Annotated in this window: 50 protein-coding genes and 3 pseudogenes (1 of these 53 running past the window's edge); 22 read left to right on the forward strand and 31 right to left on the reverse strand. The window is 37.9% G+C overall.

Annotated elements, in window-relative coordinates:
• Positions 1-4,904 (reverse strand): annotated as a pseudogene (locus tag ACFING_RS01245) (pertactin-like passenger domain-containing protein); the annotation flags it as partial.
• Between the two features lie 566 nt (positions 4,905-5,470).
• On the opposite strand from ACFING_RS01245, the gene ACFING_RS01250 reads away from it, so the two are divergent.
• On the forward strand, positions 5,471-6,760 hold the full coding sequence (locus ACFING_RS01250; protein WP_375620745.1) for an MFS transporter: 1,290 nt from the start codon (positions 5,471-5,473) through the stop codon (positions 6,758-6,760).
• Here the strand turns inward: ACFING_RS01250 and ACFING_RS01255 are convergent.
• The 3 genes from ACFING_RS01255 to ACFING_RS01265 are packed head-to-tail and all read right to left on the reverse strand — an operon-like array spanning position 6,757 to position 7,635.
• The gene (locus ACFING_RS01255) at positions 6,757-7,023 is read right to left on the reverse strand and encodes a hypothetical protein (protein WP_375620744.1); all 267 of its coding nucleotides are present in this window, start codon (positions 7,021-7,023) and stop codon (positions 6,757-6,759) included. The genes ACFING_RS01250 and ACFING_RS01255 overlap by 4 nt on opposite strands.
• Positions 7,010-7,189 (reverse strand): hypothetical protein, encoded by a 180-nt coding sequence (locus ACFING_RS01260; protein ID WP_375611245.1) that lies wholly within the window; start codon positions 7,187-7,189, stop codon positions 7,010-7,012. Before ACFING_RS01260 ends, ACFING_RS01255 begins: the two co-directional genes overlap by 14 nt.
• Positions 7,189-7,635 carry a DNA polymerase III subunit chi gene (locus ACFING_RS01265; protein ID WP_375620743.1) on the reverse strand — a complete coding sequence of 149 codons (447 nt, stop codon included), beginning with the start codon at positions 7,633-7,635 and terminating at the stop codon, positions 7,189-7,191. Before ACFING_RS01265 ends, ACFING_RS01260 begins: the two co-directional genes overlap by 1 nt.
• Before the next feature lie 407 nt (positions 7,636-8,042).
• Here ACFING_RS01265 and lptF point away from each other — a divergent pair, with 407 nt between their 5' ends.
• From lptF to rsmA, 6 genes are all read left to right on the forward strand, one after another.
• Positions 8,043-9,233 (forward strand): LPS export ABC transporter permease LptF, encoded by a 1,191-nt coding sequence (gene lptF / locus ACFING_RS01270; RefSeq protein WP_375620742.1) that lies wholly within the window; start codon positions 8,043-8,045, stop codon positions 9,231-9,233.
• Entirely contained in the window at positions 9,230-10,321 is a 1,092-nt protein-coding gene (gene lptG, locus ACFING_RS01275) for an LPS export ABC transporter permease LptG (protein WP_375612925.1), read from the forward strand. Before lptF ends, lptG begins: the two co-directional genes overlap by 4 nt.
• Complete coding sequence (locus ACFING_RS01280) at positions 10,322-12,682, forward strand: LPS-assembly protein LptD (RefSeq protein ID WP_375629336.1); 2,361 nt, start codon at positions 10,322-10,324, stop codon at positions 12,680-12,682.
• Positions 12,683-12,791: 109 nt separating this feature from the next.
• Positions 12,792-13,748 (forward strand): SurA N-terminal domain-containing protein, encoded by a 957-nt coding sequence (locus ACFING_RS01285; RefSeq protein ID WP_375620739.1) that lies wholly within the window; start codon positions 12,792-12,794, stop codon positions 13,746-13,748.
• Positions 13,748-14,761 carry a 4-hydroxythreonine-4-phosphate dehydrogenase PdxA gene (pdxA, locus tag ACFING_RS01290; RefSeq protein WP_375629338.1) on the forward strand — a complete coding sequence of 338 codons (1,014 nt, stop codon included), beginning with the start codon at positions 13,748-13,750 and terminating at the stop codon, positions 14,759-14,761. Before ACFING_RS01285 ends, pdxA begins: the two co-directional genes overlap by 1 nt.
• Positions 14,752-15,582, forward strand: coding sequence for a 16S rRNA (adenine(1518)-N(6)/adenine(1519)-N(6))-dimethyltransferase RsmA (gene rsmA / locus ACFING_RS01295; RefSeq protein ID WP_375620737.1), 831 nt, complete (start codon positions 14,752-14,754; stop codon positions 15,580-15,582). Before pdxA ends, rsmA begins: the two co-directional genes overlap by 10 nt.
• A gap of 29 nt (positions 15,583-15,611) precedes the next feature.
• On the opposite strand, the gene gmk is transcribed toward rsmA, so the two are convergent.
• The 7 genes and pseudogenes from gmk to ACFING_RS01330 all read right to left on the reverse strand — a co-directional run bounded on the left by gmk (position 15,612) and on the right by ACFING_RS01330 (position 22,020).
• Positions 15,612-16,289: a guanylate kinase gene (gene gmk / locus ACFING_RS01300; RefSeq protein WP_375620736.1), complete on the reverse strand. Its 678-nt coding sequence runs from the start codon at positions 16,287-16,289 to the stop codon at positions 15,612-15,614.
• Between the two features lie 298 nt (positions 16,290-16,587).
• Positions 16,588-17,696: pseudogene (mltG, locus tag ACFING_RS01305) on the reverse strand (endolytic transglycosylase MltG).
• A gap of 96 nt (positions 17,697-17,792) precedes the next feature.
• Entirely contained in the window at positions 17,793-19,055 is a 1,263-nt protein-coding gene (gene fabF, locus ACFING_RS01310; RefSeq protein ID WP_375629341.1) for a beta-ketoacyl-ACP synthase II, read from the reverse strand.
• A 101-nt stretch (positions 19,056-19,156) separates the two neighbouring features.
• The gene (locus ACFING_RS01315; protein ID WP_004860281.1) at positions 19,157-19,393 is read right to left on the reverse strand and encodes an acyl carrier protein; all 237 of its coding nucleotides are present in this window, start codon (positions 19,391-19,393) and stop codon (positions 19,157-19,159) included.
• A gap of 261 nt (positions 19,394-19,654) precedes the next feature.
• Positions 19,655-20,392, reverse strand: a complete 738-nt coding sequence (gene fabG, locus ACFING_RS01320) for a 3-oxoacyl-[acyl-carrier-protein] reductase (RefSeq protein ID WP_375629344.1) — start codon at positions 20,390-20,392, stop codon at positions 19,655-19,657.
• A gap of 18 nt (positions 20,393-20,410) precedes the next feature.
• Entirely contained in the window at positions 20,411-21,355 is a 945-nt protein-coding gene (fabD, locus tag ACFING_RS01325) for an ACP S-malonyltransferase (RefSeq protein ID WP_375629347.1), read from the reverse strand.
• Positions 21,356-21,432: 77 nt separating this feature from the next.
• The gene (locus ACFING_RS01330; protein WP_375620732.1) at positions 21,433-22,020 is read right to left on the reverse strand and encodes an undecaprenyl-diphosphatase; all 588 of its coding nucleotides are present in this window, start codon (positions 22,018-22,020) and stop codon (positions 21,433-21,435) included.
• A 335-nt stretch (positions 22,021-22,355) separates the two neighbouring features.
• On the opposite strand from ACFING_RS01330, the gene rpsF reads away from it, so the two are divergent.
• From rpsF to ACFING_RS01375, 9 genes are all read left to right on the forward strand, one after another.
• Complete coding sequence (gene rpsF, locus ACFING_RS01335; RefSeq protein ID WP_375612935.1) at positions 22,356-22,763, forward strand: 30S ribosomal protein S6; 408 nt, start codon at positions 22,356-22,358, stop codon at positions 22,761-22,763.
• Positions 22,763-23,011 carry a 30S ribosomal protein S18 gene (gene rpsR / locus ACFING_RS01340; protein WP_375620813.1) on the forward strand — a complete coding sequence of 83 codons (249 nt, stop codon included), beginning with the start codon at positions 22,763-22,765 and terminating at the stop codon, positions 23,009-23,011. The genes rpsF and rpsR overlap by 1 nt, the downstream gene beginning before the upstream one ends.
• Before the next feature lie 149 nt (positions 23,012-23,160).
• Complete coding sequence (locus tag ACFING_RS01345) at positions 23,161-24,141, forward strand: hypothetical protein (RefSeq protein WP_375620731.1); 981 nt, start codon at positions 23,161-23,163, stop codon at positions 24,139-24,141.
• Between the two features lie 25 nt (positions 24,142-24,166).
• Positions 24,167-24,763, forward strand: a complete 597-nt coding sequence (gene rplI, locus ACFING_RS01350) for a 50S ribosomal protein L9 (RefSeq protein WP_375629349.1) — start codon at positions 24,167-24,169, stop codon at positions 24,761-24,763.
• 592 nt (positions 24,764-25,355) lie between these two features.
• Positions 25,356-26,846: a replicative DNA helicase gene (locus ACFING_RS01355; protein WP_273791081.1), complete on the forward strand. Its 1,491-nt coding sequence runs from the start codon at positions 25,356-25,358 to the stop codon at positions 26,844-26,846.
• A gap of 6 nt (positions 26,847-26,852) precedes the next feature.
• Positions 26,853-28,229 carry a DNA repair protein RadA gene (radA, locus tag ACFING_RS01360; RefSeq protein WP_375629352.1) on the forward strand — a complete coding sequence of 459 codons (1,377 nt, stop codon included), beginning with the start codon at positions 26,853-26,855 and terminating at the stop codon, positions 28,227-28,229.
• Positions 28,230-28,371: 142 nt separating this feature from the next.
• Complete coding sequence (locus tag ACFING_RS01365; RefSeq protein WP_375629355.1) at positions 28,372-28,914, forward strand: CvpA family protein; 543 nt, start codon at positions 28,372-28,374, stop codon at positions 28,912-28,914.
• 115 nt (positions 28,915-29,029) lie between these two features.
• Positions 29,030-30,523: an amidophosphoribosyltransferase gene (gene purF, locus ACFING_RS01370; RefSeq protein ID WP_375610159.1), complete on the forward strand. Its 1,494-nt coding sequence runs from the start codon at positions 29,030-29,032 to the stop codon at positions 30,521-30,523.
• A 2-nt stretch (positions 30,524-30,525) separates the two neighbouring features.
• The gene (locus ACFING_RS01375; protein ID WP_375629615.1) at positions 30,526-31,275 is read left to right on the forward strand and encodes an SDR family NAD(P)-dependent oxidoreductase; all 750 of its coding nucleotides are present in this window, start codon (positions 30,526-30,528) and stop codon (positions 31,273-31,275) included.
• A 70-nt stretch (positions 31,276-31,345) separates the two neighbouring features.
• On the opposite strand, the gene pssA is transcribed toward ACFING_RS01375, so the two are convergent.
• The 5 genes from pssA to cysS all read right to left on the reverse strand — a co-directional run bounded on the left by pssA (position 31,346) and on the right by cysS (position 37,238).
• Positions 31,346-32,185 (reverse strand): CDP-diacylglycerol--serine O-phosphatidyltransferase, encoded by an 840-nt coding sequence (gene pssA, locus ACFING_RS01380; RefSeq protein WP_375611225.1) that lies wholly within the window; start codon positions 32,183-32,185, stop codon positions 31,346-31,348.
• Between the two features lie 8 nt (positions 32,186-32,193).
• Positions 32,194-32,892 carry a phosphatidylserine decarboxylase gene (locus ACFING_RS01385; RefSeq protein WP_375611224.1) on the reverse strand — a complete coding sequence of 233 codons (699 nt, stop codon included), beginning with the start codon at positions 32,890-32,892 and terminating at the stop codon, positions 32,194-32,196.
• A 117-nt stretch (positions 32,893-33,009) separates the two neighbouring features.
• Positions 33,010-34,893 carry an ABCB family ABC transporter ATP-binding protein/permease gene (locus tag ACFING_RS01390; protein ID WP_375620728.1) on the reverse strand — a complete coding sequence of 628 codons (1,884 nt, stop codon included), beginning with the start codon at positions 34,891-34,893 and terminating at the stop codon, positions 33,010-33,012.
• A gap of 115 nt (positions 34,894-35,008) precedes the next feature.
• A complete protein-coding gene (locus ACFING_RS01395) occupies positions 35,009-35,680 on the reverse strand; it encodes a DUF421 domain-containing protein (RefSeq protein ID WP_375620811.1) in 672 nt (223 codons plus the stop codon).
• 49 nt (positions 35,681-35,729) lie between these two features.
• Positions 35,730-37,238, reverse strand: a complete 1,509-nt coding sequence (gene cysS / locus ACFING_RS01400; RefSeq protein WP_375612941.1) for a cysteine--tRNA ligase — start codon at positions 37,236-37,238, stop codon at positions 35,730-35,732.
• A 501-nt stretch (positions 37,239-37,739) separates the two neighbouring features.
• Between cysS and ACFING_RS01405 the strand changes: the two genes are divergently transcribed.
• A complete protein-coding gene (locus ACFING_RS01405) occupies positions 37,740-38,108 on the forward strand; it encodes a TIGR02301 family protein (RefSeq protein ID WP_375629359.1) in 369 nt (122 codons plus the stop codon).
• Between the two features lie 419 nt (positions 38,109-38,527).
• Here ACFING_RS01405 and ACFING_RS01410 read toward each other — a convergent pair whose 3' ends face one another.
• Positions 38,528-39,856 carry a dihydroorotase gene (locus tag ACFING_RS01410; RefSeq protein ID WP_375629361.1) on the reverse strand — a complete coding sequence of 443 codons (1,329 nt, stop codon included), beginning with the start codon at positions 39,854-39,856 and terminating at the stop codon, positions 38,528-38,530.
• A gap of 64 nt (positions 39,857-39,920) precedes the next feature.
• On the opposite strand from ACFING_RS01410, the gene ACFING_RS01415 reads away from it, so the two are divergent.
• The 3 genes and pseudogenes from ACFING_RS01415 to ACFING_RS01425 form a co-directional block, all read left to right on the forward strand.
• The gene (locus tag ACFING_RS01415; protein ID WP_375620724.1) at positions 39,921-40,793 is read left to right on the forward strand and encodes a YgfZ/GcvT domain-containing protein; all 873 of its coding nucleotides are present in this window, start codon (positions 39,921-39,923) and stop codon (positions 40,791-40,793) included.
• Complete coding sequence (locus ACFING_RS01420) at positions 40,786-41,403, forward strand: YfbR-like 5'-deoxynucleotidase (RefSeq protein ID WP_375620723.1); 618 nt, start codon at positions 40,786-40,788, stop codon at positions 41,401-41,403. Before ACFING_RS01415 ends, ACFING_RS01420 begins: the two co-directional genes overlap by 8 nt.
• A gap of 351 nt (positions 41,404-41,754) precedes the next feature.
• A pseudogene (locus ACFING_RS01425) lies at positions 41,755-41,896 on the forward strand (integrase); the annotation flags it as partial.
• Between the two features lie 99 nt (positions 41,897-41,995).
• On the opposite strand, the gene panB reads toward ACFING_RS01425, so the two are convergent.
• The 11 genes from panB to rpoZ all read right to left on the reverse strand — a co-directional run bounded on the left by panB (position 41,996) and on the right by rpoZ (position 51,419).
• Positions 41,996-42,811 (reverse strand): 3-methyl-2-oxobutanoate hydroxymethyltransferase, encoded by an 816-nt coding sequence (gene panB, locus ACFING_RS01430; protein WP_375620722.1) that lies wholly within the window; start codon positions 42,809-42,811, stop codon positions 41,996-41,998.
• Positions 42,808-43,668, reverse strand: a complete 861-nt coding sequence (gene panC, locus ACFING_RS01435; RefSeq protein WP_375620721.1) for a pantoate--beta-alanine ligase — start codon at positions 43,666-43,668, stop codon at positions 42,808-42,810. Before panC ends, panB begins: the two co-directional genes overlap by 4 nt.
• Positions 43,669-43,691: 23 nt before the next feature.
• The gene (recO, locus tag ACFING_RS01440) at positions 43,692-44,438 is read right to left on the reverse strand and encodes a DNA repair protein RecO (RefSeq protein WP_375620720.1); all 747 of its coding nucleotides are present in this window, start codon (positions 44,436-44,438) and stop codon (positions 43,692-43,694) included.
• A gap of 25 nt (positions 44,439-44,463) precedes the next feature.
• Positions 44,464-45,369 (reverse strand): GTPase Era, encoded by a 906-nt coding sequence (gene era / locus ACFING_RS01445; protein WP_375629364.1) that lies wholly within the window; start codon positions 45,367-45,369, stop codon positions 44,464-44,466.
• Positions 45,362-46,069: a ribonuclease III gene (rnc, locus tag ACFING_RS01450; protein WP_375612949.1), complete on the reverse strand. Its 708-nt coding sequence runs from the start codon at positions 46,067-46,069 to the stop codon at positions 45,362-45,364. The genes era and rnc overlap by 8 nt, the downstream gene beginning before the upstream one ends.
• Positions 46,050-46,862 carry a signal peptidase I gene (lepB, locus tag ACFING_RS01455; protein ID WP_375629367.1) on the reverse strand — a complete coding sequence of 271 codons (813 nt, stop codon included), beginning with the start codon at positions 46,860-46,862 and terminating at the stop codon, positions 46,050-46,052. The genes rnc and lepB overlap by 20 nt, the downstream gene beginning before the upstream one ends.
• Before the next feature lie 79 nt (positions 46,863-46,941).
• Positions 46,942-47,343, reverse strand: a complete 402-nt coding sequence (gene acpS / locus ACFING_RS01460; RefSeq protein WP_375620717.1) for a holo-ACP synthase — start codon at positions 47,341-47,343, stop codon at positions 46,942-46,944.
• A gap of 26 nt (positions 47,344-47,369) precedes the next feature.
• Positions 47,370-47,978, reverse strand: coding sequence for a DUF2062 domain-containing protein (locus ACFING_RS01465; protein WP_375610146.1), 609 nt, complete (start codon positions 47,976-47,978; stop codon positions 47,370-47,372).
• A 93-nt stretch (positions 47,979-48,071) separates the two neighbouring features.
• Positions 48,072-48,650, reverse strand: coding sequence for an orotate phosphoribosyltransferase (gene pyrE, locus ACFING_RS01470; RefSeq protein WP_375620810.1), 579 nt, complete (start codon positions 48,648-48,650; stop codon positions 48,072-48,074).
• Between the two features lie 16 nt (positions 48,651-48,666).
• Positions 48,667-50,892 (reverse strand): RelA/SpoT family protein, encoded by a 2,226-nt coding sequence (locus tag ACFING_RS01475; RefSeq protein ID WP_375620716.1) that lies wholly within the window; start codon positions 50,890-50,892, stop codon positions 48,667-48,669.
• Positions 50,893-51,020: 128 nt separating this feature from the next.
• The gene (gene rpoZ / locus ACFING_RS01480) at positions 51,021-51,419 is read right to left on the reverse strand and encodes a DNA-directed RNA polymerase subunit omega (protein WP_273791104.1); all 399 of its coding nucleotides are present in this window, start codon (positions 51,417-51,419) and stop codon (positions 51,021-51,023) included.
• Positions 51,420-51,986: 567 nt separating this feature from the next.
• Here rpoZ and ACFING_RS01485 point away from each other — a divergent pair.
• Complete coding sequence (locus ACFING_RS01485) at positions 51,987-52,655, forward strand: uracil-DNA glycosylase (protein WP_375620809.1); 669 nt, start codon at positions 51,987-51,989, stop codon at positions 52,653-52,655.
• 48 nt (positions 52,656-52,703) lie between these two features.
• Here the strand turns inward: ACFING_RS01485 and smpB are convergent, their stop codons facing one another.
• Entirely contained in the window at positions 52,704-53,180 is a 477-nt protein-coding gene (gene smpB / locus ACFING_RS01490) for an SsrA-binding protein SmpB (protein ID WP_012231306.1), read from the reverse strand.
• An 18-nt stretch (positions 53,181-53,198) separates the two neighbouring features.
• The gene (dapA, locus tag ACFING_RS01495; protein ID WP_375629370.1) at positions 53,199-54,083 is read right to left on the reverse strand and encodes a 4-hydroxy-tetrahydrodipicolinate synthase; all 885 of its coding nucleotides are present in this window, start codon (positions 54,081-54,083) and stop codon (positions 53,199-53,201) included.
• A gap of 251 nt (positions 54,084-54,334) precedes the next feature.
• On the opposite strand from dapA, the gene ACFING_RS01500 reads away from it, so the two are divergent.
• The gene (locus tag ACFING_RS01500) at positions 54,335-56,425 is read left to right on the forward strand and encodes a lytic transglycosylase domain-containing protein (RefSeq protein WP_375620714.1); all 2,091 of its coding nucleotides are present in this window, start codon (positions 54,335-54,337) and stop codon (positions 56,423-56,425) included.
• Positions 56,426-57,438: 1,013 nt separating this feature from the next.
• On the opposite strand, the gene ACFING_RS01505 is transcribed toward ACFING_RS01500, so the two are convergent.
• Positions 57,439-57,671 carry the final stretch of an energy transducer TonB gene (locus ACFING_RS01505; RefSeq protein WP_375629617.1) on the reverse strand. 538 nt of this gene lie beyond the right edge of the window, so only the last 233 of its 771 coding nucleotides appear in the window; its start codon lies beyond the right edge, outside the window; the stop codon is at positions 57,439-57,441.

Raw genomic sequence — 57,671 nt, forward strand, 5'->3', positions numbered from 1 at the left:
CCCCCGTGCATGCGCAACACGGGCACGATCATAACTGCCAAAACCACCTATATAAAACTCTCCATTTTCCCACTCGCCTAAACCATTGATCCCCAAAACGATACCGGTCTGATCCAGTTTAAAATCTATATGCTCTGTCGCAATGCTCTCTTTAGATTTAATCGCATAAGTCCATAAAGCTGCATTCTTTTTACTTTTATCTAGAACTCCTCTTCCCGTACGTACGGTTTGCATTTCATTGTGAAAAACCATCACTGGAGCCACAGACATAGACAATACCGCATCTGTAGAGGGAGTGGTCAAAAAGTGAGAAACTGAAAGTTTCTCACTAAATTGTGGCAAAGGTTGTTCTTTATGAACTGGACGTAAAATCATTTGATCGGCTAAAGATTGAGAAGAGGTTGAAACAGCAGTTTGTTGTTTTTCATCAGAAAGAGGATGAGAACTTCCTGAACCTAAGACTTCAATAACGTGACTTCCAAGAGAGGAAACAGTTGGAGATACAAAAGCTGGAGATCTTTGATTCAAGTTTTGGCGGTTTTTTCTTCGACGTGGCAATTTAATAACACGCGCTTGTGGTGCTGCAATAGTTGAAAGAGAAGAAACTGATTGATTTTGATTTAAATGCCGCATAGATCTGCTTCTACTACGTGGTAAACTGTTGAGAAATGAAACATTATCAATAAATACTGCAGATAAATACCAAACTTTTTCACCCCCATCCTCATCAATTCTCTGTTTTAAACCATACGTATAGGTTCCGCCATCAATAGTTTTAACATTTGCACCAGAAAAGCTTCTCAGGGTAAAATGTGCGCCACCACTTTGATCAAAAATTAAATCAAGTCCTGCTGAAGAAGGATCAACAATTTCAATACCAGAATCTACGACACTTATTGTATGAAAACCACTCCCATTCTCAATAAAGAGGTAATCACCTTTTTCTTCTGCAAGGCTAACATTAAAGTTAAAATGTAGACTCCCTGCTAGATTATCAATGTAAAGCTGAGAGTAATATAAATCATCTTCAAAAGAGGTAAAAATGACTTTTCCTACACCGCTTAACTGCTGAATGCGTGTACTTTTGTCGTCAAACCCACGAGCAACGGAGTATAATTGAGCGTCTTCTCCATTTAATTCAATGTTTTCTACTATAGTTTGTTGATCATCGTCTCCAGCATCAAGATGGAGCCCACCAAAATCCTGAACTTTTATTTCTCCTCCTAATATTGCACTAGGAGAAATCCATGAATTAGCATTACCTTCAATCGTTAGATTCTTTACAATTCCACCTGCATAGACTTCTTCAACACCACCAGTGCGTAAAATGACTGTATTTGCTTCACCTCCTGCTAAAACACGCTGCACACCCTCTGAAAAGATTTCAGCATTTACAGCTAAACCGCCAGCTTTTTCTGAAAAGTTATCATCATTAGGAAACCACTTAGCAAGAGTTTGTACTCCTCCACTCATCACTTTTGTTTCCACAGCCATCCCATCATCATATACATTCTGCTGTCCCGGCGTATCACCTTGACCATAAAGTGTCGTGTTATAAGCACTGCTCCCCACAATTCCACCATTTACATAACCATTTCCGAAAACAAGCTGCTCCCCACCATAAATTTCAGCTCTCAATGCAGAGCCTCCCCCCTCCACTTTTTGTTTTCCACCCTCGTAAATAATCGTAGATTCTGAGATCCCCTGTTCCCCTACAATCTCAGTACCACCATTTTCAATGGTTGTATTTTTACTGAAACCACCAGCTTCAACATAAAGTCTTCCTGATCCCTGAATTGTATTATTAATAGACTTCTTAAGAACACCTTGCTCTCCATCATCAGAGACATAAACTACGTTATCATCACCGAGCAAAGAGCTTTGTAGAATTCCTCCTCCTTCCCCAATGCTGTAATGAATTACATCAGAGATACTAAAATCTTTTGACGATGTCATATTTTCTTCTTTTTCAGGAAGCTTATCTATAGGCGACTCCACATGAGGTGAAGGAATTACAGGAGCAGAAGTTATTTGTGATGTAGCCAAAGACCAAGTCTTTCCCCCATTATCATCTTTTGTCTTTAAGCCATACATGTAGGCTCCACCATCAATCGTACTCGTCTCTTCACCAGAAAAATCTGTCAGAGTAAAATGCGCATTTCCGCTTTGAACATGAATTAAATCAAGCTCCAAAACTAAATTCTGATCTTGTAGAGGAGAATTGGTAATTTCAACACCAGAATCGATAACACTTATGGTGTGATTACCTGATCCTTGTTTTATCAGAAGATAATCACCGCGCTGTTCTGCAAAATTAGTATGCAACCTAAAATGTAAACTCCCTGAAAGATCATTGATCTCAAGTTTGGAGTAATGTGGATTAAACACGGTAGAAGTAAAAATAACACGACCATTCCCACTCAGATTCTCAATCAAAGAACTTTCACCATCCATCTTGGAAGCAATCGCGTACAATTTTGTATCTCTGCCATTTAAAACAATTTTTTCTACTTCAGTACGAGACTGCTCTGCACCAGCATAAAGATAAATCCGTCCAGAATCATTAACCGTTGTCTTTCCTTCCAATGTTGCGCCATGATGTAACCACGATTGTGCTTGATCCTTAATGGTTAAATCTTTTACATAACCTCCTAAATCTATTGCCTGAAAAGCAGTCCCGTCTAAAAGAACGCCAATCGCGATTCCTCCCGCTAAAACATGTTGCTGTCCACCAGAAAAGACCTTCGTATCAAATGCAAAACTGCTATAATCGTTTAGATCCTCTTCTACATAAAGATTTTGTACCCCTCCTTCCATGATCTTTGTGTTAAAAACCTCTCCATCATCATACACATTCTGGTATCCTAGCACTCCATTCTCACCAGAAACGATAGTGTCATAAGCGCTGCTTCTTACCATCTCACCTTTGATATCAGACTTTCCTGAAACAAACTGCTCACCACCGTAAATTTTAGCCCCTTCAGCTTTTCCCCCCTCTTTAACCTTTTGTTGCCCACCTTTATGAACAATAGTATCCTGTGAAAGACCCTGTGTTTTAATAAGCTCAGTGCCACCTCTTTGAATTGTCGTATACAAGCTAAAACCACCGTGATAAACGGAGATCTTTCCGCTGTCTTTAACTGTATTACTAATCGAAGTTTCTCCAGTGCTTTCAACTTTCTCACTGTTACTATCAAAGCTAGGATCAGCAATCGTAACAATCATTCCCTTTTCAATTGTGCATTCTGTGAGATCATTCGATAATGAAGCTATAGCAGATGGTTGCAAGCTAAAATCAGAAAATAAAGAGGTATTTGTCTCATCAAGAGCATAATTCGCATCTAAATACCAAATTTTACCAGTACCCTTATTGTTTCTATGTTTCAAACTGTACCGATAGGTTCCGGCATCAATAGCTCTGATTTTTTCACCAAAAGTGCTTGTTAGAGTAAAATGAGCGTTTCCACTATGATCAGAAATTAATTTAAGCTTTTTGTAAGAAGAATTTGTAATTTCACGCCCAGAATCAGCCACACTTATTGTGTGAGAACCAGAGCCCCTTTTTTTAATCACAAGATAATCACTAAGATGCTTGGCAAAGTTGACATTAAAATCAAAATGTAAAGAACCTGAAAGATCATCAATATTAAGTTGAGAATAGAGCTTATTCGTCCCTAAAGACGTAAAAATAACTCTACCACTTCCCGTTAAATTCTGGACATTAACCTGAGATTTTTTACCATTATCTTCAGACGCAATAATGTATAGCTTGGTATCTTCTCCATTTAAATTAAGATTTTCTACTTCCGTAACAGCTTCACCATTTCCAGCATAAAGATAGAGGTTACCAAAATCATTAACATTTGTATTTTCACCTAATATCGCACCAGCAAAACCCCATGACCTTGCTTGATGATTAATAGTTAGATTATCCGCATATCCAGAATCATATATATTCTGAATAGCTCTATCGTATAAAGTAACTTCGCTCGCATTACCTCCTGCAAAGATATTCTGCGCACCATTTTTAAAAAGTTCTGTACTAAGTGCAAAAGCTCCTTCATTTATTGTAAAATCTTCATCTTCTGTATCGGCTGTATCAGCATCTTCTGAGAAGCCGTTATGAAAATTCTCTTTACCATCAAGATTCTGGACACCGCCTCTCATAATCTTTGTGTCAACAGCCATCCCCCACTATAGACACTTTGTAGTCCTAGCATTCCATTTTCAGCATAAATTTCGGTGTTATAAGCACTACTTGCCTTATCTTTACGCAACAAACCAGATCCAAGACTTCCCTTACCAAAAATAATCTGCTCGCCACCATAAATTTTAGCACCTTCTGCATTTGCACCACTCTCAACAATTTGTTTCCCCCCTTTTTTAACAGTAGCATATTCTGAAATGCTCAAGTTTTGGACAAACTCAATCCCACCATGCTCAATTGTCGTATCCCTGCTAACACTTGCTGCATCAATGTAAAGTTTTCCACCCTCCTGAACCGTATTATTGATAGAATATCCAGCGTCTTCATAATTAAAGCTATTTACTTTTTTACCAGAGCCCTCAGAATCACGGTCAGTAATATAAACGGCAATATCATCATAAATTATTGAATTTGTGAGTACTTCAAAGAATAGGTTTTCTAATCTCTTCCTTTCCTCTTCTGAAGGATTACTTCCTTCTGCTCTCTGTTTATTCTCTATCCTTTTTGATCCCCCCTTTTTTTCTTTTAATCCTCTCACTTCCAATAACAACTTTCTTGTCTCTTCTAGGTGTTCACTGATACTTACTGGTGTTAATAACTTTTCTCTTGGTGTAGCTACTCCATATGCACTCGCAATCTTGACAAAAAAACCACTGACCATTAACGCACAAAAACTTAATTTCAATTTGCGTTGCATTATTTACACTCCATAATTTTAAATTTACTCCCATTTAGAAAAAAGTGCATAGACCAAAACAACACAACGTAATTGCTCAACCTCATGTCTTTTAAGACAGCAAAGCATTCGATGGATTAAGCTTTGACAGATCAAATATACACCATGTGTTTTAAAATGCATGCACAACTAAAAGATTTAATTTTTTAGATACACTTTAAAAGTGTTATAATTGCATCCATGAAAAATATTTTTAATATTTTGAGACACTAAACACTGATCTACGAATAAGATTGATCCCTTAATAGATAAAAATGGCATTAAACTTTAAAGGACACAGCAATGTGAATGAGAGCTGCGTTTATAGCCATCTATTGCCATCTTCTACAGCATTTAAAGCAGTGTCTTTATCTTATTCAATTTGGATAATATATAGAGCACTTATTCATACTCATCAGCCCATAATCATTGTTCTAATATATAACGAAGTGTCATAATATTGACTCGACACTGATTTGAAATTTCTATAGTTATAGTCAGTTAACTCGTCATTTGATTTGTCATATACTGAAAGGGACATTCTATTCATGTCTATAAACTCAGAAATGAAAGCTACAAGCAACAGAAACTCCCCTCGTCGGATTTTATTTGCAAGCCTTATTGGCCCAACAATTGAATTCTTTGATTTTTATGTCTTTGGCACTGCCGCAGCTCTTATATTTCCTCATGTGTTTTTTCCAACACAAAATGATCAAATTGCCATTTTACAATCTTTCCTAATATTTGGAGCAGCCTTTTTTGCCCGCCCTTTTGGATCAGTTGTTTTTGGACATTTTGGAGATAAAATTGGAAGAAAAGCAACACTTATCGCTTCTCTTCTCACAATGGGTCTTTCAACAGTCATTATTGGTTTTCTTCCTACTTATGAAATAGCTGGGTGGTTTGCCCCTTTCCTCTTAACCTTGTGCCGTATTGGACAGGGAATTGGATTAGGAGGAGAATGGGGAGGAGCTGTTTTGCTCGCTACAGAAAATGCCCCTCCAGAAAAGCGCGGCTGGTATGCAATGTTCCCCCAATTAGGCGTTTCAATAGGTTTGTTTTTATCTATTGCTGTTTATTTGGGTCTGCTGCATTTCCTTGATCGTGAAGAACTTTTAGCCTGGGGATGGCGTATTCCTTTTATTGCTTCAGTTGTTTTTATGATTATAGGATTATGGGTCCGTCTTTCAATCAATGAAACTGTTCAATTCAAAAAAACTCTTGAAAGTAAAAAACATGTCAAAGTTCCTATCATAGATGTCTTTTTAAAATGTCCACGAATCCTATTTCTTGGAATATTTTCTGGTATGGCAACTTTTGTTTTGTTTTACTTGGTTACTACATATTTGCTAAGCTATTCAACAAACCATTTGCAATTGCCATTTCATCAAGCTCTTCAAATCGAAATTGTCGGTGCTATTTTTTGTGGGATTTTTACTGTCATCACGGGAAGACTCGCTGACCGTATTAGACGTAGAACTTTGATGATTTGGATTACAATCATCACCGGTATTTATTCTTTCGCAATTCCTTATTTCTTAAATTCTGGAGTTATAGGAGTCCTTGCAATGTCTGTTATCGGTTTATCTCTCATGGGAATGATATACAGTCCTCTTGGTGCTGTTTTGGCTTCACCATACCCAACAGCAATTCGATATACCGGTTCTTCTATTACTTTCAATTTATCTGCTATTATAGGAGCATCTCTCGCGCCTTATATTGCAGAATATCTGGTGCAACATTTCGATACATCTTATATCGGTTATTATTTGCTTCTTGCTTCTTTTATTTCACTGATTTGCTTCGTCGGATTTACAGATGATGAAATATCCAACTAAAATATAATAATGAAGAATAAAATAAGGACTGGCGGCAAAAATGCTGCCAGTTTCGTTTTTAAAGACAGGGGTTGAGGTATTTTCCACCACAATATTCCTGCAAACAAAGCACTCAAAAAGAAAAATAAAAAATCTGCAATATTGCTTATATAAGAAACAGCAAACATTTCTGATAAGATATGCGTTGTCCCCAACCATGAAACGCAAAAGAAGGCCAACATCACAGCCCATAAAACAAGCAAAATTCGATCAATAATTATCATTATGGCGTTTCGTTTTTTTAATTATAGTCCATATATTTAACATGCCTAAAAGAAAAATCACAATAAAAACCCAACGCCCTCCCCCTGAGCCTTCCGTAATAAAAAGTGCAGGATTTACTATTCCCAGTAATCCTATAAAAATCAGAACAATAGATACAAGACGCATTAAACCTGTTTTTCCCAGCGACGATCTTCAGTCTGTTGCCAATACGTTAAATTATGATTTTCCATTTTATATTTTTTCCACTGTGCACGAACGAGATTCAACTGCTCTTCACTTCTACCATCAAATATCACGACAAGCCGTTGATAAGCATCAATATCCGAACAAACAGCTCCCTCTATGAGAAAACGAATCTTTGAATCATTCGGATTTTCTTGTCCTGTCGTAAGAAATACAGGCTGAACGTTTGGATATTGATCACACTCCGTTCCATGTCCAATAAATGATTCATCAGTATAAACCCATAAATGTATATCTATAGAATCGCGTTGTTCTTTACTCACACACTGTATTGTTACTTTACCAAAACGAGCCAATGCACGCTCCACAAGCGTCGGCAAAATATCCTTCAGCGTTGACTGCGTCAAATGATAGAATAAAATATCCAATCTCTTAAGCCTTCATCATTCTTTATAAAAAAGCTAACATCTTTTTAAAAAAACTTCTATATCCCTAATACAAAGGAAACGGTTCAAGATATAAACCCTCTTTTTTGATTGAGATGCATTATCTTTTTGCACGTGTCTTTAAAAGACAAAAATTTTTATCTTCAACGTTAATAAAAAAGTTTTTTAAGTTATTTTCTAGATTCTTCTAGATTCTTTGTAGACTATAGTTGAAAATAAAATATAATGTACGGAAAATTTAAAGAGGACCTCATAGGCAATTTTATATTATTTATTTGGTAAAAATATCCAATTCATGAAAGGATATTTTTTCAAACTTTATTACATTTTAACCGAAAGCAGTAAGAATATTTGCTATCGAATTAAAAACTGAGGATTTTCCCCAATTTATGCGTATTATTGAGTTCTACATCCTGAAACGTGTCCTTGTTTTGTTTAGTTCTGTCATGATTGCAGCAGTGGGCGTTAGTTGGACTATACAAATTCTTGCACGGATAAACTTTCTCACAACAAGTAAACAAACACTCCTCACAGTCTTACAATTTTCACTCTCATTGGTTCCTTCTGTTATTTTTGTTGTCATTCCGTTTGCATTAGTCATCGCAATTACAACCATCCTCTCAGCAATGCATCAAGACTCAGAACTTGCTGTCATCAATGCCTCTGGTTTTCCTAAAAGTACTGTTTGGAAACCTATCCTTCTTCTTGCTATTGTTGCATCCTGTATCTCCTTTTCTATAGCTAATTTTGTTGTTCCTCAAGCGCGTCTTCATATGCGACAAATGCTAGCAAGCGCTCATTTTGATCTTATTAATCTATTCATTAGTGAAGGGAGCTTCCAAAAACTCGCCAATAACCTTTACATAGAAATTGGCGAACGAAATCCAAATGGAACACTTGAACGCCTTTTCATTGCCGACCAGCGTGATCCTAAGACTGATCTTTTTTATTATGCAACAGACGCATCCATTGTGAGCAATAAAAACGGCAGTTTTCTGGTTCTCAATAACGGTGAAATAGAAAGAGTCAATCATCAAAATAACAGTGTTTCAATCGTGCAATTTAGCTCATATACTTTTAGCCTAGGAGAGTTTATCCCCAGTGATAAAACACCTACTCTTTATCCAAAAGATCGGTCTCTTTCTTATTTACAAAACCCTGACCCAAAAGATCCCTACTATCAACGAAAACCACTCCAATATAAAGCTGAATTTCACCGCAGATTAACACAATGGCTCTACCCTATTGTTTTTTCACTTATTGCATTAGCAGCGGCAGGGGATGTACGCTCCCATCGACAAGCTCGTCATTCCGCAAATCTCTCGGCAATTGCCCTTTCTTTTCTGGTGTATTGGATAGGATATTTTTTCGCAGAAAAGGCAAAAAGCGATCTTGCATACGTTCCTCTCCTTTATATTATACCTATAGGAACAAGTGCATTTGTCTTTTTTATGCTTTTAACGAATCATAAAATTGGGCTTCCCACAAAAGTTAATGAGATACTTCAAATCGCTTTTCAAAAAATAATGAACAAATTTGAACATCGAAAATCTCAAGATTCCTCGGATGAAATATCATGATTGGGTGGACACTTGGACGATATTTTTTTATACGGTATCTTAAAATAACTTGTTATTTCTGGGGAAGCATTTTTGTTCTTGCTCTTTTAATCGATTTCACAGAGAATTCTGGTAGGCTATCTTCCCTTCCGCATTATACAGCAAAAGATGCATTTTTCCTCTCTGCTTTACGCATCCCTTTTATCATGCAACAACTTATCCCTTTCATTGCACTCTTTTCTGCAATGGCAACGCTTATCTCGCTCAACAAAAAACTTGAACTTGTAGTAACTCGTTCAATCGGTGTTTCTGCATGGCAATTTCTTATGCCAGCTTGTTTTGGAGCTTTTCTTTTGGGATTATTTTCAATTCTTCTCATTAATCCACTTGCTGCATGGGGATTTTCTCAAGCAGAAAAAAAGATGACTGAATGGCGCAATCACAATGTACTAACACCTCTTCACAATACAAGTATCCACTGGTTAACACAACGTACAAATTTAGGCAGAACAACCATTGGTGCCAAATCTATCACCGATCAAGGACTTTCTCTTCTCGATGCAACCTTTGTACAATACAATGACAATGCAACCGTTAAAAATTGGATTAACGCCCCAAAAGCAACCTTGACTAATGGATTTTGGCTATTAACAAATGGAACAATCTATAAAATAGGGCATCCTCCTGAAAAATTTACCGTGTTGCAAATAAAAACCAATCTAAAACCTGAATTTTTAACGGAACGTTTAGTGAATCCCGCAACTATTCCATTTTACCAATTGCCAAAAAAAATTATGATTGCACGTTCATTTGGCTATTCTGCTAATAATTTTGATATGTATTTCCAATCTTTGATTGCATTACCGGCATTGCTTGTGGCAATGACCCTCATTGCAGCAACTGTATCTTTAAATTTTACACGTTTTGGGCAATCTAGAATGTTGATTCTTGGTGGCGTAATAGCTGGGTTTATGCTTTATGTTATTTCCGTACTTGTTCAAGCTTTCGGTAATGCTGGATATATTCCACCAATTATTGCAGCTTGGACACCCGTTGTTATTGCGTTATTCTTAGGAATCTCTTTTTTACTTCATAAAGAGGATGGCTAAGTGAAAGCATTAACACTTAAAAAAACTATTTTAACAAAATTAAGTGCTCTCGCTTTTAAAAGTGTTGTGGGGGTTATTTTAGGAAGTGCTTTGTCTTATTGTGCGCACGCTCAAAGCCTTCAATCTCCTTCTCAAAGTCGCATTCAAAATCTGGAACCTCCTCTTTTGCTCTCTGCGGATGAACTCATCTACAATCGTGATGAAAACACTGTTTCTGCACACGGTAATGTCCAAATCAAATATGATGGCAATAAAGTTGTCGCTCAAAAAATTATTTACAATCAAAAAACAGGACGGCTTATAGCACAAGGGAACGTTGAAATTACTCAAAAGGATGGTAATAAAATTTATTCCAACCAAATTGATATGACCAAAGATCTTGGCGAGGGTTTTGTAAACGCCCTACGTATTGATACAGCCAACAATGTTCACTTTTCAGCCCAAAATGCTACACGCAAACACAATCACATAACAGTCTTTGAAAATGCAACCTATACAGCCTGTGAACCTTGCTCTTATAAACCAGATAGAGACGTCCTATGGAAAATTAAAGCAAGAAAGATCATATGGAATAATAGCGTCAAAAAAATTCGGTTTGAAAATAGCAGTTTTGAAGTTTTTGGTGTACCGATTATAAAATTTCCAAATTTTGAGATCTATGATCCAACTGTCAGGCGTGCTAGCGGTCTGCTTACTCCTCATTTTTTTTATACTGATTATCTCGGTATGGGGATAAAGAATTCTTATTTCTGGAATCTCGCCCCCCATTATGATTTTACCCTTTCTTCTACGGTTTATACCCAACAAGGGCTTTTAACCGAAGGGGAATGGCGTCAGCGTTTAAAAACGGGACGTTATAACATTCGCTTTGCTCATATATATCAAATGAAACCGCATAGATTTGATAATGATACGATTGATGCCCAACATAAAAACCGTTATATGCTGGCGACAAAGGGGGATTTTCGTATTAATTCACACTGGACTTATGGATGGGATATTCTTGCACAATCAGATCGGCATTTTAGTCGTGCCTATAAACTTGAAAACTATAACAATCCTACACAACTTTCTCAGATCTATCTGAATGGTCTTGCAGGAAAAAATTATTTTGATATGCGTTTTTATCATTTTAAAGTTCAAGATTCAATATTGAATGATCCTCATTATGAACGTCACTCTCGGCAAGCGTGGGTCTTACCACGCATCGATTATTTTTTCACACCAGATGAACCCATTTATAATGGAGAGCTTACCTTCCATAGTAATATGCAATCAGTTTATCGTCGCCATGCTGACTTCAGTTCACCCGACCAGAACGGAAACCCTCTCAACACAGTAAAACTTTCTGGTATGGCTGGAAATAGTTTGCGTTTAACAAACGAGCTTCAGTGGAAAAAGCGCTTCAACACGCACAACGGACTCATCTTAACCCCTCTTCTCTCTCTACGAGCTGATATCATTACAACCAATGCAAGCGAAAATCACACAGATTCTATAGAAAACAATGCCTTATCCGCAATTCATGGTTCAGCAATTCGTGGCATGGCAACAGCAGGATTGGAACTACGCTATCCCTTCCTCATTACAGCTGATCATTCTACACATATTATAGAACCAACTGCACAAATTTTTATACGCAATAATGAACAATATATTGGACAAATTCCTAATGAAGATGCTCAAAGCTTTGTCTTTGATGCAACCACTCTCTTTCAACGAGACAAATTTTCTGGTTATGATCGTGTAGAAGGTGGTACAAGAGCCAATATAGGTATAAGATATTCTGGAAGCCTTAATGATAATTGGTCTCTTTATGGTCTCATTGGACAATCCTTCCATCTAGCAGGAAAGAATTCTTTTGCAGACAAGGACTTTATCAATGTCGGTACTCATTCTAGCTTAGAGGCAAAACGTTCAGACTATGTTGCAATGTTTGGTACAACCCATAAAAGTGGTTTTTCCTTAGAAACGCGTGGACGCTTTGACAAAAAAACAGGAAAAATCCGCCGTAGTGAAATCGAAGCATCACAAAAATGGCAAAATTTTTGGGCGGCTCTACAATATGCCTATATCGCAAAGCAACCAGATTATGAATATTCTCAAGAGCGCCAAGAAATTTCTTTTCAAACAGGACTTAAATTAGCAGATTATTGGTCCATTAATAGCAACGCCGGTTATGATTTAGTATCTGGTACATTTATAAAGCGAGGAATTAGCTTGAGTTATATGGATGAATGTTTCGGGTTAACATTCGGTTATCAACAGGTAACGAATCCAGGCAGGAAAGCACCCTTGCAAAACTTTAATTTCTCTCTTTCATTGCGTACGATTGCAGATATCGGAAAAAAGATAGATTAATTTATAAAGGGAATGTATCAGTCATTTAACTTATCATTGTTTTTATGAAAGAAAGCGTGTATTTTAAGTTGTTGATGAGAATTAATAAACAATGCGAAAGCCTATTTACATGAATAAATTGAAAAAGCGTTTTCTTGCTTTATTTTATATTGCATCTTTGAGCGTAAGTAGCCTGCTAATAAATGGATTTTTGATTCCGACAGTCTTTGCGCAGACTTCTATTGTTGTTACAGTTAATGGCAACCCCATCACAAATTATGATATACAAAGACGCCTTGCTTTTCTCAGGCTACAACAAAAGCAAGGCAATTTGGTGGCACAGGCTAAAAAAGAGCTTATTGATGAAAAGCTAAAAAATATTGAAATAAAACGTCGTAATATTGAAGTAAGCAATGATGAAGTTGATAGAGCTTTTGAGAATTTTGCGACACAAAATAATATGACGATTGATCAGCTCAACCAGATTCTGATCCAAACTGAGATCACAGTGCAACACTTTAAAGATTACATCCGTGGACAAATAGGATGGGGGCGTCTTGTTAGCGCACGCTATCAAGCTGAAACAGGTATGATTAGCGAACAAGAAGCTGTACGCAGAATATTAAAAAATGGTGGTGTAAAACCTTCAACCAACGAATATACATTACAGCGAATTGTTTTTGTCATTCCTGCACATCGTCGTTCAGAGATCTTTGAAAGACGTCAAAGAGAAGCAAGTAATTTTCGCGCACATTTCCGTGGATGTGCCAATGCTCACAATCAAGCAAGAGGTATTTTAGACGTTACTATCCGCCACTTAGGAAAGTTTCTGGAGCCACAACTTCCTAATGCATGGGAACAAGCTATTCTTGAAACGCCTGCTGGAAAAATGACAAAATTACAAGAAACATCTGATGGAATCGAAGCAATTGCTGTCTGCAAAATAAAAAGAGTTTCTGATGATTATGTCGCTCGACTGATATTTTCTCTTCAAGATAGTAAAAAAAGAAGCCCGCAAAAACTTGAAGAATTAAGCGACAAATATTTAGGAGAACTGCGCCGAGTGGCACGCATTCAAAATTCATAATGGCTGCTCTTATTGTTAGCGGTGGTGATCCTGCCGGAATTGGTCCTGAAATAGTACTAAAAGCGTGGAATTTGCGTGTTACGCGCCAAATTCCACCTTTTGTACTTCTTGCTGATCCAGATGTTATTCGTTCGCGCGCTCGTTTTTTACAGATTGATGTTGAGGTGCAATCTGTTTTAATCAATAATCCTGCAAAAAATTTTCAAAACGCTCTTCCTATCATACCGTTAAAAAACAAACAAAGTGATCAATTAGGTATACCTTCATCGAATAATGCCGCTGGAATTATTGAAGCAATTAAACGCTGTGTTCAATTGATTCAAAATGGCCATGCATGTGCACTTATCACTTGTCCTATTGCAAAAAAGAGTCTTTATGATGCCGGTTTTCAATTTCCAGGTCATACAGAACTTTTAGCCGATTTAGCCCATAAAGCTTTTCATAAATGTTATCATCCAGTTATGATGTTAGCAGGACCCCGATTAAAAACAGTACCAATAACTGTTCATATTCCATTTAAAAATGTTCCTTCACAGCTTACCCGTGATTTAATTATTCAAACGGTACTTATTACTGAATATGACTTAAAAACAAGGTTTAAAATAATGTCACCCCAACTAGCTGTTGCTGGTCTTAATCCTCATGCTGGAGAAGGAGGTGCAATGGGAAAAGAAGATATTGAAATTATCACTCCTGCTATTGAATATCTTAAAAAGAAAGGACTCAATATTGCAGGCCCGCTGCCTGCCGACACAATGTTCCATGAATGCGCAAGAAAAGCATATGACGTTGCCATTTGTATGTATCATGATCAAGCCCTTATCCCTGTTAAGACATTAGACTTTGACAGCACTGTTAATGTCACGTTAGGTCTACCTTTTATTCGCACGTCTCCAGATCACGGAACTGCTTTTAACATTGCTGATAAAGGGATAGCCTCTCCCGAAAGCTTTATTGCTGCTCTTAAACTTGCAAATCAACTTGCAAAAAATAGTTTAAACCCATGCCAATAGATAATCTCCCTCCTCTGCGTGAGGTCATTAATATATATGGATTACAAGCGCATAAATCTTTGGGGCAGAATTTTCTTTTTGATCTTAATTTAACATCTAAAATTGCTCATCAAGCAGGCAATATAGAAGGAAAACCTGTTCTTGAAATTGGTCCTGGTCCTGGAGGTCTCACACGTGCCTTGCTAGCAAAGGGTGCCATTGTAACAGCAATAGAACGCGATGAGCGCTGCATACCGGCTCTCTTAGAAATAGAAAAACACTATCCTAAAAAATTAAAAGTTATTTGTAATGATGCACTGAAGCAAGACTTCTCAAAACTCTTTGAAACAAGCCCTGTAAAACCGCGCATTATTGCAAATCTTCCCTATAATATTGGGACACAACTCTTATTAAATTGGCTTTTAACTGAACCATGGCCTCCTTTTTATGAATCAATGACATTGATGTTTCAACGTGAAGTTGCCAAACGGATTACAGCTAAACCTCAATCTACTCATTATGGACGTCTTAGTGTCTTAACTGGCTGGCGTACCACTGCTAAAATTGCTTTTGATGTCCCCCCTCAAGCCTTCATACCAATACCTAAAGTAACGTCTTCTGTTGTTCATATTATTCCGCGAACACAACCTCTTGCCTGCTCTGCACAAAAACTAAGCCTCGTCACAAAAACCGCCTTTGGACAAAGACGAAAAATGCTTCGTCAAAATCTCAAAATACTTGGAGGTGAAGAGCTATTAGAAAAAGCTGGAATTGATGGAACGCGCCGTGCTGAAACGCTCTCGATTTCTGAATTTGTAACTTTAGCGCATCTAGTGCTCTAAAAAATGCACTTTGTGTTATAAAACCTTTTTTAATCACAACATTTATCGATTTTTTCAGCAATAAGCCCATCAACAAAAGAGCCAAGATAAGAACAACGCTCACGTTTTACGGTTTCAGCTAAATAAATTGATTTAATAAAAGATAAAGACTGATCTAAATCTTCGTTAATCACAACATAATCATAAGAAAGCCAATGCTTTAACTCCGTTCGTGCATTTTCCAATCGCAAATTGATGATATCTTGACTATCTTCTGCTCGACGATGTAAACGCGAAACAAGCTCTTTCATTGATGGTGGAAGAATAAAAACAGATACAGTGTCTCCTAGCATCTTTTTTTGCAGCTGCTCGGTACCTTGATAATCGATATCAAATAACATATCTTGGCCAGCATTCAATGCGTTTTCAACAGTTTCACGTAAAGTGCCATAATAATTTCCGTGAACTTCTGCCCACTCAATAAATTCATCCCTATCACGCTTATATTCAAACTCTTCCTTTGAAATAAAGTAATAATGCAGCCCATCTACTTCACTAGGACGCCTTTTCCTTGTGGTCATACTTACGGAAAGCTCTAATTGTCCCTCTTTTAGAAGTAATCGAGAAATTGTTGATTTACCAGCACCTGAAGGCGAAGAGAGAATAAATAAAAAACCGCGGCGTTGATTTATTTTTATAGCACTCAATTTACTTTCAAAGACTGTCATTACATCACTCTACTTTGTTCATAAATGTTTCTCCAAAATTTGAATTATACATTATCTCAACCTCTCCCCTAATCAATGTGTTTTCTTAGCAATTCTCAATGTTATTTTGCTCTTTTTTGAGATAAGGTATTAGCAGTATATTCACTTTTTTCTTAAATATTTTTATCCATACGCCAACCCACTTGTGACAGACAAGAAAATGATTTTTTATCATTCTCATAAAAAATTTAAATAGAAAAATTTTACTATATTTGGGATTCTCATTTACGATGCAAAAAGATGTGTTATCACTATAAATTCAATGTTTTGCCTTTAATTCTCGCCACTTGCGAACATTCATATTATGTTCCTCTAAAGTTCGAGAAAAAACATGCCCTCCTGAACCATCAGCAACAAAATAAAGTGCATCACTGATTGGTGGATGTGCCACCGCTTTTAAAGAATCTCGACCTGGATTTGCAATAGCCGTTGGGGGCAAACCATTAATTTTATAAGTATTATATGGAGTTTCCTTCTCAAGATCTGAACGATAAATTGCACGACCGGATGGTTTTCCTTTTCCTCCGAAGAGACCATAAATTACTGTTGGATCCGATTGAAGACGCATATGCTTTGTAAGGCGGTTATAAAATACCGCAGCAACCATTGGTCTTTCTGCTGCAATTCCCGTTTCTTTCTCAACAATTGAGGCTAATATAACAAATTCATCAATTGATTTAATGGGTAAATCAGGTGAACGCGTAGCCCATATAGCATGAATTAATTTTGTCTGTCCTTCACGCAACCTGTTTACAATCTCTTTACGCGTTGTTCCCCGAATAAAACGAACAGTATCCGTCATTAAATAACCTTCTGGAGGCAAAATTTTTGGAAGGTCTCCAATCAAAATTTCATTCGCAGCTAATCGATCGAAAACTTGCTGAACCGTTAAACCTTCAGGTACTGTAAATGTATACTCTATAGATTTTCCTTTCACAAGAATATCCATAATATCCTGCATCGAAGCATGAGCTGGAATTAAATATTCACCAGCCTTCAGATGCGTTGTTTTTTGGTGATAACCAACCCCATAAACAAAAATATCTGATGATCGAATGAAACCACGTTTTTCTAGCAATGAAGCAATTTCACGAATTCCGGTACCAGGATGGATAAGAACAATTTGTTCTTCCTCAATTTTTCCCTTTTCTTCAAAAATACTTTTTCCAATATAAAGAGGAATACTTATGGCAAAAAGAATAATCACAATCAGCATAAGAAAAAAATGACCGAGAATGACCAACGGATTACGGACGATAGATGATTTCTTTCGTTTTTTATGTATTAACATGTCATAACTATCTGCTAAATGATTCGAAGAGGAATCACTTACGTCCTTTAATGATTTCCATTTTTCACATCGGACATAACCCCTCAATAGCGATTAAGGATAATATTATAATTTCTCATTCACCTTATAATAAAGTAGAAAACTCAAAAGCAAAAATTAAATAAAAATACTTATTATCCCCTAAAACGTCGCATCACCAACGATGCATTTGTCCCACCAAATCCAAAAGAATTAGAAAGAATCGTATCAATCTTTCGTTCACGCGGTTTGTGTGGTACAAGATCGATTTTTGTTTCAATCGATGGATTGTCAAGATTAAGTGTCGCTGGGGCTATATTATCCCGTATAGCTAAAATAGAAAAAATAGCCTCAGCAGCACCGGCAGCACCAAGTAAATGCCCGATAGATGATTTCGTTGATGACATAGAAACTTGTGGTGCATAACTCCCTAAAACACGCTCAACAGCTGCTAGCTCTATGGAATCAGCCATCGTAGATGTACCATGAGCATTAATATAATCAAGTTCACTCACATTCACTTGTGCACGCTTAAGAGCAGCTATCATACTACGCTGAGCCCCTTCACCACTTTCTGAAGGCGCTGTAATGTGGTAAGCGTCACCAGATAAACCATAGCCAATAACCTCAGCATAAATACGCGCTCCTCGTTTTTTGGCATGTTCCAGCTCTTCTAAAACAACAACAGCTGCTCCTTCCCCCATCACAAAACCATCACGATCAATATCATAAGGACGTGACGCCCGTTCAGGATCATCATTGCGACAAGTAGAAAGAGCTCTACAAGCTGCAAAACCTGCAAGAGATATCCGATTTATCGGAGATTCAGTCCCCCCTGCCACCATGACATCTGCATCACCAAACATAATCAAACGTGCCGCATCACCAATTGCATGCGCCCCTGTTGAACAAGCCGTTACAACAGAATGATTAGGCCCCCGTAAACCATATTGAATAGACACATAACCAGAAGCAAGATTAATCAAACGACCTGGAATAAAAAAAGGAGAAACACGACGTGGGCCCTTATCACGAAGCGTATAACCAGCTTCAACAATACCCTCAACTCCCCCAATTCCCGAACCAATTAACACGCCTGTACAAATCTGATCTTCATCACTCTTAGGAAACCATTCGGCATCTGCAAGCGCTTGGTTAGCAGCAGCCATTGCATAAACAATAAATGCATCAACTTTACGTTGCTCTTTAGGTTCCATATACAAATCAGCATTATAAGTCCCCTCTGTTCCATCCCCTAAGGGGATACGCGCAGCAATCTGGCATGGCAAATCTGACACATCAAACTCTGTGATACGTCGGACACCACTTCTTCCTTCAAGAAGTCGCTTCCAACTATATTCAATATTACCAGCTAATGGAGATACCAATCCTAAACCAGTAACAACAACACGTCTCATAACTTCTAACCTTGAACTAAACTTCACCTCTCAAAGCTCTCTTTTCAAAAGAGCTCCGAAGAATATAGGCAAAAGCAATTTATGCCTTTGCCCTTTAGTAATCACGCAGAAGCTTTATCAATGAACTTGACTGCATCGCCAACTGTGAAAATCGTTTCAGCAGCTTCATCTGGAATTTCTACCCCAAACTCTTCTTCAAAAGCCATAACGAGTTCAACCGTATCAAGGCTATCAGCCCCTAGATCATCGATAAAGCTTGCATTTTCTACAACTTTATCAGCATTAACCCCAAGATGTTCCACGATAATTTTCTTAACGCGCTCTACTGTATCACTCATGTTGAAATCCTCGAATTTATATTTTCCTATAATTTGGTTAACTATATCGGTTCATCTAATCAAGCAATAGATGCATTACTTTAAAAGATTTTAGTAATGATTTAAAACATCCTGTGGATATCCCCTACAAAATGAACCAATCTGACATTCCGACATCAATTGATCAACGACCATATTAAAGAAATAGATGCATCTATCCATTTCAATCGTTACTATCTAAAATAATACAACTCATAAATCAATGTGGAATAAAATAAATACTCAAATCATTGCCATTCCACCATTGATATGGAGTGTTTGACCTGTCGTATAGGCTGCTTCATCGCTTGCTAAATAAACAGCAGCAGCGGCTATTTCTTGCCCACTTCCCATACGCTTCATCGGAATCGCAGCCATAATGGCTTCTTTTTGCTTTTCATTAAGCTTGTCTGTCATTGCGGATTTAATAAATCCAGGAGCAATACAATTGACAGTGATGTTTCGCGAAGCAATTTCTTGTGCCAATGCTTTAGAAAAACCTATCAAGCCTGCTTTTGCAGCACAATAATTCGTTTGTCCAGGGTTTCCCATAACACCAACAACAGATGTAATGTTAATAATCCTTCCATAACGGCGGCGCATCATAGAATGTATTAATTCACGCGTCAAAAGAGAAGCAGCTGTTAGGTTAACTTCTAAAACATCATCCCAGTCTTTATCTTGCATACGCACAAAAAGACCATCCCTAGTGATTCCCGCATTGTTAACCAAAATATCGACGCCATCCATTTCTCTTTCTGCAACTTCAGCCAATTGTTTAATCGATTGGCGTTCAGAAAGATTAGCGGGGAATACAAAAACATTCTGCCCTAATTCTGCCGCCACTTCTCTAAGCTTTTCTTCGCGTGTTCCATGAAGTCCAACAATGGCTCCTTGTGCATGAAAGCAGCGTGCAATTGCCTCACCAATTCCTCCCGAAGCCCCCGTTACAAGAGCTTTACGTCCTGTTAATCTAAACATTTTTTAACTCCTTATAGATTAAACGCCGAGCATACCTAGCGCTGATTCTATTTCATCAACTGTTCCAATGGTTACCCCCTTTATATCTTTGTTAATACGACGCGTTAAACCTGTTAATACTTTTCCAGAACCAACTTCAAAAAGCGTATCAACTCCATTAGCAGCGATCCATTCTATTGTTTCACGCCATCGCACCCTCCCAGTCGCTTGTTGGACAAGAAGAGTAGTAATACGCTCTGGATTGCTCTCAGGTGCAACAGAAACATTGGCAATCAAAGGAACAATAGGGGACATTTTGTTAACAGTCAAAAGTGCTTTCTTCATGGCATCAGCAGCAGGTTGCATTAAAGATGAATGAAAAGGTGCAGAAACAGGAAGAAGAAGTGCACGTTTTGCACCTTTTTTTGATGCAATCTCTACCGCTGCCTCAACTGCTTTTGCTTTACCGGAAATAACAATTTGCCCACCACCATTATCATTAGCAATCTGACATAGTCCTTCTCCAGAAACAGTTTCACAAATTTCTTCCACAATGTGCTCTTCTAAACCAATTAATGCAGCCATAGAACCTTCACCAACCGCGACAGCAGCCTGCATAGCATTGCCACGAATACGCAAAAGTCTTGCCGTATCTGTGAGAGTAAATGTACCAGCAGCACAAAGAGCCGAATATTCGCCTAAAGAATGACCAGCAACAAACCTTACCTTTTCTTCTATACGAAGCCCTAATTGTTTCATCACACGAATGACAGCCATAGATACAGCCATTAATGCCGGTTGTGCATTTGCTGTTAACGTTAAAACATCTGCAGGTCCTTCAAAAATGATCTTTGATAATTTCTCACCCAAAGCATCATCAACTTCCTCGAAAACCATCCGTGCGACAATAAATTGCTCTGCAAGCGCTTTCCCCATACCAACAAGTTGACTCCCCTGCCCTGGAAAAATAAAAGCTGCACCCATTTATCAACTCCTAAAACTGTACAATTAAATTATTTTCTTTTGACCTTATTCATCCGCACAAATCAAGATAAAGCCCTTTATTTAAAACGAATACCACACTTAAAATTATATTTTAAAGGCGGAATTTGATATAAAAACTTAGGGAAATAGGGTGCTATAAACTGAATAACACCGAAACTTATGAGACTTCCTAAAAGTGCACCTGCTAAAATATCAAAGGGATAATGTACACCCACAAAGATGCGCGCCCAACAGATTAAGCATAAAAACACTACGGCAAATTTAAAAGTAACTTTGTATCGGTAAAAATAAAAGTTAGCTGCATAAGATGCAATGGTCAAGGCATGATTACTAGGAAAAGAAGCTGTTGCACGATGTTGAATAAGCGGTGTCGTCAGCCCTACCACGAATGGGCGAGGATGAAAATAAAAAAGAGAAATGAGATAACCTATGAAAAGAGATGCACAAATACTCATGCAAATGCTTAGCACAACACACCGCTCCCTCTCCCCACCACAAAACCACAACGCACAAAGATGGAGAGGAATAATATAAATTAAAAACTTTGCACAAAAAATACTAAACAAAACTACAATCGACCAAGCTTGATGATTGCCGACAAACATTTCAAAGAGTGTAACATCAATCTGGTTTAAAAAGTCCATTTTTCCCTCCTTTGCCTTTATATTACAGTATTATCTTTTTGTAGAAGAAGGAAATATATTAAGATTTAACAAATCAATTTTTTTATGTGCATAAACTTGCTATTTTAAAAGATAACCTGTAGATATGAAATATTCGTTGCCGGCACTTTAGCTGGAGGTTGAACGGAGGGCTGTAAAATATCAGTAGGAAATACAATGTTTCCGGCCTCCCGTATCTCCGCTCTGAGATGTCTCGAATTGTAAACGCGTCCTTTCTTCTTTGGATTTCCAAAAAAGACAAGTCGCAGAGGCTTTGCGCTAAAACCGGTGAAATTTAATTGAAGAAAGGCAAAACAATGGCTCTTTATGAACATATGTTCCTTGCCCGACAAGACATTGCACCGCAGCAAGTTGATGAACTTTTGAGTCTCTACAAAGGTGTCATTGAAGCGCATGGTGGAAAAGTTGGGCGTATAGAAAATTGGGGACTTCGTCCTCTTGCTTACCGTATTCGTAAAAACCGTAAAGCTTATTATGTCTTAGTCAATATTGATGCACCAGCTTCAGCAATTGCTGAAGTGGAGCGTCAGATGCGCATCAATGAGGATATTTTGCGTTATATGACCATTCGCGTAGAAAAACACGAAAAAGAAAAATCTGCTATGCTCTCACACCTTGATCGCAATAGTCACATTGGACATGATGAAGAGCGTCCTCGTTTTCCACGTCGTCAACGTGAAAATACTATAGAAGGGGTAGAATGATGACTGATACTAATCAAAACTCTGCACGTCGCCCCTTTCATCGTCGTCGTAAAACATGTCCTTTTTCAGCGACCAATGCTCCCAAAATTGATTATAAAGACATCAAGTTGTTACAACGTTATATTTCCGAACGTGGGAAAATTGTTCCTTCACGGATTACTGCTGTTAGTCAGAAAAAACAGCGTGAATTAGCTAATGCTATCAAACGTGCTCGCTTTTTAGGCTTACTTCCGTACGTTATAAAGTAAGCAATCAATACACTATGCAACTGGAGAGTTTCTCCAGTTGCATTTCTTATATGGTTAAAAAATAGCTTGTTGTATCCTATGTTAAGCTATTAAATGTCAAAGTTGGGGTATTGACACGCCTCTAACTGCAGAAAGCAGGACAGCAATAAATGAAAAAAAATCGTACTTATGAGATATTAACCGGTATTTTGGCAGGATTATTTGCTGTTGTGATAGGACTGGCAATCATCAGTGTTGCAAATATCGCGCCCTTTTTTTCTCTTCTTCTTGGCTGCTTTCTTTCATTGCCAATTTTTATTGTTGCGTTCGGTCAAGGAACATTAGCCAGTCTCATCGCCCTCATAAGTGCCACTGTTGTTCTTATCATAACCACTAATACCTATATTGCTCTTGGCTTTATGTTCTTATTTTTCCTTCCTGCTGTCTATGCTTCTTGGCTTCTTGGGCTTGCACGACCAGCGCAAAAAGAAAACGAACTGATATGGTATCCATTGTCATCGGTTATTTTTCATTTAACTAATTTTATCGCTCTTATAGCAACTTTCATTGGGCTCTATGTTCAAACACGTCCTTCCACACCCATCGTTGCAAAAAAAATCACCGAAAACATAGCACAAACTCTGCAACAAACACAGTCAATAAAAGAAGCCGATATACGCGCTTTTAATGAGCTTTTAATGACGCATACAGCAACTTTTACTGCTTTTTCTTTGACTATTTATAGTTTGGTTTTTCTCATTGGTAACCTTTACTTTTCCATGATAGCAGCACAACATATGAAATGGCTGAAAAGACCCCGTGATGATTGGAGCCAAACTCTCCGCCTTCCAATTTCTGGAATTATTATTTTTATTATTGTTTGCATAGCATCGATGGTTGAGCTGAGCGCTTCTCTTAACTTGAGTACCCGTGTCTTTAGTACTGCATACATTGTCATCATATTAATTAGCGGTCTAGCATATCTTCACAATATTACAAAAGGGGTAAACGGTCGGATTATTATACTTTCTCTTGTTTATATTGCTATTTTAACAGTCGTTTTTACTCCACCTATTGTTTTCATGATGCTTTTGATGGGAATTTGGGCTGCTATTCAATACAATTTTCAATCACGCAAAAAACTCCACTAAATTTATTTGTTCGAAAGGAAAAACTATGGATATTATTTTACTTGAGCGCATTCCTCGTCTTGGTCAGATGGGTGATATTGTCTCAGTTAAAGATGGTTATGCGCGTAATTTTCTCTTGCCTCAAGGTAAAGCTTTACGCGCAAATGAAGCTAATAAAAAACACTTTGAGATGCAACGTGCACAACTTGAAGCACGTAATCTTGAACGCAAAAGCGAAGCGCAAAAAATTGCTGAAAAACTTGATAGACAATCATTCATTGTTGTTCGTTCTGCTGGTGAAACAGGACAACTTTATGGTTCTGTGTCAACACGTGATATTGCTGAAATGATAACAGATGAAGGCTTTTCTATTGGGAGAAATCAAATCGAACTTAATCATCCAATAAAAATGATCGGTCTTCACACTATCACTCTTAGTTTACATCCAGAGGTTCAAATTTCTGTGATTATTAATGTTGCGCGTTCTACTAGTGAAGCACAACGCCAAGCAGAAGGTGAAACTCTCACTTCGGCTAAAGAAATATATAATATTCAAGAAGAATTATTAGAAGAAAGTCAGGAAGAATTATTGGCAGAAGAAATTAATGACAACGATATAAACAGTTCTCATCAAGAAGCTTAATTTCTATTTTTTCTTTCTATTTTATATTTTTTATTCCATTTTAAATATCGATCATAAAATACTCACACTTTAAAAGTGAGTATTTTATGGCTATCGTACATAAAGAACCTAATTTTTATGAAAGAATTAGAAATATACTATTTAAAGGCATTACATGCCGAGAATGGTAGTATCACTAAGAGGAAATGTCTTTTGTTTTCCAGCATATAAAGCAAAAATAATTTAAAGTTCTACCCTTAAGACTAAAGTTTGTATGAGCGTTAATTTGATTATATCCTCACATGATCTGAAATAATTTCAGTTATAAAAAATAATTCTACTTACACAGATATTGGAATTTTAAGGTTAAGTAACTTAAAAATACTTAAATTTAGAGTAGCAAAACTTCCACTTTAAAATCACATATTATAAAATAAATAGATAGACGTTATATAAATAATACACAAATGATAAATGAGGAACGAAAAGAGAGTTTTAAAAAATTATATAATTTTAACTTAAAATGAAGGTTTGTAGCTCTATTCTTTTAATTATACGATTTTCAATTTATCGCCTAAAGTAGCTAGACTTAGAATTTTAGTGGAAAAATATTATGGAAGAAACTAACGTTGTTAATGTCAGCTCTTCAAAGAAAGAGGATTCTCCTTCTTTTCGGCAACTTCCGCATAATATTGAAGCTGAACAGGCATTGCTTGGTGCTATCTTTATCAACAATGATTCTCTTGACCGCGTTTCAGATTTTCTAAAACCAGAACATTTTTTTGAACCATTGCATCAAAAAATTTATCATGTTTTATCTCACCTTATTAAAACAGGAAAACGTGTAGATCCAGTTACAATCAAGCCCTATATCCAAATGGAAGAAAAAATTGGAGATATTACTGTATACCAATATGTTGTTCGCTTAGCCACAGAGGCAGTCACTATTATTAACGCTGAAGATTATGGACGCGTCATTTACGATCTGTTTATCCGACGGTCTTTGATTAACCTTGGAACTCAAGTTGTCAATACAGCCTTTGATGCTCCTGTAGAACTCACGCCTACCCAACAAATTGAAACTGTTGAAAATCAGTTATTTGAGCTAGCAGAAAAAGGGAAATATGGAGGTGGATTTGAAAATTTTAATGAGGCTATTAAAAAAGCTATCGATATGGCAAGTGCTGCGAAAAAGCGCTCTTCACAATTATCAGGGATAGCCACCCATATTAAAACACTTGATGAAAAAATGGGAGGATTACAAGCATCTGACTTAATTATCCTTGCGGGCCGCCCTGGTATGGGTAAAACCTCACTGGCTACCAATATTGCCTTTAATATTGCTAATGCTTATAATCGTAATGCCAATATCCAAGAAAATGAAGGCGGCATTGTGGGATTCTTCTCACTTGAGATGTCATCCGAACAGCTTGCAACCCGTATTATTTCTGAACAAACAGAAGTCTCTTCTTCTGATATTCGGCGTGGCAATATTTCAGATGAACAATTTTCAAAAATTATTCGTGCGGTGAACCAACTACAAAAGGCACCACTTTATATTGATCAAACTGGGGGAATATCAATTACGCAATTAGCTGCTCGTGCGCGGCGTCTCAAGCGGCAACATGGTTTAGATATCTTGTTTATTGACTATATCCAACTCATGACAAGCAGTTCAAAGCGTTCATCAGAAAATCGTGTTCAAGAGATCACAGAAATTACCACAGGATTAAAAGCATTAGCGAAAGAATTGAATATTCCTATTATCGCTCTCTCTCAACTTTCACGTCAAGTAGAAAATAGAACAGATAAACGTCCACAGCTCTCAGATTTACGTGAATCTGGTTCAATTGAGCAAGATGCCGATATCGTTCTGTTTGTCTATCGCGAAGAATATTATCTCAAAAATGAAGAACCAAAACTAGGTAGCTTGGAACATACGAAATGGCAAGAAATAATGGATAAAGCTTTTGGAAAAGCTGACGTTATTATTGCAAAACAGCGCCATGGGCCGACAGGAATCGTGCCCCTTGCCTTTCAATCTGATTTCACACGCTTTAGTGATCTGGCCGATAGCAATTACCTTCCAGAGCAAATTGGTTAAATCGACATGGCACGCAACCGTATTCAATTTATCTGTCAAAATTGTGGAACTGTTCATTCTCGTTGGGCAGGAAAATGTAGCGCTTGTGGGGAATGGAATTCCCTTATCGAAGAAACTATAAATAGCGGCATAGGAAGTGGTCCTAAGCAGAATGCTCGTAAAGGACGCATTGTCACACTCACATCTCTTTCTGGAAATATTGAAGATGCTCCACGTATTCATTCTGGTATTGCTGAACTTGATCGTGTTACCGGTGGGGGCTTTGTCCGTGGATCGGCACTCCTTGTTGGAGGTGATCCGGGTATTGGTAAATCAACATTGCTGACACAAACAGCCGCTGCTTTATCACGTAAAGGATATAATGTCATCTATGTTTCAGGTGAAGAGGCTATTGCGCAAATTTGTCTGCGCGCACAAAGGCTTGAAGCTAACAATACAGAAGTGAAACTTGCTGCTGAAACCAATGTTGAAGATATTCTGGCAACCTTAAGCGAACATAAAAACCTTGATATGGTGATTATCGATTCGATTCAAACCCTATGGTCAGATACAGCAGATTCAGCACCTGGCACTGTCACACAAGTACGTATCGGTGCTCAGGCAATGATCCGCTTTGCCAAGAAAACAGGAACCGCCGTTGTTCTTGTTGGGCATGTTACAAAAGATGGACAAATTGCTGGTCCTCGAGTCGTTGAACATATGGTTGATGGCGTTCTCTATTTTGAGGGTGAAGGAGGACATCATTATCGCATTCTTAGAACTGTAAAAAATCGCTTCGGACCAACAGATGAGATTGGTGTCTTTGAAATGTCTGATAAAGGATTACGCGAAGTGATAAATCCATCTGAATTATTTTTAGGGGAACGTAATGAAAAAGCACCAGGCGCTGCTGTTTTTGCAGGAATGGAAGGGACACGCCCGATACTCGTAGAAATTCAAGCGCTTGTTGCTCCTTCTTCCCTTGGGACACCAAGACGTGCGGTTGTCGGATGGGATGGAAATCGCCTTTCTATGATTCTTGCCGTTTTAGAAGCCCATTGTGGTATTCGTTTTGGACAGCATGATGTCTATCTGAACGTAGCAGGTGGATATCGCATATCAGAACCCGCTGCTGATTTAGCTGTAGCCGCTGCTTTGGTATCTTCTCTTGCCAATATCGCATTGCCAACAGATTATGTATATTTTGGTGAAGTCAGTCTTTCAGGAGCTACCCGCGCTGTTGCACATTCAGCACAGCGCATCAATGAAGCAAAAAAACTCGGCTTTCAAGGAGCCTTTCACCCCACAACAACAACCGAAATGATGAAGTCGCTCAACTTTCAACAAAAAACTTTCTCCGACCTTCCCGAACTCGTTGCTACTCTTACCGTAAGTAAAAAATGATCTGCACCACAGATATGATAATATAGAAAAAACTCTATAAAATACAAAAGATCCTTGCTATAAGAACAAAAAATGGCATAACAAAAAATATATTTGCACACAGACTTAAAAGAACACAACTTTATGTATAAGGAACAAACAAATGATCATAACAATCCTTGATGGAATTGTCGTAGTAATCATCCTGTTGTCCGCTTTTCTTGCTATGCTTCGAGGATTTTCACGTGAAGTGTTATCGTTGATTTCTTGGGCAGTTGCAGCTGTTACGACACTGTTTTTATTCAAACCTGTCTTACCTTTCTTTGAACAATATCTCTCTAATAAAATGATTGCATTGATCACAACATTGGTCACAATTTTTATTATTGTTCTCATTATTACTTCAATTATTACAATGAAGATCTCTGATTTTATTATTGATAGTCGAATTGGTATCCTTGACCGTGCTATTGGTTTTATTTTTGGAGCACTTCGTGGTTTACTTATCATGGTCATCGGTATGTTGCTGCTTAATGCACTGATTAAACCCGAGCTTCAAGCGAATTGGTTAAAAAATGCAAAAACAAGGCCTATTTTAGATTCATTGGGACAAAAAGTTTGGGAAATACTCCCCAAAGATATTGGATCTGTTCTCGAAAAGACGGAAAATTTGTTTAAAGACAGCAATAAACATACGTATGAGTAACACTCTCATGAAAAGATAATTTTCAAAAAATAGAGAATAGTTTTTCATGAGGAAAGAGAACTAAATGATGTAAAATGTGATATTAATGATTCCTCCATATCACAACTGAAAGAATATGATGATAAAAAGCGATGTTTTCTGTCAAGAATTTTCATTAGATGATGATACCCTTCATGAAGAATGTGGAGTTTTTGGTATTCTTGGGCATGAAGATGCCGCAACATTAACAGCTCTTGGACTCCACGCACTTCAGCATCGTGGGCAAGAAGCAGCTGGGATTGTTTCTTACCATAATAAAATATTTCATCAAGAAAAGCATTTAGGTCTTGTTGGAGATCACTATACAAACCCTGCAACACTTGCGCGCTTACCAGGAAATCGTGCTATTGGACATACCCGTTATTCAACAACTGGAGAAGTGGCATTACGCAATGTTCAACCCCTTTTTGCTGAATTGAAAGTTGGAGGTATTGCTATTGCGCATAATGGTAATCTTACCAATGGTCTCACATTACGCCGTGAACTCATCGCTTCTGGTGCTATCTGTCAATCAACGTCGGATTCAGAAGTTTTTCTCCATCTTATTGCCCGCTCACGTTATGAGTCGTCCTCTGATCGTTTTGTTGATGCGATTCGGCAAGTAGAAGGTGGGTATGCTATGTTAGCGCTCACACGTACAAAACTTATTGCGGCACGCGATCCAACAGGAATTAGACCTCTCGTGATGGGCGAACTTGATGGTAAGCCTATCTTTTGTTCTGAAACTTGTGCTCTTGATATTATTGGAGCAAAATATGTCCGTGATGTTAAAAATGGAGAAATCATCATATGTGAAATACAAAAAAATGGGGAAATTACAAAAAAAATTATAAAACCAGAAAATACAAAACCAGAAAAACTTTGCTTGTTTGAATATGTTTATTTTGCCCGCCCAGACTCAATCGTTGGAGGACGTAGTGTTTATACAACACGCAAAAATATGGGAATCCGTTTAGCACAGGAAGCCCCTTGTGAGGGTGATGTTGTGGTTCCTGTTCCTGATGGAGGAACGCCTGCCGCAATTGGCTATGCACAAGAAATTGGAATTCCCTTCGAGCTTGGTATTATTCGTAATCACTATGTTGGCCGCACTTTTATCGAACCAACACAACAAATTCGCGCTTTTGGCGTCAAGTTAAAACATTCGGCAAACCGTCCTGTGATTGAAGGAAAACGTGTTATTCTGGTTGATGACTCCATTGTGCGTGGAACAACATCCCTTAAAATTGTACGAATGCTTCGCGATGCAGGAGCAAAAGAAGTTCATATGCGCATTTCTAGCCCTATGATTTTTTATCCTGACTTTTATGGTATTGATACACCTAAAGCTGAAAACCTTTTAGCAAATCAATATCCAGATTTAAAATCTATGTGTGATTTTATTGGAGCGGATTCATTAGAATTTCTTTCAACGGATGGATTATATCTTGCTGTAGCAGGGGAAAAACGGAATAACGCCGATCCACAATTTACTGACCATTATTTTACTGGATATTATCCTACGCATCTGGTTGATCAAGAAAATCTCTCCAAAATTCATCAATCATCTGTTCTTAAAACAAGAGATTAATGATGACAAAACGTGACTTTAGTCTCCATGGGCGTGTTGCACTTGTTACTGGCGCATCAAGAGGGATTGGCTATTATTTGGCACTCGAGCTTGCTGCACGCGGTGCTCATATTATTGCTCTTGCACGAACAGTCAGTGGACTTACTGAATTAGATAATCAAATCCGAGAAAAAGGAGCTCATGCAACCCTTGTTCCCCTTGACTTGTATCATATGGAAAACATCGATACCCTTGCTATCTCAATTGCCAAACGCTGGAAAAAACTTGATATTATCGTTGCAAACGCAGGAATTCTTGGAACACTCTCACCAATAGCGCATATAGAAAACACGGTATTTGAAGATGTTTTTCAAATAAATCTTTTCAGCCAATGGCGCTTAATGAAAGCCGTTGAGCCTTTATTACGTGAATCTGATGCTGGACGAGCCATCCTGTTATCCTCAAGCGTTGCGCATGCTGCGCGCCCTTTCTGGGGAGCTTATGCAGCCTCTAAAGCGGCTTTAGAGGTGATTGCCCGCTGTTGGGCAGAAGAACTCAAACAAACCCCTATTAAGATTAATTGTGTCAACCCTGGTGCCACACGCACTGCCATGCGCGCTGAAGCTATGCCCGGTGAAGATCCACAAACTCTTCCTTCACCACAAGAGGTTGCAAAAAAGATAGTCCATTTGTTATCACCTGATTTAAAGGAAACTGGAAAACTTTTTAATGTCCATAAAAATCGGTTTGTAGATTATCATGTACCTGATTGATCATCATATGAGAAGTAAATCGTTTGACTCTCTCTTTTCCCTGTGCTTTTCGACAGAAGAATGAAGCACTTTATAATTCTTGGATAGCTTTAGCATCAGCCTTTTTCTCTTCTAAAGTAGCACGTTTATTATAAGCGATAAAACTACAAGGGAGAAAAATCATATAGCTAACAGCTGTAATCAATAAAGTTTCCCATGTGTAAGTCGCAAGAAAACCGACATAAATAACAATGACCAACATGCACGGTATAACGATATCGCGCCTTAAATTTTGATCAATTGTTTTTGCATTCCATACCGGTAAACGACTAATCAAAAGAAAAGCAATAATTACAGTATAAAGACTAAAAAATAATGCCCACCCCCAATTGGGGACCAAACCAAGAGTGCCTAAATAGGTAGGCAATAAAAGTAATAATGCTCCTGCTGGTGCTGGAACACCAACAAAATAACTTCTCTGCCACTTAGGTATATTGGGGTTATCTAACATCACATTAAAACGTGCTAATCGCAAACAACAAGCAACACAATAAACAAGGGCAGCAACCCACCCAATATGATTCGCTTGATTCAAGATAAATGAATAAACAATGAGTGCAGGGGTAACACCAAAATTTATAACATCAGCAAGAGAATCCATCTGTGCCCCAAAAGATGAACTACCATCTATTAAACGGGCAATGCGACCATCAGCACCATCTAAAACTGCAGCCAAAAGCACCATTAAAATAGCAGCTTCATAGCGATGTTCAAAAGCCAAACGAATGCTGCTCATCCCTGCACAAATTGCTAAAATAGTAATAATATTAGGAATAACATACCGCATTGATGTAGGTGAACGCCGCCGATTTGCAACATCATCATGCTGCCCCTCAGGGTTGAATGAAGAAAATGGCGAAAAATTTTTCATTGTGAGTCCTAATCGTATCTGAAGCCCGTTGTGGCACTCTTATCATCAAAAGAACCCAAAACTGTTTCTCCAGCAATTGCTGTCTGTCCAACTGCAACACGCAATTTCATTTCAGTTGGTATATAAACATCAAGGCGAGAACCAAAACGAATCAATCCAAATCGCTCACCAGTCATAACGGCATCGTTTTCTTTTGACCAGCAAACAATCCGGCGTGCAACCATTCCCGCTATTTGTACGACACCAATTTTACCATGTTTGCTATCAATTACCACCCCATTACGCTCATTAAACTGACTAGCTTTATCAAAGTCAGCATTGGTAAATCGACCTGGATGATAAACGATAGACTCTACTGTACCACTGATAGGAATACGATTAATATGGCATGAAAAAACATCCATAAAAATGGAAATACGAATCATTTCATCTTTCCCTAATCCTAATTCTTCAGGTGGAACACATGATTCCACAAATGAAATACGCCCATCTGCAGGCGACATAACCCAATTTGAATTCAAAGGGATCACACGATCTGGATCACGGAAAAAGTATACACACCACACCGTGAGAACGAGACCAAACCAAAACAACGGACTCCATATCCAACCAAGAATGAGCGAAATAACAAAAAACGCTACAATAAAAGGATAACCTTCTTTATGAACCGGTACAAAGCTATTATGGAAAGATTGCAGAATACTCATATAATTTCCTATTCATCGTAAACTTAAACAAGCAACAAAGCTTTTTGTTCCTCTTGTGTCTTTTTATGTATTTAATCAATCACTCCATATAAAGATATAGATTACATTTTGCTCTATTTATTTTTTACGATTAACAACACTCGTCTCATCTTCTTCACGCATTTTACGTAATTTTTCTTCCGCTTGCGATGCTTCAAGCTGCTTATTCCACATTGAAGCATAAAGACCTTTCTTGCGTAAAAGCTCTGTATGCGTCCCATTTTCAATAATACGACCACTTTTAAGAACTAAAATTTCATCCGCATTGATAACAGTAGAAAGACGGTGCGCAATAATCAATGTTGTACGTCCACGGCTTACAATATCCAATGCTTGTTGAATTTCCTGTTCCGTCGCCGTATCAAGAGCCGCCGTTGCTTCATCTAGAATAAGAAGTGGAGGAGCTTTTAAAAGTGTCCGTGCAATAGCCACGCGTTGTTTTTCACCACCTGATAATTTGAGACCTCGCTCTCCTACCATAGACTGAAAACCTTCCGGTAAAATTTCAATAAATTTTGATATTTGTGCCATTTCAGCAGCTTTGCGCATCTCTTCATCTGTAGCACTTGGACGCCCATAGCAAATATTATAGGCAATTGTATCATTAAATAACACCGTATCTTGTGGGACCATGCCAATCGCTTCACGCAAACTCTTTTGTGTTACGTCACGAATATCCTGCCCATCAATTGTGATAGATCCTGCATCAACATCATAAAACCGAAAAAGCAACCGAGAAATAGTAGATTTACCGGCACCCGATGGACCGACAATAGCGACTGTTTTTCCTCCAGGAACTTCAAAATCAATATCTCTGAGAATCTGACGTCTCGAATCATAGGAAAACTTTACCTGATGAAAACAAATGGTCCCATCGCTTATCTCTAACGGTTTAGCATCCGATTTATCAACGATCTCTTTCTGAACATCTAAAAGATCAAACATTGCTTCAATATCCGTTAAACCTTGTCGAATATCACGATACATTGAACCAATAAAATTTAGTGGAATGGAAAGTTGCATTAAAAGCGCATTAATAAAAACAAAATCTCCTAAAGTTTGTGTCTTATAAAAAACTTCATAAGCTGACATCAGCATCATGATCGTCATTCCAATACCAAAGATAAGAGTCTGACCAAAATTAAGCCAGCTTAAAGATGTCCAAATCTTTGTTGCGGCTTTTTCATAACCTACCATAGAAGCATCAAATCGATCGGCTTCTAGAGTTTCATTACCGAAATATTTGACCGTTTCAAAATTCAAAAGAGAATCAACAGCGCGAGTATTCGCCTCAGTATCCGCTGTATTCATTTTTTGCCGAATACGAATACGCCAATCACTCGCCTTAATGGTAAACAAAATATATAATCCAACCGTTACAACAACAATGAGAAGATAATGCCACCCATAACTTATATAAAATACCAGTGCCGTTAATATAAATTCTAAAACTGTTGGTACTGTACTAAGAATTGAAAATCTTACGATCGCTTCGATTCCTTTTGTTCCACGCTCAATCACACGAGAAAGCCCACCTGTTCGGCGTTCCAAATGAAATCGCAAGGATAACTCATGCATATGTACAAAGGTTTTATAAGCTAATTGACGAACAGCGTATTGACCAACAGTGGCAAACAGGGAATCGCGTAATTGATTTAATCCAGCCTGCATAATACGCGCGACATTGTATGCCAAAACAAGCATGATGGGAATAATCCAACTGGATGGGAACCATTCAGGTAGCTGAAAGCTTGAATCAAGCACATTCGTAGAATATTTAAATAAATACGGTACAGATATGAGAACGAGCTTAGCCAAAACAAGATAAAATATTGCCCATAGCACACGCATCTTTAGATCACGCCGCCCTACCGGCCACATATAGGGCCATAAATTGTAAAGTGTGTGCAGAGTCTTCCCTGTATCTGATGATACAGTTTTTGTCATTTCATTGCGTTTCATAAAGTCCTTACTTCTCTATCATCCGCACAAACAGGCAAAATACCCTCTGTGGTTATTTATAGATTCATCTCTTCATTACGGCTTTCAATAAGCTATACCTACCCGTTTTTTGAAGTTAGACTGTTTTTGAAAAAGGAACAAGAAATAATCCACTATACAATTTATTATTTTGATCTGTATTTTCATACCACTCTGCTGCAAATAAATTTTCAACTTTTACATGTTTTTTTTTCAATTCTGCCTGAAGCCATTTTTTTGTTTTACCAATCTCTTTAAGTCCATCATCAATAACTTCACCATTTTCTATTAAAATCGTCGATTTCTTTCCCTCTTCCTTTTTAATGACAGTGCAATCACCATTGGTTTCCAAACGAACAAAAGCAGCTTCATGTAAGTGACACCCTTTAAGACGTAACATCGTAATGAGATCATTAATATTGATCCCTAAGTTCTTAATCTTATCCATTTGGAAAACTCCATCTAAAACTAATGTGACATTCCGCCCTGCAATAAGACGACGAAAAAAAACTGAATAGCGTGCAAAAAAATTAAAAGATGTAATCAAGGTTTGCCAGATGAATAAAACAAGCAATAATTGAAGGCTACTAATATTCTGATTATAAATAACGCCTCCAATAATACCTCCCATGACAAAATTACTGACCAAATCAACTGGTGTCATCTGACTAAGACTACCCCGCCCCGTCGTTCTTAAAATAAATAAGAAGGCAACAAGACCTACAGCTAGTTTAAGCGCGATATATCCATAATGATATAAAAATTCCATCATATTCTCCTTTTTTATGGAGCTGCTGGAATAGAGACATTAGTGCGCTTTAGTGTCGCTTTATTTCCCACACAGTTATGCGCTCACCACTCTGCGGATCCTTACTGTCTTTTAAAAGAACCCCCTCGGCTGCAAGCTCATCACGAATTGTATCCGCAGCTTCCCACTCTTTATTATGGATAAGTCTTAGTCTTTCGGCAATGCGCTGATCAATAAATTTTGTATCAAGGAAAGTTTTTCTCATAAATAATGGGCAATCTATTTCTTTAATCCATTCTTGTCTTAACAGTCCTAATAAATTCATCCCATTCAGAAGAGCCAAAGCATTTCCTTCTTTATAAAATTTTCGCAAAAGAGTCAGTGCTTTTGGAGTATTAAGATCATCACTAAGTGCATCTATCAAAGTATCATCAATTGCTTCATTGTTTTTCATCTCACTCTTTTTGCTGCGAAGCCATTCATACCAACGATACAGTTCGCTGCTCGATTGTATTAAACGCTGTGCTGTCCAATTTAATGGTTCACGATAATGCGTTTGCAACATCGAAAAACGCGCAGACAAACCAGCCCAATTTTGCTTCATTTCATCGGTTAAAATACCATTAAACTCCCCCAAATTATTCTCTAAAACAGAACGAATAGTTATGAAATTGCCAAAGCTTTTCGACATCTTTTTGCCTTCAACTTGTAAAAAACCATTATGCATCCAAAAATTAGCCATTCGCTCCGTCCCAAAAGCTGAACAACTTTGTGCAATCTCATTTTCATGATGAGGAAAAATTAAATCAATTCCACCACCATGGATATCAAAAACATTGGCGGTCGGATCATCACAGGTTAAACCACCGCCATAGGGCGCTAATAACTTTGCCATTGACATTGCAGAACATTCAATATGCCAACCTGGACGACCTAAAACAGGAATTCCGCCCGGTGATTTCCAACCTGGTTCTCCTTCCACAGAAGGCTTCCACAAAACAAAATCCATCTCTTCCCTTTTATAAGCAGCAACATCGATACGCGCCCCCGCCCTCATTTCATCTAAAGAACGATTTGCAAATGCCCCATAATGGGGAGGATTTTTTATGCTACTTACAGAAAATAATATATGATTTTCGGCTTCATAAGCGTGCCCCTTTTCAAGCAACCTTTCAATTAAAGAGCGCATCTCCTCTAAATGCTCAGTGGCGCGTGGCTGACTGGTTGGCAACAGACAACCAAGTGCTATGGTATCTTGTTGAAACTGAGAATATGTACGTTCTGTTAAGTGACGAATAGCCTCATTCAATGATACGTTTGGATATTCGCTAGCTGCTCGTGCATTAATTTTATCATCGACATCTGTGATATTACGTGCATATAGAACATGCTCATTGCCATAAACATGACGCAATAAGCGAAATAAAATATCAAAAACAATAACAGGACGTGCATTTCCTATATGCGCATAATCATAAATTGTCGGTCCACAAACATAAAGACGTACTCTTGTCGCATCTATTGGTGTAAATTTTTCTTTTTTACGTGTTAGCGTATTATAAAATCGCAACTCTTTCATTTATTGACTCCATGGACGATATTATGCACCGATCCTTTTAGATGTATCTTATCTCAAATCATTGTATTACGCGGTTTAAGCTAAAAACTTGTATCTTTTATAGTAAATTCTTCTTACCATTTTCCCATTGTATTTACGGCTGTATTCATCGTTTATCATAAAAACAATCTATTTTATTTGATTGGACAAAAGCGTTCTATCATTAGAGATGCTTTCTCTCTTTAAAAAAAATGAGCTTAGAAAAAAATCTATAGGCAATACAATATAAATCTATGTGAAAAATAGATAGCTTGCAGGCAGAAAATCTTAAATTTTTAACCACACAAAGCTTCGTCAGTATTTTCAATATTCCACAATGGTTTCCTTACTGCCTCTTACGCCCTATATTTTATAATCAATAATTGAGAATGATGTAGCAATTAACTTTATTTTTTTACACCGTTCTCATGACAAAATTATTTTATCTTTACAGAGTTTTATTCAAAGAAAGCAATAAAAATAATGCGTAATAGATTGATGAACATCATTATTTTAATATTTCTTGTCATTTCAATACCAGCCTTTGCACAACAATCTCCACCTTATGAAAAAAATTTACTCCGACTAGCAGAAATTTTGGGATCATTGCATTCTCTCCAAAATCTTTGCGCGCCTCCAACAAACCAATGGTATGACTATATGAATGCACTGATTGAAGCAGAACACCCCATTCCACAAAGACGTGCTTATTTTTATGAAGCGTTTAATGAAGCGTATCGTGCTTTCTCAGAAAATTATCATCATTGTACACAAGCAGCCATTGAAGCCAATCAAAGATACATTGAGGAAGGAAGAATTTTATCTGAAAACCTCCTCATGCATTATAAATAATTAATCTATACAAAAAGTATCTCTCTCAATTTTAGCGGGATCAATGATACTCCTTTCACAAATGCGGGGAGCAATAAACCAGCTCTGAAAATAGAGAGACGTTTAAAGAATAATGTCTCGATACGCTTTTATTCGTATGAGCGTCTTTTTCCCCATACAAAATCGCTCTTTGGCTTCCTCCCCACACCTCAAAGGACGAAGATTTTTAACTAAATTTGCTCTGTAAACAATCTAGGTTCTTGTTGAACAAGGTTCCTCTTGGCTTCTAACGCATGTAATTTGCTGCATAGTTTCTACAAACAAGCCTAAGAATATTCACCACGCATTAAAAAAACACTTATGTATCAAAGAGGCTGACATACCCTATATCACCACTCTAAAGGATGGTATTTTACGGCATACTTATAATTTTAATCTGTTTACACCAAAGTTTCCATAAATTTAACAGGCTCTCCTTGTGAAGGTGTGACAATTTCACCTTCCCACATAACGCGCATACCACGGATAATAGTCCCAACAGGCCAACCTTTAACTTTTTGACCATCATAAGGTGTCCAACCGGCGCGAGAACCAATTAAGCTATTCGTAATAATTTCCTCTCGCTTAAGATCAACAATGGTTAAATCAGCATCAAACCCAACAGCAATGCGCCCTTTACAACTTATACCAAAAATACGACTAGGGCCATGTGAAGTGAGATCAACAAAACGTTCAAGAGATATTTTTCCTGCATTCACATGTGTCAACATAATTGCTGCTGTTGTTTGCACGCCTGTCATACCTGAAGGTGAAGAGGGATAAGGTTGAAGTTTTTCTTCAAGAGTATGAGGCGCATGATCTGAACCTAAGACATCAATAATTCCTTGTTGAACACCGTACCAAAGAGCGTCACGGTGGCGCGGCTCACGAATAGGCGGATTCATCTGAATTAATGTACCAAACTTCTTATAATCATCAGCCGTGAGCGTCAAATGATGTTGTGTCACTTCAATTGTTGCAACATCCTTATGTTTTTTTAGAAAATCAATTTCTTCTTCTGTCGAAAGATGTAACACATGAATCCGAGCCTTCGTCTCATGAGCAATTTTTACCAAACGCTGCGTACATTTTAATGCCGCAACTTCATCACGCCAAATCGGATGTGACGATGCATCCCCTTCAATACGCAATATTTTACGCTCTTTGAGCCTCGCCTCATCTTCAGAATGAAAAGCCGCACGACGGCGTGTATTCTTCAAAATAAGGCGTACACTTTCATCATCATCAACCAAAAGATCACCGGTAGAGGACCCCATAAAGACTTTAATTCCAGCCGCACCAGGAAGTCTTTCTAATTCAGATAGTTCATGAGCATTTTCACGCGTTCCTCCAACCCAAAATGCAAAATCACAATGCATTCGATGAAATGCGCGTTTAACCTTATCGCTTAATGTTTCTTCTGATGTTGTCAATGGATTGGTGTTAGGCATTTCAAAAACTGCCGTAACACCCCCTAACACAGCAGAATACGAGCCACTTTCCAAATCCTCTTTATATTCATTTCCTGGCTCACGAAAATGCACTTGGCTATCAATAATTCCTGGTAAAATATGAAGCCCCGTACAATCAATGACCTCACTAGCCGATGCACATGTAAGGTCGCCTATTTCAGCAATACGACCATTTGTAATACCAATATCACGCTTGCTTCTTCCATCATGATTCACAAGTGTTGCACCTTTAAAAATTGTATCAAATGTTTTAAACATAACCACGCTCCTTACATATTGCTCACTTATCGATTATGTAACTTTGAGCAGAAAGGCAAGAACCATGATTAAAAAACAAAATGCCATTTGCTTAAAAAACCGCGGGCTTATTCAAATTACAGGCGAAGAAGCAACAGATTTTCTACAATCCCTGATCACGACAGATGTAAAAAAAATCAGTCCACAGGAACTTTTCCCTGGAGCCCTTTTATCCCCACAAGGAAAGGTTCTTGCTGATTTTCTTATCGGAAAAAAAGAAGATGGTTACCTGATTGATATCAGGATGCCTTTAGCTGATACGCTCCATAAGCGTCTGTTGCTCTATAAGCTGCGCAAAAAAGTAGAAATTACACAACCATTTCAAGAGCTTGTTACAGTTTTTTTGAATAATGAATCAGATGCTTTAAATTTTGATTCAAGTTTTGTTGATAAACGCTTCCCACAACAAGAAAAAATAATACGAATCTATGGCAAAAAACCTTTTTTGACTTCAGAATATCATGACACATGGAATCAATTGCGTATCCGTTATGCAATTGCGGAAAGTGATCAAGACTATGAAATTGGCAAAGTCTTTCCTCATGATATTAATTACGATCAAATCAATGGACTTGCATTCAATAAAGGATGTTATATTGGACAAGAAATTGTTTCACGAATGCACCACCGCCGTGCAGTACGTCGCCGTATTTTTATTGTAAAAGGCCAGTGTAAATTAACCCCTCAATCTAACATTGAAGCAGGAACAAAAGTGCTTGGCTACTTGGGAACATGTATAGGAAATGAGGCTCTTGCTTTAATGCGTATTGACCACGTCAAAGATGCTATGGATTATAACATCCCCTTTACTGTAAAAAACATTCCTGTCACTATAAGCATTGCTGAAAATATGAATTTTACCTTTCCTGAAAATACTATAGAAAATACTCATGGCTAAAGCTGAATTATTAAAAAATGGAGAAGCCCGCGCTTGGCAAAGAATGCTCTCTGGAAGGCGACTTGATCTTCTCAACCCTTCTCCTTTTGATGTTGAAATTGAAGATATTGCCCATGGACTTTCTCGCGTGGCACGTTGGAACGGTCAAACACGAGGAGAGCATGCCTATTCTGTTGCACAACATTCACTTTTGGTTGAACAAATATTTCAAAAACTTTTTCCACAATCGGAAAGCAACGAATGTCTTTATGCCCTTCTTCATGATGCTCCAGAATATGTCATCGGCGATATGATTTCCCCTTTTAAAGCTGTCATAGGAAAACAATATGAACGCGTTGAAAAGCGCATCCAAGATGCTATCCACATGCGCTTTTCTCTTCCCGTTGATCTTTCTCAAAAACTTTTAAAAAAAATTAAACAAGCCGACCGTATTGCTGCCTATTATGAAGCGATTACGCTTGCTGGATTTAATACAGAAGAAGCCTTTCGCTATTTTGGCTCTCCCAATAATATTCTACCCGATGATCTTAATTTATCCCCCTATTCTACACAACACATTGAAAACGCATTTTTAACGCGCTTTAATGACTTGGATGCCCAAAGATTATAGACTCTTCGCATTGTTGATTCCTTGTCATTACAGAATCATCACACTGACTTATAATAATAATTCATTGTTTTTTCATTTTGAATGAGAGCTCCTAATATCGTAAGCTTCACTCATTTCAAATCTGTTTATATTGAATCAATCAAAATCATTCTCTTGCACACCACAAGCGGGTCTGGCGTGTGGGTAAAATTTTTTAAAGAAAGAGTTAAAATGCTCCTTATGAACCATCTCAAGTGCTAAGCGCTGTCGCAGCATTGAAAATTGGCAAAGTGTGTGATGATGCCGGCTTGCTCTCTTATGAAGCGTAAAGACGGGAGTACTCTATAAATTTTATAAACTTTATAAGGGACTTACCACTATACTATTCACGAACGCCGTCGCGAAATAGGTTGGGTACCTTAAGAAAGCTTTCTTTAAAAAAGCACGTGAATTAGCGACCCAATGGCGTTCTGTTTTGCATGAGAGGCGTGACTTCATTAAAGAAATGGAAAAAAGCACAGTTCAAATTGCATACAAAATATATTAAATAATGCACATTCATTATCAAAATAAAAAATGTTCTCTTGTCAAACCTTTCATCTTAAACTGAAGTTTATTTTAGTTTATAAACTTCATTATCCGCTGGGAAAGCGCGAGATGTGACATCCTCTGCATAATTCTTTATTGCAGTTTCCATCGCTTGTTCAAGGTCTCCATAACGGCGTACAAATTTTGGCACATGAGAACCATAGCCCAACATATCTTCCATAACCAATACTTGCCCATCACATTGATTGGACGCCCCTATACCGATCGTAGGGATAGAAAGCTTATCTGTCAGTTTCACCGCTAAAGGTTCAACCATTGCTTCTAAAACAACAGCAAAAGCACCTGCCTCTTCAATCGCTGCTCCATCTGCTTCAATTCTTTGCCAATCATTCTCCTTGCGTCCTTGTGTTTTAAAACCACCAAAACGATTCATTGCTTGGGGTGTAAGACCAATGTGCCCCATCACTGGAATGCCACGTTTACACAAAAAATCTATTGTTTGGGCTATATAAACGCCACCTTCAAGCTTAACTGCACCACACCCCGTTTGTGCAAGAATGCGCGATGCATTTAAAAAAGCTTGTTCTGGACTTTCCTCATAAGATCCAAAAGGCATATCAATAACAACAAGAGCTTTTTGAGATCCACGCACCACGGCTTTCCCGTGTAAAATCATCATATCTAAATTAACAGGAAGCGTTGTCTCAAACCCATACACAACCATCCCAACGCTATCACCAACCAAAAGGATATCGCAATATGGATCAGCAATCCGCGCAGTATAAGCTTGATAAGCTGTTAAAGAAACAATTGGCTGTTGTCCCTTTCGTGCACGTATTTCGGAAGATGTTATACGCTTTACGGTTTTATGTACACTCATTTTCCACCCTTCTCTTGCAATATATATTGATCAATCAGCCTTACCTCACCAAAACGGACAGTAAGGAGTAAAACCGCCGGTTTATTCAATGTTCCTTTAACCACGCATAAAGTTTCCATATCCCGTAAATCTATCGCTTCAATGATTGCACGCGTTTCTTGTTGTAAAATATCACGAACAGTTTTGCATAATTTATCAACCGACCGTTCACCTTCATGATAAAGCTTTTCAGCAGCTTTTCCACTTTCAGGAATAATTTTGGCAGCTTTACGATCTTCTAATGTTAAAAGCTGATTGCGTGAAGAACAAGCTACACCATCTGACTCCCGTAGAATAGGAACTCCAACGATTTCAATAGGAAAAGCCAAATCTTCAACCATACGCCGAATAATTAAAATTTGTTGAAAATCTTTTTCCCCAAAAAAAGCCTTATCTGCTTGGACAATGTTAAAAAGTTTAGCAACAACGCTTGTTACACCACAAAAGTGCCCCGGACGTAATTTTCCCATCAAAATACGTGATAATTTTTTCACTTGCACAATTGTATCATTTCCTAGTGGCCACATTTCATCGACAGAAGGAGCAAAAACACATTCAACACCTGCTTCTTTTAACAAAGCACAATCGCCTTTCAAATCTCTTGGATATTGAGAAAAATCTTCATGAGGTCCAAATTGCTTTGGATTGACAAAAATAGAAACCACTACGCGATCACACATTGCTCTTGCATACTGTACTAATGCAAGATGACCATCATGCAATGCCCCCATTGTTGGAACAAAACCAATCGAAAAACCTAAACGTCGTTCCTCTGAAGTATATTGGCGAACTTCAGCAATTGTCTTTAAAATTCTCATTTTCCCATTCAATTATCATCAGATCAACAAATTAATGCCTGTACACCAAATTGGCGCTCAAACAATTGTATCAAATTCATGCGCACTGACGGCTGCTTTATATCTCGTGGCTCCCAGACATGACGCATAAGAAAAAAACCCGTCAGTATAAAACCATTTATTATATCACTAAAATCAGCAGGACGAGTCGTTCTTTGTACAAGAAACTGTGGTAGAATGAGAAGCTTTTTTTTCCAAGGTTCTCCTGCTTCTTCACAGACAGCCCGACCAGATTTTGGTGATACGTAATGAAGCCTTTCCTGACGACCTGTTGCAGCACAACAAGATAAATCAAGACCAAAACCAAGTTCTTCAAGAAGCAGCATTTCAAAACGTACAAGCAATTCTGCATTTACAAATGGTTCATCAAAATTCTGCATAAAAAGGTGTAAAATATCATATAAAATGGGGTGCGGATCACGTTCGGGAAGAAGCCGCAAATGAAAAGCTATCAATTGCAAAGCATAAAGTGCTTCTGGTAGACAGATTAATCGTGCCGCATGTAAATCAAGAGCTTCAAGCCGAAAAAGTCCCAAATGTTCGTCTAAACGAGCCCACCATTCAGCCTCCACAAAATTTCCAGGTTGAAGAAGAGCTGCCATACGACGCGACCGCCCCCCTTTTACCACTCCCATATAACGACCATGTTCACGTGTCATAATCTCAAGAATAACACTTGTTTCACCATATTGGCGTGTACCAAGAATAACGGCTTGTTCTTTCCACTTCATTTTACTTTAATTATTTTTAAAAATCTTATTTTAAAAAATCCAATCCCATTTCGCGATAACGTTCTGGATCAGTATCCCAATTATCGCGCACTTTCACAAAGAGAAAAAGATGAACCTTTTGATCCATAATTTCCATGAGTTCTTTACGTGCTGCTTGACCAATCGCTTTAATTGTATCGCCTTTTGCTCCTAAGACAATTTTTTTCTGACTCTCACGCTCGACATAAATAACTTGATTAATTTTAACGGAACCATCTGAACGCTCTTCCCAGTTTTCTGTTTCAACCATTGAGGAATAAGGAAGTTCATCATGAAGACGAAGAAAAAGTTTTTCACGCGTAATTTCAGCAGCAAGATGACGCATAGGCATATCAGAAATTTGATCTTCCGGATAATACCATGGCCCTTCCTGCATCATGTTACTCAACGCATGAAGTAAATCCTTGCAACCAGAACCGTTTAGAGCAGAAATCATAAATGTTTGCGCAAACTTTACACGTTCATTTATTTTAGTGGTTAACGCTAGAAGAGATGATTTAACAACTGTATCAACCTTATTAAGAACAAGAACTTTTTCTTGTTTCATATTGTTTACAATATCTAACATCATATCAACTTCATCCGAAAGACCACTTTGAGCGTCAATTAAAACGAGTAGAACATCAGCGCTCTTAGCCCCTCCCCAAGCAGCAGAGACCATGGCTCGTTCTAAGCGCTTATGGGGACGAAAAACACCCGGTGTATCGACCAACACAATTTGCACATCATCATGAATGACAATACCGCGGATTAAAGTTCGTGTTGTTTGTACCTTATGTGTTACAATTGAAACCTTTGTTCCAACCAATTGATTAACCAATGTCGATTTACCGGCATTAGGCATCCCAATAAGCACAACAAACCCAGAACGCGTTTTCATAACGTCACTCATGATCATTTTTTCCTACTGTTTTCCATACACCCTCTCGTCGCAAAATTTTTTCAGCTGCCATTCTTTCAGCATATCTTTTGGAGCTTCCCTGCCCAATCTCTGAAGCAAACCCAGAAATACTGACCTCTACCATAAAAACAGGATCGTGATCTGGACCTGAACGTTTTATAACCTGATAATGTGGTTGTGCATTGCCTTGGATATGCGCCCATTCCTGTAATTCTGTCTTGGCATCACGTCGACCAGCATCCATTTTCTTTGCCCGACTTTGCCAATATTTTTGAATAAAAGGGCGAACGCTTTCCAATCCTCCATCGAGATATATTACTGCAATCAAAGCTTCCACGACATCTGCATGCATGTTGATAAGTCGACGTCCCTCAAAATTTTTCATCTCAAAACCAACACGGATCATATCAGGAAGCCTCATTTCACGCGCAATATCAGCACATGTCTGTGCATTGACCAGATGATTTAAACGAACTGATAATTCACCTTCACTTGCCTGAGGAAAAAGTTGATACAGCATCTCTGCAATCAAAAGCCCTAAAACCCGATCCCCTAGAAACTCTAGTCGTTCATAATTCCCCTGTTCCGAATCTTGTACACTCGAGTGTGTTAATGCCTTCTTTAACCTCTCTTCATCTTTAAAACGATGCCCCGTCAGCTTGAAAAGCTGATCAATCATGAGACGTTTCATCGTTGCTTCCTTGCTTGATAAGCGGCAAATCATGAACCGTATTTATGAAAGAAAACAAACGTTTCCAACGCACATCAAATGGCCAGCGCCAAATCTGCCAAGCACTTGAACCATTACTGATAGAAAAGAAAATCACGCTCGCGCGACCAATAAGATTTTCTTCTGGAACATAGCCTACATCTAAACGACTATCATCTGAATTGTCGCGGTTATCTCCCATCATAAAGTAATGTCCTTGAGGAACTTCAAAGACTTCTGTATCATCAACTTTCGGGATGAAAGCTAAATCAAGTGTATCATAACTGACACCGTTAGGCATTGTCTCGCGATAAACCTCAACAGGATAGTTAACCTCTGTTATATCAGAATTATCAATCTCCCCCATAAAGTGACGTGAAACAGCCTCATCATTAATATAAAGGACACTTTGACGGACTTGTATACGATCACCTGGTAGCCCAACAACGCGTTTTATATAATCAATCTTCGGATTACTTGGTAAGCGAAAAACGACCACATCTCCACGTTGAGGTTGAGATGCCCAAATCCGTCCAGAAAAAAGAGGAGGAGAAAAAGGGATGGAAAAACGAGAATACCCATATGCATACTTAGAAACAAACAGATAATCTCCCACCAACAAAGTAGGACGCATTGAACCGGAAGGAATACTAAACGGCTGGAAAAAAAGTGTCCGAATAAACGCTGCTAAAAGCAAAGCCTGTATTAAAACAGAAATAAATTCACGAATCCCACCTTTTTTTTCTTTTTTATGCACTTTATCTTTTTGGATCATCACCAACTGCCTTCTCATCACAGATATAATTTTTTTCATCATAATATTCAAATAACAAAAGCACAATCTCTCATGCCATCTATCCACGTGGAAGTGCTTCGATAATAATAAATGCCTGCGCCCAAGGAAAATCATCTGTTATACTAAGATGAATAACTGCATCATGATGAGGAGGTAATAACTTTTGAAGTTGTATTTGCGCACGATTTGTTAATTGCATTATTGGTTTACCAGACGGCAAATTAACTACCCCCATGTCTTTCCAATTGATACCACAAGCGATTCCCGTTCCTAAGGCTTTAGCACATGCTTCTTTAGCAGCAAATCTTTTTGCATAAGAAGAGGAGCTTTTTTTGAGATTTTCAGATCTATTTCTTTCAATATCCGTAAAAATACGTTCGATAAAATGCTCACCATAACGAACCAACATTTTCTCAATACGTCGTATATCAACCAGATCATTTCCAAGACCAATAATCATAAGATATTACCCGATCTTTCTTAAATTTATTTCTGTTTTAATACAGGCGATGAGCGCTTCTTTAAACGCCTTTTTTTTATAATCTTTTGGTATCGCTTTTGTTTAAAACGAACCGTTGCTCTGTAAACACCTATATAAGATAAACCACCAAAAACAATACCTAAAAGAGTTCCCCCTAAAATCATAGGACTCATAATTGTGTCCCATGCGCCTTTAAAGAGGAGAGAGAGATTTGACAATGTCAAACCATTAAATAGAGCACGAATTTGCGAAAGAGAAATCTCTTTGACATCGCTAAAAAGTGATAAACAAAAATACCCTACTTTATAATCAGCCATGACAATCAATAAAAATGTGAGTGGATTAGAAAAAATTGTCCCAATGATTGCGGCAGCAAAGTTTGCACGCAAAAGCCAAGAAAAAAATATTGCCAAAATAATATGCAGCCCAAAGAAAGGTGAACAAGCTAAAAAAACGCCAACAGCAACCCCTAATGCTACTTCATGCGGTGTTGCTGATATACGCAAAATACGTTTATGTATGTAGCAAAATGAGCGAGAAAATGAACGACGTGGCCATAACCAAAGTCGAATACGCGTTACAAAATCTATTGGTTCTCGACGACGAAAAAGCATATGACTCTCAATATACATCTTTTGATGATGAAATAATCTATATCATCCAAATTAATCTTTTTAAGCTTTTGCACAAAAAAAATATAACGACAATTAAATATTTCGACTGCCTGGTTTAATCGCGGGAAGAACAGAAAGCTCTGCAGGAAGTGCATCACTAGCATAAGAGGTTATCTCGTATTCAGCAAGCGCAATCAATGGAACTCCAACATTGACCTTACCACCAGAACGATCAAGGATACATGCACTAGCCAATACCTCTGCTCCTGCTGCAACAAGCGCTTCAACAGTCTCACGAATGGAAAGACCCGTTGTTACAATATCTTCAACAATAACAATCCGTGCACCCTTCTTGATTTCAAAACGACGCAATTCAAAGATGCCATTTACACGCTCTACCCAAAGAGAAGGAACACCAAGGTGACGTGAAGTTTCATAGGAAGGAATAAGACCGCCAATTGCGGGACCAACAACATAGTCAATTTTTCCCTCGATAGATTTTTTGATTTTTTCAGCCAATCCACGACATAACTTTTCCGTCAAGTCAGCATGCATGAATACTTTCGCTTTTTGCATATAAGTCGCACTATGGCGCCCCGATGTTAAAATAAAATGCCCTTCTAGAATAGCATCTGCTTGTTTAAAAATATCAATGACATCTTGTGTCTTCATTGCAAAATCTTTCTTTTTATCCATGAACCCGCCGTACTGTACTTACTGAACCTGCCTTTTTTAACTGAGAAAAAATACGATTCAAATGTTTTAAATCCCACACTTCCAAATCAATCATAATTTCTGTAAAATCTGGTGCTGTACGGATAAAAGATAAATTTTGGATATTGGCATCGTTAGCAGAAATTATTTGTGTAATTTCAGCCAGAGAACCTGGACTATTTACAACTAAAATATCCATCCGTGCAGGAAAACGTTCATTCATTTGGGCATCAATATCCCAGCGGACATCAATCCATCGTTCTGGCTGATCATCATACGCCATCAAAGCTGAAGACTGTATTGGATAAATAACGATCCCAGCTCCTGGCTGCATAATACCAACAATCCGATCTCCAGGTACTGCTCCTTCCGGTGAAAAACGTACGGGTATATCTCCACGGGTTCCTCTAATAGGCAATGCTTTAGATTGATGATTCTCGACCTTTGCATTCTTTTCATTTTCTGGAACTTTAAAAATCATACCTTGAGCATTTTCAATATTAAACCAACCTTCTTCCCCAGGCCTAAAAGATGACTTTTGTACCACACGGTGATCTTGATAATCAGGATAAACCGCTTTAATCACATCAGCGGAAAACAGCTCTCCACGCCCAACAGCAGCCAATACATCCTCTACATCTTTACGTGCTAAACGTGGCAAAACTTTCTTCAAAAGGTCTTTTGAAAATTGCTTTCCCATATATTCAAATGAACGCTCGAGAATACGATATCCTAAACCCGAATATTGTTTACGTACCGCTGCACGACTTGCTCGTCGAATAGCTGAACGTGCTTTACCCGTGACAACAAGAAATTCCCATGCTGCTGGCGGAATTTGAGCGTGTGAGCGAATAATATCAACCTCATCACCATTTTTTAATTTGGTCATTAAAGGCATAATACGACCATTGATTTTTACACCCACACAAGAATCACCGATGTCTGTATGGACGGCATAAGCAAAATCAATAGGCGTAGCTCCTTTAGGAAAAGCAATTAATCGACCTTTCGGCGTAAAACAAAAAACTTGGTCTTGAAAAAGCTCAAGTTTTGTATGTTCTAAAAACTCTTCTGGATTATCTCCATCAGACAAAGATTGTATCGTTTGACGCAACCATGCATAGGCATTCGTTTCACTTGATAACTTCACAGTCGAATAATTGGAACCATGCTCTTTATAGATGGAATGAGCAGCAACCCCATATTCAGCAACTTCATCCATAGCAGCCGTTCTAATTTGCAACTCAACACGTTGTCTTGAAGGGCCAACAATTGTTGTATGAATAGAACGATAATCATTTTGCTTTGGTATAGAGATATAATCTTTGAAACGACCAGGAACCATTGGCCATGTCGTATGAATGACACCAAGAGCACGATAACAATCATTCACGGACTCAACAATCACACGAAATCCAAAAATATCCGATAATTGTTCAAAAGATAATGCTTTACTTTCCATTTTGCGAAAAACTGAATAAGATTTTTTCTGACGGCTTTTAACATCTGCTTTAATGCCATTTTCCAAAAAAAGTTTTGTCAATTCATTTTCAATTGTGGAAAGCAAATCACGGTTGTGTTTCAATAATTCAGAAAGTCGATTGGTAATCGTACGATAACCTTCTGGATTTAAATAAAAGAAAGAGAGATCCTCTAATTCCTCACGCATATCCTGCATACCCATACGACCTGCAAGTGGCGCATAGATATCCATCGTCTCTTCAGCAATTCGCCGACGTTTATCATCACGCATAACACCAAGGGTACGCATATTATGAAGACGATCAGCAAGTTTGACTAAAAGAACACGAACATCATCAGAAATAGCAATAAGAAGTTTACGAAGATTTTCTGCTTGTACGGCTTTCTTTGATACAAGATCAAGCTTATTAAGCTTTGTAAGCCCTTCAACCAACTTCCCAATTTCAGAACCAAAAAGCTGATCAATTTCTGCTCGTGTAGCGCTTGTATCTTCAATTGTATCATGCAAAAGAGCAACAGCAATCGTTGCCTCGTCCAACCGCATATCTGTCAAAATAGCAGCAACTTCTAAAGGATGAGAAAAATAAAGATCACCTGATGCACGCTTTTGATGTGCATGCTTTTTCATTGCATAATCATAGGCCCTGTTTAAAAGAGCCTCATCTACGTCAGACTTGTAACGTTGAACACGTCCAACAAGCTCACACTGACGCATCATACGAGCATATCCTTTATCTTTTCACACCTCTAATCTTTATTGAACATGTCCTATCAATAAAAGACAAGAAAAATAATTGCTCCTTACATGACAAGGTATCTTTACTCCTGTAACATAAATTGCTGCAATTAATAATCGTCACTTTTTTCTGGAACAACCAAACCTTCAATACCCGCTAAAAGCTCTTCTTCTGACATATGATCAAATGAAGTACCTTCTTCTTGCGACGACGTATTAAAAACACTTTCAGCTTCACCTGAATGGGTAATAAATTCACTTGCCATTTCTGGCTCATCTACTTCCACATGCTTTTGCAACGAATGAATAAGGTCTTCCTTTAAATCAGCAGGCGACAATGTTTCTTCTGCTATTTCACGCAAAGCAACAACTGGATTTTTATCATTATCACGATCAACCGTAATCTGCGCTCCTTGTGAAATCTGACGCGCCCGATGACCTGCTAAAAGTACCAATTCAAAGCGGTTGTCAACTTTATCAATACAATCTTCTACCGTTACGCGGGCCATTTATGCCTCTTTCTCAAATAAAAAAATTTAATAGCGGATAAAGGAGTATATACAATAATCAAAATAAAACACAAGAAAAACAACACAAACTTTTATATTTTTTGATTAAAGAACTTATTTAAAAAAATTCTTGGAAAATTTAAAAATGTATAACCTATTCATGCTCGTTATCAAAATTTCTTTTAAAAGCATTCCAATAGATTGACTTCAAACAAAGGGAGGTCTTTCTTGACAAAAGACTTGTCTGGAGTCCTTATCCTTTTAAAAGGAATACCTGCTGTTTAAACCCTTTGCAATAACAGCAGTCTTATACATACTTTTTATGATAATATCTTTATCTAAAGAGAAAACTTTTTTCTTTGAACATCATGTGTATCGCACTCTTATTCATCGAATAAATTACTGAAAGATGACCTCTCTTTACACAATAATGAGCAATAAGTTTATATTAAACTTTCTTCTAAAAAAGTTTATTTATATTCATTATAGATTGTTTATCAAAACATAACCCGTCATATACGCTATATAAAGACTCACAAAATAGAAAAACGATTGATGCCTAACACCATGAATAGCCAATTAACATCACTGTGCCCAGAACCACCCCAAAATTGCAATTTATGTCCGAGGCTTCATCAATTTATCGCTGGCTGGCGTGTAAAAGAACCAAGTTGGTATAACGCACCGGTGCGCCCATTCTTTCCTTATAAAGGGCCAGATACAACACGCCTTCTTATTGTTGGGCTTGCTCCTGGATTACGCGGAGCAAATCGAACTGGACGTCCATTTACTGGTGATTATGCTGGGCACTTACTTTATTCAACTTTAAAAAAGTTTGGTTTTGCCCAAGGAACCTTTGAAGAAAGAGCAGACGATACTCTTGAACTTATTGATGCAGCAATTGTTAACTCTGTTCGTTGTGTTCCACCAGAAAATAAACCCACCGGTGCAGAAATTAACACGTGCCGCTATTTCTTCTCACCTCTTTTAACAAATCTTCCCAAACTTAAAGCCGTTATTACCTTAGGCACCATTGCGCACCATTCAACGATACGTGCCCTTAATGCAAAAGTTTTAGCTCACCCTTTTGGACACGGCGAAATCAATAACATCGGCAGATTACGCATCTTTTCGAGCTATCACTGTTCTCGTTATAATACAAATACTGGACGTTTGACAGACGCCATGTTTCATCAAATCTTTCAAGCAGCAAAAACATACTTAGATCAATGCTAAAACTGTTTTAAACAGCGCTATGAATAAAGAATATCTAGATCGCATCCATTAGCCATACCTTTTTAAAAGTCTTGCTTTCTCACGTCCCCAATCACGTTTTTTTTCCGTTTCGCGCTTATCATGAAGCTTTTTCCCCCGCGCTAGAGCGATCTCCAACTTAACGCGCCCTCGTTCATTAAAATAAAGTTTGAGAGGAACAAGTGTCATTCCTTCACGAGACGTTGCATTAAAAAAACGTGCCATCTCACGTTTTGAAAGTAATAATTTGCGCAAACGTCGTGGTTCATGATTAAAACGATTAGCCTGCGTATATTCAGGAATATAGCTGTTTACTAACCATAATTCCCCATTCTCAAAACTCGCATAGCTTTCAGCAATATTGGCATGATTAGAACGTAAGGACTTCACTTCCGCTCCCTGAAGGACAAGACCAGCCTCGAGATTATTAAGGATTTCAAAATTAAAACGTGCTTTACGATTGTCAGCAATTATTTTCCGTACGGGCGCGTTCTTTTTTTTATTCATGGCTTTGTCAATATCATTTTATGCTTTTAAAAGACCAGCATGACTGAGGGCTGCATCAATAATCTTCTTTGTTCTTTCTGTTAATGGAACAATAGGAGAACGCACAGTATCACCACAAAATCCTAATTTTGCAGCAGCATATTTAATACCTGCTGGACTAGGTTCAATAAACACAGCACGATTAAGAGGCATCAAGCGATCATTTAATTCTCGTGCTGTTTTATAATCACCACGAAAACAAGAGGCTTGAAGTTCAGCACAAAGCTTTGGAGCAACATTGGAGGAAACTGAAATACACCCCATACCTCCATGTGCATTAAAACCTAACGCCGTACAATCATCACCGGAAAGCTGCACAAAATCTTTTCCACACTTTTCACTTTGTTCACTAACGCGCTCAATTCTGCTCGTTGCATCCTTAACACCAATGATATTGTTAAAATCTTGATAAAGGTCTTTCATCGTTTCTACAGCCATATCGATAATAGAACGACCAGGAATATTATAAATTATAATCGGAATAGAAACAGCTTTGGCAATGGAAGAAAAATGCTTATATAAGCCAGATTGATTTGGTCTATTATAATAGGGAGTGACAACCAAAACTGCATCTGCGCCAGCTTTTTGCGCGTATTGTGCAAGCTCTACAGCCTCGCTTGTGCTATTTGATCCCGCTCCAGCAACAACAGGAACACGCTTTGCAACCTGCTCAACACACAATTCTATAATCCGCTTATGTTCTTCATGACTTAACGTTGCTGATTCACCTGTTGTCCCAACAGGGCTTACACCGTTAATCCCTTGTGTGATCTGCCATTCAACAAAATCACAAAACGCCTTCTCATCAATTGCGCCCTTGTTATCAAACGGTGTGATAAGCGCAGTTATAGCTCCCTTGAGCATGACAAACTCCCTATAATGTTTGCTTTTATTTTTTTAATAATCGCCTTTTATAAATTTTAAATAGAGCATAATCTTGCTCTATCATTGAAGCAAGATGAATTTCAAAAAAAGCCCCCATAAGATGAAAATGTCCCTCCTTAAATGTTGAACATTTCTTTAAAATAAGCCGTCTATATTAACGCGTTTTTCATGCTTGTGTTCTATAAATCCTTAAGTTTTTACAAAAAGCAAGGTCTCAAGGTCTTTTCTCTATGCGTGTATTTTCCACCTCTCTTTTCGTATCAACCTTTACTGCACTTATACTGGCAATAAGAATTTTATTTTCAAGTGCATACGCGCAAACACCCCTTTTGCAAGGGAAAGTACCAATCCCTTTGGTTCGCCCTACTCCCTTTACCGCAAAAGAAGCTCAAGAATCTCTTCAACAGACACACACAACATCACACAATACTGCTACACTTCAGCAACTGAAAACTGGGCTAGATGCACTAGCAAACAACAATATTGCAAAAACAATAAATCTTCGTAATTCAATGGAAAAACATAGCCTTGATCGTCATATTTTGACATGGGCGCTGGGGGTGTCAAACCAAGCTAATATATCCAGTTCTGAAATATTTAATGCAATCAACATGCTAAAAGGATGGCCAGGTATAGAAACGATGCAACGCAATGCTGAACGTGCTTTTCTTAACGAAACCAACGTCACACGCGCAATCATCCAAAAATTTTCTCATCACCCGCCCCAAACAGCACAAGGGATGGCTCTTTTCGCTAAAGCACTTATCGCAACGGGACAAACCACTCGTGCTCAACACGTTATTGCGCCATGGTGGCATAAAACACAGCTTAATGCAAAAGAAGAAGTATTTGTTCTTAAAAATGCAAGCGCTACATTAAAACCTATTGATCATTTGAAACGCATGCAGTTTATGCTGTATGCACATCGTTTTGATTCAGCAGCACGCGTTGCAAAATTAGCCCATGCTCAATCTCTTTTTAATGCTTTTGTGGCCGTTGAAAAAAATGATCCTAGAGCTACACAAAAATTAAAAGCTGTAGAGAGATCATGGCAAAAAGATCCTCTTTTTCAGTTTGCTCGAATACGCCATCTTCGACGAACAGAGCAATATGATGCGGCCGCAGCACTCATGATGAAAACATCAAAAGATGCATTTCGCCTTATGAACCCTCATTCATTGTGGAAAGAACAACGCGCCCTTTCTCGTGAAATGCTCGATTTAAACAAACCAAAAATTGCTTATCAACTCGTTGCAATGCACACTGGTATAACATCTGCATTAGCCATCGATGCTGAGTTTCATGCAGGATGGTATGCACTACGGTTTCTTCATAACCCTAAATTAGCAATGCAGCATTTTTCACGTATTCCTCAACTCTCTTCTTTACCTTTTTATGCATCACGTGGATATTACTGGATGGGACGAACAGCAGAAGCGCTAAAAGAACATCAAAATGCCCAGCAATACTTTCATCGCGCAGCTCATTTTGGTGCAACTTACTATGGTCAATTAGCCGCTGCACGACTCAACCAAAAAAAGCTTAAAGTTTTCTTTCCCAAACCAACAACCGCTGAGCGACAACATTTTAGTGCACGAAAAGCGATCAAAGCAATTCAACGTCTTGAAGCAGCCGGCTATGCTGATTTTGCTAAAATTTTTTATAGAGAGCTCGGAAAAAAAATAGAAAGCCCCGGTGAATTAGCTCTTCTGGCTGTTATGGCAGAAAAAAATGGAGACTATTATACCAGCCTCAAAATTGGAAAAATGGCTGTTTTTCAGGGGAAAAATGTCGGTGCACTCTCTCATCCTCTGGGAGCTATACCAGCTTCTGCTAATATTTCTGTAGAAGAAAAATCGCTTATCTATGCCATTGCACGCCAAGAAAGCGAATTTAATCCAACAGCCATATCAAAAGCAGGTGCACAAGGTATACTCCAATTGCTTCCTACAACAGCAAAAGCACTGGCAAAAAAATACTCAATCGCATGGTCTCCTAAAAAATTTAGCAGTGATGCTCATTATAATGCAACATTAGGTGCTCATTTTCTCAATGAACAATTAGAACGTTTTAATGGATCCTATATACTAACTCTTATTGGCTATAATGCGGGTCCCCGTCGAGTCAATGAATGGATAAAACGTTATGGCGATCCTCGAGGTCAATCTCTCGATAACGTCATTGATTGGATTGAACGTATTCCTTATACAGAAACACGTAATTACGTGATGCGTGTCATGGAAAATTATGGTGTCTACAAAGCAAGACTCACTGGGAAAATAGATATAAAAACCGACTTGCTTTCTGGTCGACGGAAATAATATGCCTTAACTTCCCAAATAGCATTTGAAAGCGTTGATAAGAAGTGTTTTTATTCCTTTTTAAATAGTACCATACCCACTTTCTTAGGACGTATAAGAAAGTAATTTTAATTGATTCAGTATTAATAAATTCGAAATGAGGAAACCCTACGCTATTTGGGTCTTTTATTTTAAATACAAAATGATGAATTATCATTATAAATCAACAGGTAGTACAAATAATTCATTTCTTCTCAACATAGACGACAATATCATAGAGATTACAAATATAGGAGAAGAGTGAAACAAATAGCTCATCCTTTTACTGTTGCTTATTAGTCAATATTCAAATCTTGTGAAACAGCATCTTTTAAGACTATTTTTCCTGCTTATAACATTGCTATAACAAATAAGAGTACGTTATTATATATATCGTTTGGATTATCTCTGATAACAGAAAGACAGACTCATTGAGTTAGAAAGCCTTAAAGACAAACAATTCTCTTCTGCCCCTTCCCTTTTCATTCGGTTCTACGACTTTTAAATATGTCAATATCTTTTAATGATGAAGATGAAGCTTTGCTTTTTTTTCTTATTTTTACATATAAGCTCACATCCTTCACACAAAACAGAGCATCCCAAAATAGTATGTTTTTCTTATTTATATTATTGTTTTATTTTAATGTTTCTAAGTCCATTTCACAACGGTGTATCTGAAAAGTACTTACGAAAATCCTCTCACGAATGGTATAAAAATCGATTAGACCTTTAATTAATAAAAGCTATAGCTCTATCATCCCTTAACTCCCAATGTTGCAAAAGCCCTTTCATTTAGAGCACTCATAAGAAGTATATTCACTGCTTTTTAGAAGTTTTTTATCCATGCTCCTCCTCAACTTGTATCATAAGTAAGCGGATGGTTTTGATTGATTCAACATCAAAAAAATTCGAATAAATTATATTTGAACTTTCATTAAAATTATAAACAATCATTATAAATCAATATATTATAAGAAAGCGCCCCGCATAAAAAATCAGCTAAATATTAGGGATACTCTAATTGTTTTATTCACTTTTGATGGTGGTGGTGGTGGAAAAGAACCAACGCGTCGAAGGGCTGCCATCGCTAATCGATCAAGTTCCGGGTCACCAGCAGAGACTACTACACGACTAGAAAAAATACTCCCCTGCTCATGCACCATAAATTCTAACTTCACCGTTCCTTTTGTACGATTGGTGCGCTGTCCCACAATATATTTTTTTTGCC

It is taken from the genome of Bartonella sp. AP150HLJHH (assembly GCF_042196385.1).
GTDB lineage: Bacteria > Pseudomonadota > Alphaproteobacteria > Rhizobiales > Rhizobiaceae > Bartonella.

What these genes read in the sequence shown, in the direction of transcription:
- rnc (WP_375612949.1), bottom strand. Translation starts at nt 46,069, where the DNA reads ATGAAACGTCTCATGATTGATCAGCTTTTCAAGCTGACGGGGCATCGT.
- gmk (WP_375620736.1), bottom strand. Translation starts at nt 16,289, where the DNA reads ATGACAGTCTTTGAAAGTAAATTGAGTGCTATAAAAATAAATCAACGC.
- ACFING_RS01285 (WP_375620739.1), top strand. Translation starts at nt 12,792, where the DNA reads ATGAATAAATTGAAAAAGCGTTTTCTTGCTTTATTTTATATTGCATCT.
- ACFING_RS01315 (WP_004860281.1), bottom strand. Translation starts at nt 19,393, where the DNA reads ATGAGTGATACAGTAGAGCGCGTTAAGAAAATTATCGTGGAACATCTT.
- ACFING_RS01255 (WP_375620744.1), bottom strand. Translation starts at nt 7,023, where the DNA reads ATGATAATTATTGATCGAATTTTGCTTGTTTTATGGGCTGTGATGTTG.
- pssA (WP_375611225.1), bottom strand. Translation starts at nt 32,185, where the DNA reads ATGAAAAATTTTTCGCCATTTTCTTCATTCAACCCTGAGGGGCAGCAT.
- rsmA (WP_375620737.1), top strand. Translation starts at nt 14,752, where the DNA reads ATGCCAATAGATAATCTCCCTCCTCTGCGTGAGGTCATTAATATATAT.
- rpoZ (WP_273791104.1), bottom strand. Translation starts at nt 51,419, where the DNA reads ATGGCCCGCGTAACGGTAGAAGATTGTATTGATAAAGTTGACAACCGC.
- lepB (WP_375629367.1), bottom strand. Translation starts at nt 46,862, where the DNA reads ATGATCCAAAAAGATAAAGTGCATAAAAAAGAAAAAAAAGGTGGGATT.
- fabF (WP_375629341.1), bottom strand. Translation starts at nt 19,055, where the DNA reads ATGAGACGTGTTGTTGTTACTGGTTTAGGATTGGTATCTCCATTAGCT.
- ACFING_RS01355 (WP_273791081.1), top strand. Translation starts at nt 25,356, where the DNA reads ATGGAAGAAACTAACGTTGTTAATGTCAGCTCTTCAAAGAAAGAGGAT.
- rplI (WP_375629349.1), top strand. Translation starts at nt 24,167, where the DNA reads ATGGATATTATTTTACTTGAGCGCATTCCTCGTCTTGGTCAGATGGGT.
- radA (WP_375629352.1), top strand. Translation starts at nt 26,853, where the DNA reads ATGGCACGCAACCGTATTCAATTTATCTGTCAAAATTGTGGAACTGTT.
- ACFING_RS01375 (WP_375629615.1), top strand. Translation starts at nt 30,526, where the DNA reads ATGACAAAACGTGACTTTAGTCTCCATGGGCGTGTTGCACTTGTTACT.
- ACFING_RS01475 (WP_375620716.1), bottom strand. Translation starts at nt 50,892, where the DNA reads ATGATGCGTCAGTGTGAGCTTGTTGGACGTGTTCAACGTTACAAGTCT.
- rpsR (WP_375620813.1), top strand. Translation starts at nt 22,763, where the DNA reads ATGACTGATACTAATCAAAACTCTGCACGTCGCCCCTTTCATCGTCGT.
- panC (WP_375620721.1), bottom strand. Translation starts at nt 43,668, where the DNA reads ATGAGAATTTTAAAGACAATTGCTGAAGTTCGCCAATATACTTCAGAG.
- ACFING_RS01395 (WP_375620811.1), bottom strand. Translation starts at nt 35,680, where the DNA reads ATGGAATTTTTATATCATTATGGATATATCGCGCTTAAACTAGCTGTA.
- panB (WP_375620722.1), bottom strand. Translation starts at nt 42,811, where the DNA reads ATGAGTGTACATAAAACCGTAAAGCGTATAACATCTTCCGAAATACGT.
- ACFING_RS01385 (WP_375611224.1), bottom strand. Translation starts at nt 32,892, where the DNA reads ATGAGTATTCTGCAATCTTTCCATAATAGCTTTGTACCGGTTCATAAA.
- fabD (WP_375629347.1), bottom strand. Translation starts at nt 21,355, where the DNA reads ATGGGTGCAGCTTTTATTTTTCCAGGGCAGGGGAGTCAACTTGTTGGT.
- ACFING_RS01390 (WP_375620728.1), bottom strand. Translation starts at nt 34,893, where the DNA reads ATGAAACGCAATGAAATGACAAAAACTGTATCATCAGATACAGGGAAG.
- ACFING_RS01465 (WP_375610146.1), bottom strand. Translation starts at nt 47,978, where the DNA reads ATGCTTTTTCGTCGTCGAGAACCAATAGATTTTGTAACGCGTATTCGA.
- ACFING_RS01420 (WP_375620723.1), top strand. Translation starts at nt 40,786, where the DNA reads ATGGCTAAAGCTGAATTATTAAAAAATGGAGAAGCCCGCGCTTGGCAA.
- dapA (WP_375629370.1), bottom strand. Translation starts at nt 54,083, where the DNA reads ATGCTCAAGGGAGCTATAACTGCGCTTATCACACCGTTTGATAACAAG.
- ACFING_RS01500 (WP_375620714.1), top strand. Translation starts at nt 54,335, where the DNA reads ATGCGTGTATTTTCCACCTCTCTTTTCGTATCAACCTTTACTGCACTT.
- era (WP_375629364.1), bottom strand. Translation starts at nt 45,369, where the DNA reads ATGAGTGACGTTATGAAAACGCGTTCTGGGTTTGTTGTGCTTATTGGG.
- ACFING_RS01250 (WP_375620745.1), top strand. Translation starts at nt 5,471, where the DNA reads ATGTCTATAAACTCAGAAATGAAAGCTACAAGCAACAGAAACTCCCCT.
- ACFING_RS01260 (WP_375611245.1), bottom strand. Translation starts at nt 7,189, where the DNA reads ATGCGTCTTGTATCTATTGTTCTGATTTTTATAGGATTACTGGGAATA.
- ACFING_RS01405 (WP_375629359.1), top strand. Translation starts at nt 37,740, where the DNA reads ATGCGTAATAGATTGATGAACATCATTATTTTAATATTTCTTGTCATT.
- pyrE (WP_375620810.1), bottom strand. Translation starts at nt 48,650, where the DNA reads ATGAAGACACAAGATGTCATTGATATTTTTAAACAAGCAGATGCTATT.
- cysS (WP_375612941.1), bottom strand. Translation starts at nt 37,238, where the DNA reads ATGAAAGAGTTGCGATTTTATAATACGCTAACACGTAAAAAAGAAAAA.
- ACFING_RS01330 (WP_375620732.1), bottom strand. Translation starts at nt 22,020, where the DNA reads ATGGACTTTTTAAACCAGATTGATGTTACACTCTTTGAAATGTTTGTC.
- ACFING_RS01365 (WP_375629355.1), top strand. Translation starts at nt 28,372, where the DNA reads ATGATCATAACAATCCTTGATGGAATTGTCGTAGTAATCATCCTGTTG.
- rpsF (WP_375612935.1), top strand. Translation starts at nt 22,356, where the DNA reads ATGGCTCTTTATGAACATATGTTCCTTGCCCGACAAGACATTGCACCG.
- ACFING_RS01345 (WP_375620731.1), top strand. Translation starts at nt 23,161, where the DNA reads ATGAAAAAAAATCGTACTTATGAGATATTAACCGGTATTTTGGCAGGA.
- recO (WP_375620720.1), bottom strand. Translation starts at nt 44,438, where the DNA reads ATGAAGTGGAAAGAACAAGCCGTTATTCTTGGTACACGCCAATATGGT.
- ACFING_RS01415 (WP_375620724.1), top strand. Translation starts at nt 39,921, where the DNA reads ATGATTAAAAAACAAAATGCCATTTGCTTAAAAAACCGCGGGCTTATT.
- purF (WP_375610159.1), top strand. Translation starts at nt 29,030, where the DNA reads ATGATGATAAAAAGCGATGTTTTCTGTCAAGAATTTTCATTAGATGAT.
- fabG (WP_375629344.1), bottom strand. Translation starts at nt 20,392, where the DNA reads ATGTTTAGATTAACAGGACGTAAAGCTCTTGTAACGGGGGCTTCGGGA.
- ACFING_RS01485 (WP_375620809.1), top strand. Translation starts at nt 51,987, where the DNA reads ATGAATAGCCAATTAACATCACTGTGCCCAGAACCACCCCAAAATTGC.
- lptF (WP_375620742.1), top strand. Translation starts at nt 8,043, where the DNA reads ATGCGTATTATTGAGTTCTACATCCTGAAACGTGTCCTTGTTTTGTTT.
- smpB (WP_012231306.1), bottom strand. Translation starts at nt 53,180, where the DNA reads ATGAATAAAAAAAAGAACGCGCCCGTACGGAAAATAATTGCTGACAAT.
- pdxA (WP_375629338.1), top strand. Translation starts at nt 13,748, where the DNA reads ATGGCTGCTCTTATTGTTAGCGGTGGTGATCCTGCCGGAATTGGTCCT.
- lptG (WP_375612925.1), top strand. Translation starts at nt 9,230, where the DNA reads ATGATTGGGTGGACACTTGGACGATATTTTTTTATACGGTATCTTAAA.
- acpS (WP_375620717.1), bottom strand. Translation starts at nt 47,343, where the DNA reads ATGATTATTGGTCTTGGAAATGATCTGGTTGATATACGACGTATTGAG.
- ACFING_RS01410 (WP_375629361.1), bottom strand. Translation starts at nt 39,856, where the DNA reads ATGTTTAAAACATTTGATACAATTTTTAAAGGTGCAACACTTGTGAAT.